This window comes from Agrobacterium sp. RC10-4-1, assembly GCF_014138475.1.
In the GTDB taxonomy this organism is placed as follows: domain Bacteria; phylum Pseudomonadota; class Alphaproteobacteria; order Rhizobiales; family Rhizobiaceae; genus Agrobacterium; species Agrobacterium pusense.
In genome coordinates this window covers 1-57,671 of sequence record NZ_JACJIT010000012.1, presented here as the reverse complement: position 1 = coordinate 57,671, position 57,671 = coordinate 1, and the positions used below count along the sequence as shown (strand labels likewise).

The following is a 57,671-nucleotide window of genomic DNA, read 5'->3' as shown; positions in this document are numbered from 1 at the left end:
CGCGGCAGCGAGCCTGCCCAGCAGCTACAGATTCCAACACGATATGCGGCTCCCGACCTGCAACTCGAAGCGCCTGCGGCGGGTGTCGCGCGGCTCTATGCCCAGCTCGCCGCCGACCTTCGCGACGGAACCGCAGATGCGCCAGACTTCGCGGTCGCGCTCGATCGTCACCGGGTGCTTGAGGCGATCACACAGGCCAATCTGACGGGTCATCGCCAGCATCTCAACCCCTAAAAACCCAGGAAGGGTTCCAGCATGTGCTGTGGCTCATCTTTGCGCGTGCAACCCAAAGGCCGAGCAACCGCGTAAGCACCGGCGTGCTTTCGTATCACGCTCCAGATCGGCGGGTGGGCGCCCGGCAATGCAAACGAAGTCCGACTTCGGTACAGTGGTGTGGTCGGGTCCCAGCGTGTGTCCGGTGTTGGAAAGCGGCTTCAACACGTCGCGGACCTTTATCGAATACGAAGATCAGAACCAGTTGAGCCACCGTTTTCCGATATAGTGGCTTTGACGAGATCCGGTTTGCGTAAAGGGGCGCATCATTGGTGAGAGGCTGGGCGCAAACGTCTCCGCTCGAGCCTCACACCGAACTCGGAACTAGTCCCGTCGTCGCTCTCTTCTCATGCGCTCATGCTGCCGGCGTGCATCTTCTGCCATGATTTGGCTTAGCCTTGCCGACTCAAGGGCCCGCAGTTGCGCGTCGTCGCGACGCTGCTGTTGCTGGAGCATGCATGCGGTATGTGACGATGATCCGTATCGTGCGCCCATTCCAGAGCAGGTGTCGAGATCGGCGTAGCGTTCCTGTTCCGGTGTCTGGCAACCGGTCAGGATAAGGAGGCCTGCGAACATTGTTCCGGCAGACAGGCGTCGAATGACGATGTGATCTTGGGAGGCTTTGCTCATTTGGTGTACCTTTTTTTTAGGCAAGTCAGTCAATTGCGAGAGCGAAGCGCGATCCCGCCAGACCCATATGGAATCTCACAGTTACGCAGAAATTACGTGATTCCGCACCAAGCTGGCTTTCACGGTTGACCCCGACGCGACGTCATAGTTCAGGCAGTGTGTCGATATTGTTTGGGTCTGGCGGCCCGCGATGGCGCCGTCGGCGATGCGAGGTTCGACATGACTGCACCTGATCTCATCCCGATTGAAACGCTTTTTGGAATGCCAGAATTTTCGCGGGCGCAGATTTCGCCCGATGGCCGGCTGGTGGCCTATCTGGCGCCCTGGCATGGGCGGTTGAATATCTGGGTGCGGCCAGTCGGACAAGGCGCGGGGCGGCGACTGACTAGCGATGACATGCGCAATATCGACGGCTTCAGTTGGACGCGTGATGCTCGCTACATCCTCTTCGTACAAGACACCCAGGGCGACGAGAACTGGCACCTTCATCGTGTGGAGGTGGACGGGGCAGAGACGGTGGGCGGGAAGGCTAGGACTGTCAACTTGACGCCCTATTCCGGTGTGCGGGTAATGGGACTGGACTTGTCCGCCGCGTTTCCAGGCAAGGCTTTCGTGCAGATGAACCTCAGAAGTCCGGGTTTGATCGACCTGTACGAGGTCGATATCGAAAGCGCTGAAACCAGGGTCGCTGCCATTAGTCCCGGTCGGTTCGTACGCTGGATCATTACGCCGAACGCACTGCATGCCTTCATCATCAACGACGGGGGTGACCACGAACTGGCTCGGTACGAGAACGGTGCTTTCACCGCGTTGGCGAAGCTGAGCGGACGCGACCAGCCAATCGGCCCGATGCCGCTTATGGTGGCGGCGGATGGAAAGAGCATCTTAGTTGGCTGCAACGCGGGCAGCGACCACACCTATCTTGCTGCCATTGACCTTGCGACGGGCACGCACAGGGTAGTCGACAGCCAGCCCGATTTCAGCCTCGATACGCCGCGGCCAGAGGCCGATCCGCGCTTTCCCTCGAGCCTGATAACCAATCCTGTGACAGGCGAGCTGCTGGGACTGCGTTATCTTGGCAAAAGACAGCTGATACGGCCTCTGAACGCGCATTTTGCCGCCGTGCTAGACAGCCTACAGCGGCTGTCAGAGGCGGAAATAGGGTACATTTCCTGCGATGCCGATGGGCGACAATGGGTGGCGGAATTTTGGGATGACCGGCATCCCGGCACGACATGGCTTTACGAACATGAGAGCGGTGAAGCGTATGTGCTTGGCGAGCGATTCTCAGCGCTCAAAGCCGAGCGGCTGGCGAGCGTGCGACCCGTCGATGTGCTGTCGCGCGACGGATTGACGTTGCCGTGCCATGTCACGCTGCCCGTCTGGTTCGCTGCCAAGGATGAGCCGCGTGCGCTGCCGACCGTACTTCTGGTCCATGGCGGGCCCTGGTATCGCGACGCCTGCATCTATGATCCGGAAGTGCAGTTCCTCGCCAACCGCGGCTATGCCGTGCTGCAGGTGAATTTTCGCGGCTCGACCGGCTATGGCAAGGCGTTCATGCAAGCAGCTATAGGGGAGTTCTCCGGGCGCATGCATGACGACCTGATCGACGGGCTCGACTGGCTAATCGGGCAGGGTATTGCCGACCCGGCACGGGTAGCGATCTACGGGTGCTCCTATGGCGGTTACGCCGCGCTGGTGGGCGCCAGCTTCACGCCGGAGCGCTTCGCCGCAACCATTTCCTACTCCGGCATGTCCGATCTCCGGATGCTGGTGGATGGGGCCGTCCCGTTCGTACGACCTGCGCTAATCAACACCTACCTTTCTTACATGGGCGATCCTGATATTGAGACGCAGAACCGGGACATGCTTGCACGCTCGCCGGTCAGCCGGCTTGATTGCATTTCCAAACCGCTTTTGGTGGTTCACGGCGCGAACGACGTGCGCGTTGCAAAGGCACAGGCGGATCTGGTGGTGGAAAGGGTGCGTGCGAATGGTGTGGAGGTCGACTATCTTCTCAACGAGCGCGAAGGACACTGGTTCATCAACGAGGATAGCAATATTGAGCTTTATCGGAGGATCGAGCGCTTTCTTGCACGGCATTTGAGGGGCGAGTAATGAGGGCGGCGCATGCGCAGTAAGGAGATTGCAGGACTGGCGGGTGTAAGCATCCGCACGCTGCGGCACTACCACCAGATCGGACTTTTGCCGGAGCCGCCAAGACAGAACAATGGGTATCGCGCTTACAGCGTGCCGCATTTGATCCGACTGCTGCGTATCGGTCAATTGACAGCGCTCGGTTTCTCGCTCTCGCAAATCCCAGCCTTTCTCGACGGTCGTGCCGAAATGAGCGAGGACAGTTTGGACGCCCTTCTTGAGGGGCTCACGCGGCAGATCGAACTTCTGGAGCGTCAACGCCGGACTGTCACAGCCCTGCGTGACGGCAAAGGACCGCCCGACATGGCGCCGGAATTTGCTGCCTCTCTGATGCCGCTGGAGGTCGGGCGAGACCCTAAAGCGGTGCGGGCTGGTCGGGAACAATCCGTACTCCTGTCACACCTTTTGGATGAAGGGCAGCGCGCAGAACTGGCCCGGCTCTATGATCAACTCGCGGATCTCGAATATGGTGCTACCGTGCGAGAGCTGGGGGATCGTTTCGACGCGTTGGGGCCAGATAGTGACGACGTCGAGATTTCAGCTCTTGCCGAAGATTACATCGCCCATCTTGGATCATGGATGAGAGACTTCGACAACGCGCTGAGCGGCGGCAGGAAGCGTCAGGCGGCAACGCTGCTTTGGCTTCATGCCCTGGAGAATACGAACGATCAGCAGAAACAATTACTGAGGGAAATCAACAGCGGGCTGAAATCCAAGCGGTGATTGCGCGGTTTGCGCTGATAGTCGCGAGATGATTGACCGGTCGCGGGCGGCAATCGGATCCATGACGTTGAAATGCGCCCCTGTCCCGTGCCCAGACATCATCAAGCCATATTCCAAACATCTGGTTATGGCTGGGGTCAATCATAATCAAGAGCAATATCATGGATATCAACGTTGCTTTAAAAGCCTTCATCCGCACCGTCGAGAAGGGGTCGATTACTGCTGCGGCACGGGACCTGGGGGTAACGCAGCCGGCGGTCACGAAGCATATTTCGAACCTCGAACGGCACGTTCAAGCCAGGCTTCTGGAGCGCTCTTCAAAAATCGTTCGCCCGACGGCCCATGGACTCGAATTATACGAAGCCAGCCGCATTGCGATCGCATCGATCGACGCGGCGCTGGAGGGCGTTCGCATCAACACGGGTGAAATCGAAGGCAATCTGAGAATTCACGCCCCATCCTGCATTGGTGTTGGTCATCTCGAACGGATAGTCGGGGAATTTCAGGATAAGTATTGCGGGATTTCCGTCGAACTGGCTCTCGACGAGCGCACAGTCGACTTGGTCTATGATAATTTCGATTTGTCAGTTCACTACGGGAAAATCGAGGATCAGGACGTCATCGCACGCCGCATCGGATGGGTGGAGCGATTTCTCGTCGCTTCCCCTCTCTACCTGCAACAGGTAGGGCAGATTGACGACACGGGACGACTTTCAGAGCTTGAGGTTATTGGCACTCCGAAGATGCTTGCCCAGCGCAATACTATTTCCCTGTTGGGACCTGATGCGCGGGCCGAAGACGTCACCGTCAGGCCATTGCTCATAACGAACAATGCGCATGTCATGATTGCAGCACTTTTACGAGGACGGGGTGTGGGACTTGTGCAGAAGAACCTCGTATTGGACTTGTTGGCCAGCGGCGAGCTTGTAAGGGTGCTTCCCGAATATTGGCTGCGATCTACCGAAGCATTTCTCGCCTATCCGTCCACAAAGTTCATGCGACCGGTCGTCCGGGCATTTACGGACTTTGTTATGCCGCGGCTCAGGAACATTGACGGGATCTCCCCGGTGCAGCGGTAGTGGCCCATGGCATAGCCAACGGTTATGACGGCTATCACTCATGCAGATATGGAATATTCCCTCTGTTGGAGGATACCGTGCGATGCAAGCACGTGTGCCAGCCGCAACCCGAAAGTCGCCTTCCATGATGCAGAACCGAAACAGTTTCATATCCCGTCGTACGTTCATAGTCGGCTCTTTAGCCGCGCCGGTCATACTCGGCGGATGCACGACAGTCCAAGAAAGATCGGCGTCAGGCTCGCCCCAGCCCATTGCCACTCCGCAGCCTTCACCGGTCGACCCGGATCTCGCTTCCCGTTACGCTGCATTTGAGGACGGGGGACATGTCGTTCCTGCAGTTCCTTTCGAGCGAATGAACCCGGAATATCTCAGGCAGCGCGTTGCCGACCCGACCGGCGAGGCGCCGGGAACTGTTGTCGTCGATACGCCAAGGCGATTTCTCTATCTGGTGGAAAACGGCGGAACTGCGTTACGATATGGCGTTGGCATCGGGCGCGACGGATTTTCATGGGAAGGGAACGGGTATATCCACTGGCGTCAGCATTGGCCAAGATGGAAGCCGCCAAGCGAGATGATTGCAAGGCAACCCGAACTGGAAAAATACTCTGTCGCAAACGGAGGGATGGATCCTGGGCTGCATAACCCGCTCGGCGCTCGCGCCCTTTATATTTTCCAGAACGGAAAAGATACGCTGTATCGTCTCCATGGCAATCCCGAATGGCAATCCATCGGCAAGGCTGTTTCATCCGGCTGCGTCCGCCTTATGAACCAGGACATCGTTGACCTTTACGACCGCGTTCCGTTTCATGCGCCAATAGTCGTGCATCAGACGCCGATGGCCGTGTGATGGCAAACTGATCGTGACGCGTTCTAAGCTGCTTGCCGCGGTACGATGGCCGCCTAGTAATACTGCGGGGCAAGATCGCTGCAGATATTTTCTGAAGAGAGCCACACGTGGGGAAACGCCGCGAGCAGACCGTTTCTCAGCCATTGCTGGGCCGGGTGCCCGTCATTGCGACGATGCCAGGACAGCACGAATGGGACAGGGTTTAGGGGGAGCGGGAAATCGAAGACTGCAAGACGCTCCGCAAAGCCTGAATGAGCAACCACGCTTTCGATGACGGTCGCGACCATATCCGACGATGCAACCAATGCCGGCGCGGCGTGCATATGGGGAATAGTCACGGCCGCCCGCCTCCTGAAATTCTTCGAAGCCAGTGCGGCATCGGCGACATCCAGTCCCTCATTATCGGGTGCCACCAGAATATGCCTCAGAGACAGAAAAGTCTCGCGATCGAAAGGGCGGCCGAGGATTGGATGATCCTTCCTAAGGATACAAACGAACCGCTCCTGGAAAAGCCGGGCACTCAGGATTCGGCTCGTGGGCGTGGGGGGAATGCCGACCGTCAGATCAACGCCGCCGCTGTCGAGCAGGGAAACCGCGTCATCACGGCTGCTATAATCCCTGACCTTGATATCAATTCCGGGGGCTTTTTCCTCAAGCAGCGACAGGAGGCGCGGCAATATGACTGAACCTGCATGTGCCGAAACGGCAATGGAAAAAGATACGGTCGATTTGCCGGGATCAAAACCCTGCGTGAATTGCAATGTCCGCTGGATGTCCCGCAGAGCAAGTGAGATCGGTTCGGCAAGTTCTACCGCTCGCGGTGTAGGTTGAAGTCCGTTAGGCCCGCGAACGAATAATTCGTCCCGCAGCAGAAACCGCAATCTCGACAAAGCCGCGCTCATGGCCGGCTGGGTCCGGCCAATACGGCTTCCGGCGCGTGTCACATTGCGCTCGGAATTGAGGGCATCAAAGGCAACGAGAAGATTGAGATCGATACCGTGTAAATTCATGGAATGGATAATTAAACTCATCCTTCATCGATCTCAAGCATCTTTTCCGCGTCAGCGCGAATGTCCGTTTCCGTCATTCAGCAACCAACCCGGATACTCGACAGGCAGACGACTGACCTCATCGAGCTTCGCCAAGTCGGTATCGTCCAGCGCAATCGATGCGGACCGAATGTTTTCCTGCAATTGCTCGACGCGCTTGGCACCGACGATGACGGTCGAGACGATGCTTTGCTTCAGCAACCAGGCGATCGCGATCTGAGCCGGGCTAGCGCCGTGTTTCTCCGCGACGGCTTTAAGGATCGCGATCAGGGGCTCCCCCCGGATGCGATCGATGGGTGGAAAATCCAATTCCGTCTGTCGGCCGCCTGCTGCGTTACCACCGGCGGAGTACTTTCCGGTGAGATAGCCGCCGGCAAGTGGACTCCACACCATGAGGCCAACACGTTCAGATGAGAGCAGCGGGCCAATCTCCCGTTCCAGATCGCGCCCGACAAGCGTATAATATGCCTGCAGTGATGTAACGGGCGCGAGAGCTCTGGCGCGTGTTATCCCGATCGCCTTCATGACCTGCCACGCGGCCCAGTTCGAAAGGCCGATGTAGCGAACATCGCCGGCCCTGACGAGTGTGTCGAGCGCCTCCAGCGTTTCCTCGATCGGCGTCGCGGAATCGAAGGCGTGAATCTGGTATAGATCAATGTAATCCACACCCAGCCGGCCGAGGCTTGCCCGGCATTCGGAGATTATATGACCACGCGAAGCGCCGCGATGGTTCGGTCCGTCACCCATGGCGGAGGCGACTTTGGTGGCGATCACGACATCTCTGCGCGACACGCCAAGGTTCCTCAGCGAGCGTCCCAGTATTTCTTCGCTACGTCCGCGGGCATAGACATTTGCTGTATCGAACAGGTTTATGCCGGCGTCGAGAGCGGCCTTGACCAGTGCATCGGCATCCTCCTGACCCAGTCTTCCCACCTTGCCCCATAATCCGTCCGTCCCGCCGAACGTCATGGCGCCGAAGCACAATTCCGACACGAACAACCCGCTCTCACCGAGCTTGCGCATTTGCATGATGTGGTCCTTCTTTTTAATTTCCGAGATTGGCCGGCGGCGATGGCTTTTGTTGAGCGTATTCCCAATTGGCGCGCTAACGGCCGGCTCGACATCCTGTGCGAACCGAGCCATTCTGCGACACCTCAAACAAGGTGTTGCCGTTCGCCAGTTCTTGCCGCAAGCTCGACGGCTGCGATCAAACGGCTGTTATGGCGGGCATGGTCGAAACCTGGAGTGGTGTATGTACCATTCGTCAGATCCCGCCCCAGGGACGCATAAACCTCCCCGACATTGATAGCGGCTCCTGCCCAGAAATCGGCGGCTGTTGGGCCGACACCATTGGAGACCGGCCTGTCGGGCGCAGCAAATTCCAGGCTTGACGAAATTGAAATGTCTCCGACCTGTACGCCTGCCAGGTGATTGCCGGTGAGCATAAGCGAGCCCTGCGAGCCACGGATCTCAAAAACGAAACTCGCGTCTTCTGCAGGGACGCCAGCCAGAATCTGCACGGATACAGGCGCACCACTTGCCGTCTTTGCAATCAGATCGAGATGATCCGGAACCTCTCGCTTCGAAGTCTCACCTGTATCGACGATCTCGATCTCCGGCCAGAGCAACTCCGTGCGCGCATCGACCTCGGTAATGTTACCGAGCACTGCCTCGATGACGTCCAGCACGTGGCCTGCCGTAATCGTCATGAAGCTGGCGCCGGAAGCGGCCTTGTTGAAATAGTCGTACACGCTTGGAGATTGAGGACCGTAGCCGAATGTGGTCGCGCCGACACGTGCGGACATCAAGCGCCCGAGTTTTCCTGAACCGACCAGTTCGGCCGCACGCCGGACCGCAGGATTATGCCGGCCTTGCAGGCCGATCGCGGTATGCAAAGACCCCACTGCCGCAGCCATCTCGTTTGTTTCCGACAGCGTTGCGCCCAGAGGCGCTTCGCAATAGACCGATTTGCCCGCCTGCAGGGCGGCCATCACGAGCTCCTTGTGTGCCGGCACTTTCACGGCGACCGTGATGACCTCAATGCTCTCATCTATTATCATCGCATAGGGATCGGCAAACCAGAGTTCTGCGCCGAATGCTTCGGCCGCCGCCTTGGCGCTTTCCTCGCGTCGGGTCGCGACTGCCGCCAGCGTCAGGTGAGGTTGTGACGCCAGGGCTGGCACATGCGATGCGCCCGCCCAACTTGCGTGAGTGTCCGCTCCAATAATACCCACGCGAAATTTCTTATCCGACATCTGTAATGCTCCAGGTCACGTTACCGAACGCTCCCCGGCGTCCTGGGCAAGATGTAATCGACCCCCGGCACTGCGATGAAATCGATAAATAGTATGAGCGAACATCCACGCGGTGGATATCACCTACCGCTCCTGCGGCCACACTGCGACCAAAAGAAGTATTGCCCCGGTTGTCGCAATAGCGCTCAAGACCACTCGCGCCTGAAACGAAAGCGTCGGCGGGTGCCAAGGCATTCCTGACTGCCGCTTGGTCGGACCAACCGGATCGATATGGGCAGCACCGTTAGTGGACATGTGTTTATCACGGCGAATTTCCGCCAGCTTATGGCGAATGCGAATTGCGAGGAGCACAGCCAGATAGGCCGCGGTTAAGAAAGCCAACACCGCCGCCAGGCGCAAGGCGTTTTGTTGGGCAAGGACCCAATTTTGGGAAGCAATCGCGATGCCGTCGATACAGGCGCCGAACAGGGCCTGGCCGGTGAGAGCGCCCATCGAATTGACTGCCCCAAACAGGACGGTGAAACTCAAGAGTTCTCGGCTGCCTTTCTGCAGCGCGCTCGTGATGCCTAACACCAGCGCTGGCCCAAGAAAAAACATGGCGGCGAATGAGATCACCGCTTGGGACAGGTAAAACCAGGGCAGATGGTCAAGGCTCGTGGCGGAGCTGTCGGCAAGTGTCGCAGCAGCTATCGCGGTGACCGCCAGCGTCATGGGGATCGCCAGTTTTTCGACATTTACCGTTATTGCGCTCACGATCACGCCCGCAACAGCGCCGACAAAGGTGACGATCGAAAGTGCTCTGAGGTGTTCGTCGCTGCCTCCCAGCGCCGTTAAAAATCCGGTTGCAACATTCTGTTCGGCAAGGACGATCCTGGCCATGAGAATTGCAAAACCAAAGCGGACAATATCACCGCTCCCAAGCCAACGCAGGTTGAGGAGAGGTGTGGTCCGGCCGTTCTCGAGTATTAGCGCGGTGATGATCACTGGAAGCGCAAGCGACAGAAACCAGATTATCCAAGGCGCCTCGAACCATCCTTCCAGTCGTCCGAGCCCCAACACTGCTGCAATCATAGCGAGGCTACCACCCAAGAGCAGAAAGGTGAGGAAATCCAAAGGTTCGAATGCTCGCTCTCGCTCGGCGGGTGGCAACCGGAATGCACCGACGGCGGCGAAGGAGAGAAATGCAAGCCCGGCTTCGAACAGAAATATCGACTGCCAATGCGCGCTGACAGACAGCCATGGCGAGACGACGCTTGCGAGCGGGAACGCGCATTGCGAGATACCAAGGCCAAGTATGAGGCCCCGGATGCGCCAACGGCCTGGAAGGGCCTGCATCACGTAGAACAAGGACAACGGCGTTAACGCCGCCGCAACAAAGCCGCTTGCAGCCCGGATGGCAAGTGTGAGCCAGTGATCTGCGGTCAACAGATGGGTAAGGGAGAGGAGGGCATACAGGCCAAGGGCAAGCTGCGTGAATACACGCAGGCCATATTGCTGCCGGAGCTTGATCAGCAGCATATTGGCGGAAATATTGGTCATGGCATAGGCCATTGGCAGCCAGGCCGCTTGAACGGAGCTCAACGCCAAGCCTGCCTGTAGTTCCGTGATGTTGACCATGACCAGCGCGTTGCCAAGCCCGCCTGTCAGGCCGACCAGAATTGCAACGAGGGCATAGGCGGTCCGCAGCGTCAGGGCATGCTCAGGCGTCGCCGGCGACCCAGCGACGACTGGTCTTTCATGCTCGGGAAAGTCCCATGTTTCCTCACGGAAAAAGCTGCCAACTCGTCGCGTCAGTCTCATCATCGTGCTCTCTTGTTCGATTGACCGCATCAATCCGCCGCAGTCTAACCCAACTTCGATGGCCTGCGGCGTTGCTGGTTTGGCAACATAAGGTTCGAACTATCGCGACTTGCTGCGAGCAGCCATTCGCTCAAAATCAGCGACATCATTCGAGGCGCCCTTCACTCGCAATAGAGCGGATGGGCGCCCTTAACTTCAGGAGGCAAAGATGCTTCACAGGTCCATCAGCAGGATTACGACGACACCGCCTCTCGGGCCCGGTTTCGCAGGCGAGCGGCACAAGGCGGCCCTCGTCGTCGCGCCAGGAGATTTTTCCGCAACTGATCCGTTCTTCTTGATGGCGGACGACCATGTGACCGGAGAGGGGCAATTCGGCGAGGCCCACCCACATGCCGGCCTGGAGACTGTTACGTTCATGCTTGACGGCACGATGGCAGATACCGGTGGGCGTCTAATTGAGGGCGATGTGGAGTGGATGACCGCCGGAAGCGGCATCGTCCATTCGGAAGATGCCCAGGTCTCGACAGGAATGCGTCTGTTTCAGCTATGGCTGGTTCTTCCCGAGCAGGACCGCAATATGGCGCCAAGGGTGCAGATCCTGAGGCGCGATAAAATGCCGGGACACCGCGGCGATGGCTTCGTGGCGACCGTTTACAGCGGCCGCTCGGCAGGGATCGTCGCGTCGACGAAGAATGCCGTGCCCGTAACCCTGGTCGACATTCGGCTTGAGGCGGGAGCCGAGTTTGAGCAGGTTTTGCCGTCATCCTATAATGGCTTTGTGGTGGTCATCGCCGGCGAAATCGAAGCAGGCACCGGAGCGACGACGCTAACGACGGATAAGGTCGGTTGGACCAATCCGGTGGCAACTGACGGTGAAAGCGCCATAAGGCTGAAAGCGGGTGAAGATGGCGCGCGCGTGCTTTTGTATGCAGGCCAACCGCAAAAAATCCATGTCGCAGCACAAGGCCCATTTATCGCAGGCTCCAAAGAGGAGCTTGCCGGCTACTATGCCGCATACCGCCAAGGCAAATTCCCGAATGCCGGCACGATGCGACCTGCCTGACCTCGCTTTCCAGCCGCCACGAAACCACAAGGGGTTTCGTTATCAGCAACCCGACGTTCCGCCATTGCTGTCTTTAGCCGTTCGACAGCACGGATATGTTTGCGAACAGCAGACCCGCAAACGGGCTGAGAACACAAGCCGCTTCACCACCACTCGTTCGAAACTCAAGCGGATTTCATCAAGCCTTCCGAACATGGATCGCCCCTGGTCCGTGAGCGGGATCACTCGCCCCGGCATCCACAATCAGCCCATGGAGGAACAGATGACCCAATCCGCCACCGCAGCCGTACTGGAAGAAAAAAACGGCCCCTTCATCCTCCGTGAAGTGAAGCTTGAGGCGCCGCGCCCCGACGAAGTGCTCATCCGCATGGTTGCTACGGGCATCTGTGCAACCGATGCGCATGTCAGGCAACAGCTCATGCCGACGCCGCTCCCCGCGATCCTCGGCCACGAAGGCGCCGGCATCGTTGAACGCGTCGGATCGACCGTATCGCATCTCAAGCCCGGCGATCATGTCGTTCTTTCCTATCACTCCTGCGGCCACTGCAAGCCCTGCATGTCTTCCCATGCGGCCTACTGCGACCACGTCTGGGAAACGAATTTCGCCGGCGCCAGGCTCGATGGAACGATCGGCGTTGCAGCGTCCGACGGGAACAGGCTCAATGCGCACTTCTTCGGTCAGTCCTCATTCTCCACATATGCGCTCGCTCACCAGCGCAATACCGTCAAGGTCCCGGACGACGTGCCGCTTGAACTGCTTGGGCCGCTCGGTTGCGGCTTTCAGACCGGCGCCGGCTCCGTCTTGAAGGCGCTCAACGTGCCGGTAGGCGCATCTATCGCCATCTTCGGTGTAGGGGCAGTCGGCCTGGCGGCGGTCATGGCTGCAAAGATTGCCGATGCGGCTGTCGTTATCGCCGTCGATGTCAGTACCGAACGGCTGAAACTCGCTTCCGACCTCGGCGCGACGCATTGCGTCAACCCGCGTGAGCAAACCGATGTTGCCTCGGCGATCAGGGATATCGCTTCTCGCGGCGTCGAATACGTCCTCGACACGAGCGGCCGGAAGGAGAACCTCGATGCCGGCATCGGCGCTCTTGCTCCGATGGGGCAGTTCGGTTTCGTCGCCTTCAACGGCCATTCGGGCGCGGTTGTCGACGCATCCCGGCTCACGGTAGGGCAAAGCCTCATCGGGATTATCCAAGGCGATGCCATTTCCGGCCTGATGATCCCGGAACTGGTCGGTCTTTATCGAAGCGGCCGTTTCCCCTTCGACAGGCTGCTCACTTTCTACGACTTCGCCGACATCAACGGGGCGTTTGACGATGTCGCGGCGGGGCGCGTGATCAAGGCTGTCCTGCGCTTTCCCCCGCAAGCCGCTTAACCACCCACTTCTTTCGATATTGCGAACATTGAGGATTGAGTAAATGTGCGACCGACACCAGAAGCTGATCAGAGCGACCGACGAGCCCAACTTTTTCGGGATCGACCATTACGGCTTTCCGGAGGCCGGGGAGCACCCGGCTGATCCGCCGGGATATTATCCTGAGTATTTCTCCTCCGACCGCTTCCAGAGGCTCGGCTACCATGTCGAGGAGCTTCGTGGCGGTTTCTATTGGGTTACCAGCGGCGGCTATGACGCGGCCTTCGTCGTGACCAGCGATGGTGTCGTCGCTATCGACGCACCGCCGACGATCGGTGAAAACATGCTGGCCGCGATCGAAGACGTTACTGACAAGCCGGTAACGCACGTGATCTACAGCCATTGGCACACCGATCACATCGGTGCCGCTTCGGTTTTCGGGCCGGATGTCGAGATCGTCGCGCACGACATCACCAGGGAATTGCTGGAGCGGTTCCCCGATCCAAACCGACCGGTGCCAACCCTGACATTCCACAAGGATCATCTGCTTGTCGTCGGCGGGGTGACGTTGGAACTCTCCTACAAGGGCGAGAACCACTGCCCCGGCAATATCTTCATCTATGCGCCGGCGCAAAAGGTACTGACCGTCATCGATATCGTCAGCCCCGGCAGCGCCACCTTCATGCATTGCGACGCATCGCAAAATATCACTGGCTGGTACGAAGCCCAGAAGCAACTGATGGAATATGACTTCGATTTCCTCGTCGCCGGCCATCACATGAAGTACGGGACGCCGGAAACGGTCGCGGCTTCAATCGAATATTTTCAGGACGTCCTCGACGGAGCGCAGGCGGCCGTGGCTCGATTCAGTCGGTCGGATGCGCTCGTGAGCATCCTGGAGGGCGCCGGCTGGGACCAGGTGTTTTCCGGCACCGAGAACTGGATCAATTCTATGGCCAATTTCGCCACGAAATACGTCCTGGAAAAGAAGAGCAGCAATGGCCAGCTCTGGTCCGAGCGGCTTGCCGGCGTGACGACCCAGACGAAATACCACGCCTATACCGTGCTGGAATCTATCCGCCTGGAAAGGCCCCGGCCGAATTATCGTTTGCGGGGCGAAAATCCGCCACCGTTCCTGACCTAACCGGGTTCGTCCGCCACCCCAACCCGGAATCGGGCGGGCAAGGCCTGCCCCGATATATGCGGAGGTCGCCACTCAAAGGGCGGGTCATATCTCGCGCACCCTTGCAACGTCAGAAAGACAAGTCAATGACCACGATTTCCGCACATAACTGGATCGACGGCACCTTTGTCTCGTCTTCCAAACGCGGCCGCTCCATCGATCCAGCGACATATGAGACGATCGGAGATTATCCCGATGATGGCGGAGCGGCCGCGCACTCTGCCATCGAAGCCGCAAAACGCGCATTCCGCGAAACCGCCTGGCGCGACGATGCTGAGCTTCGTGCAAGGGTGCTCGATCAGATGGCATCGGCAGTCGAGCGAAATCGCGAGCGCCTGATCGACATCCTCTCGCTTGAAAACGGCAAACTGCTCGGCGAGGCGGCGCTGGAGATCGATGGTAGTCCGAGCAAGCTTCGATACTGGGCTGCTATGGCTCGTACGGAGGCAGGGCGGGCGACATTGCCCAAGCCCGGCAGCCTCTCCGTGATTCTGCGCCAGCCGATGGGAGTAGCGGGGATTATCGTTCCCTGGAATTCTCCCGTCATTCTTGCGGTCCGCTCCTTCGCTCCGGCACTTGCTGCCGGCTGCGCGGTCGTCGTTAAGATGCCCGGCCAGGCAGCGCAGATCGCCAGCGTCCTTGCCGAGATCCTCGCGGAAGCGAACGACCTGCCGGGCGGTATCTTGAACATGTTCATCGAAAGCGGTTCGGAGGGCGCAGCGCGTCTGGTTGAAAGCCCCGATGTGCCGACAATCAGCTTCACGGGAAGCACGCAAACCGGCCGTGCCATCGGCGCCGTCGGTGCGAAGAGGATGAAGCGGTTCGGGTTGGAACTCGGTGGCAAGGCTCCGATGATCGTATTTGACGACGCTGATATCGACGCCACGCTACCGGTTCTCGAAAAGGCACTGACCATCTTTGCCGGCCAGTTCTGTATGACGGGCTCGCGGCTGCTCGTACAGAATTCGATCTACGAACGGGTCCGCGACGGCCTCGCCGAACGGCTGCGTGCCGTCAAAGTCGGGGCGGCATCCGATCCGGCGAGCGACATGGGGCCGCTAATCGACAAGCAGAACGTCGCCCGCGTCGATAACGTGGTGAAAAATGCGCTGTCAGCGGGTGCAACTGCAGTCGTTCGAGGAGGTCCCGTGACACAAGGCCCTTTGGCGAAAGGTGCTTTTTTTCGCTCTTCGATGCTGGAGGTTTCCGACAACGGCCTGCCGGTCGTCCAGCAGGAAACATTCGGTCCTGTGATAACCATCCAGCGGTTCTCAGATGAGCGGGAAGCCGTCGTGCTGGCAAACGATAACGACTATGGCCTGTCCGCCTCGATCTGGACGCGCGACCTGGATCGCTCGCTACGGGTCGCACAGGCGCTTGAAGCGGGAAGCGTGTTCATCAACGACTGGGCCAAGGTGTATGACGGGACGGAGGAGGGTGGCTTCAAGCAATCCGGTCTCGGGAGGCTGAACGGCGTTGCCGCAATCGAGGACTTTATCGAGTACAAGCACATCGCTCTTAAGCCGGGTTTGTTGCGATAAAAGGAGCCAGTTGGTCAGAAGGTGTGCTTCCTTTAAGGCAGCGCATCGATTGCTGGAGCTTCAATTGAAATTCGCATTCGGTCTTCCGGCGTAATCTCCACTTAATGTTACCAATCCAGTTTGGCTGACCGATGCAGACATCTGACAAAATTGGTCGGCATCTCCTCTGATTGAATACAGCAACTTCCGAGAGGATAATGATTTGCAAGACAAGGTCGACGCTTTGATGCAGGCGGAAAGAACTATGATGGATGCGATACATGCAGCCATCATCCAGGCGGCAAAGGAATCGGAGGCTGCATTTCAGCCACTTGGACCACCAACCACCGCCCAAGCCTACTTCGCGGATGCCGCCATGCGTCAGCTGTTTTTGCACCTGTGTGGTGCGAATGCGGACACGGCCAAGGGTGGTGATCCAGACCACGCATGGGAAATACTCTATTTGGGGCGCGGCACGGCCCGCTATTGGGAAAAAGAACGCGGAATTCGGTCGAGACGCCGAAAGGCAGAGAGCCATGCGGAGCTCGAAATAGAGAGACGCGAGAAATCTGCCCTTGCGCAAAGCGCTCGGGAGTTCGCAACCGACACTGTTATCCGCGCACTGGTCGAACATGCCAGCATTTCCGACCCCGATCTGCGCGATCGTATAGCGGCCTCCGTCAAGCCGCGTGTCAGCGTCACCGATCCACTTTCGCAAGTCGGGCAGGAATTCCGCGATTTGGCTAAGGTTTCGCTCGCCCGCCTTATCGGAAAAGTCTCTTGAAAACCTTCTGCAATACGTTGCATTTGGCCGCGCTCTCCGATGACCACATCTGGCCTTTCGGTTCTCATCGCAGGTCATGACCTTTAGAGAACGGCGATAGGATCGCCGCCGGTCGCCTTCCGGGCAAATGACCGTAAAAGCATGCTATCATAGCCACCTTTAGCAGCGAAACGCTCAGATCCATGGCAGCGCCAACCGCTTTCTAAGGCTCAGGCTCGTCGCTCGAAAGGGTGCCTCGTCTTTAGCATCCCGTCGCCATATCGACCTTGAAGGACCGCGAACGCATCAGATTTCACGTTCGAATTTCTCATACAGGAAGTTCACCAGCGCGCGCACTCGAGCGATGCCTGCGCGCGCTGGTGGCATCAATATGTGCAAATCTGCTCCCGCGTGACTATAGCCTGGGACGACGACTTCGAGCTCACCTCTGGCAAGCGACTCTTGAACCATGAAGAGGGGCAGTACCACGATACCAAGTCCGCCGCGCGCCGCGGCAAGCATCATTTGACCGTTGTCTGTGCGGAATTGTGAGTTCACGCGGACTTGTTCCCATCCATCCGGACCTTGAAAACGCCAGCTGACCGTATCGAAGGAGTAGAGTATGGCGTTGTGCGCAGCCAGTTCAGCGGGCTTTGAGGGGCGCCCTCTGGCTTCCAGATAGGATGGACTGGCGACGACAGCCCAACGTACCTTTGCAAGTTTTCTCGTGATCAGCGCGGAATCGGGTATGCTTCCGATCCGTACGGCCAAATCATACGCCTCTGCGACAAGATCCGGCTGACGGTCTTCAAAACGGACATCGAAATGGATCCTTGGGTGGAGGAGGGCAAACTCTGCCAGCAGCGGAGCGAGACAGAACTCTCCGAAAGCGACGGGAACCGAAACTCTAACCTGACCAGATGCTTCGGTCGTCGACCTTACGACCATCTCCTGCGCTGATTCCAGTTCGGCCAACCCAGATGCTGCTCGTACATGGTACTCGCGGCCGACGTCTGTAAGGGTTGTTCCCTTTTGGGAACGTGTGAGGAGCGTTGCGCCTAGAAAATTCTCCAACCGACTGACCCGGCGGCTGACGATCGATTTAGCGATACCCAAACGGCTAGCCGCACCAGCGATACTCCCAGTTTCGACCACCCGAATGAAGGAGATCAAGTCCAAGATCTCGACAGACTCAGGTTCCGACATTAGCAACTCTCCCCTCAGGTAAGTGCGGCTACTGCAACATCGGGTGCGCGAAATTGTCAAGTCTCCACGTTCGGTGCTCACACTGACGTCCTACAGCGACCCCTGCAGGTCGAGCTGAATAAACGAAACGGGCAAGTTCCGTGCTTGGTAAAATTCGGTGTCCGCCGTCGCCCTGGAAACCGAGCAGTATGGCTGCAGCGGCTCATTGGAGCGTTGCCGCATCGACCTCACCTTGGCGGATCGCATAACGCTGCATAGGGTGCTGGCATCGTTCTTTTTTCCGCAACAATGGGTTTCGCTTTGGCAGCCTATTTTTTCCACGATCGGGGTCGCATGATTGAATTGATAGAAAAGCCAGGAGAGAAAATTGAACCTCCCAACGCATAATCCCGATAGCCGCAGTATGACGGTGCAACTTCTTGCTAAACGTCGGACACAGTATTTTCTGGGCAAAAACATCGCGTTCTCTGACAAAGAGATTGATGCAATTATTCGCGAGGCGGTTCGCCTGTCACCCTCAGCCTTTAATTCGCAAAGTTCGCGCGTTGTGATCCTGCACCGCGATGAAAATCAGAAACTCTGGAACATCGTGAAATCGGAGTTGAGTCATATCGTTGAAGGAGAGCCTAAGATGCACGCCTTCAGAAAAATCGACAGCTTCGCTGCCGGAGCAGGCGCAGTTCTTTTCTTCGAGGACCGAAATGTGGTCAGGATATTACAGGATCAGTGGCCTTTGTACGCTGATCACTTTCCAGATTGGTCCGAGCAAGCCTCCGGGATGGCGCAACTTTCGGTCTGGATCGCGCTTGCCGGCGTGGGAATTGGAGCCAGTATTCAGCATTACAACCCGCTGGTTGACGCAAAGATCAAAAGGCATTGGGACATACCGGAGACATGGCGGTTACGCGCGCAAATGCCGTTCGGCTCCAACGAGGCACCTTTTCCAGCAAAGGCGACTATCGCCGATGGTGATCGCTTTCGAAGCTTCTTTCGCTAGACCTGCCGAAGAAGTTTCAAGGTTCAAATGCCATCAAGAGCTAGGGATCGGCGGAGGTGTGTCTCATGTTCCATCGGACTGTCGGGCATCGGATGCATTTGCCACCGTGACATCCGGTCCGCGCGTTGTCACGAAACGCGGCTGTACAAAGTTTTTTCACTGGGCCAACAGTTATTACACCGAGCCCAAACCACGAGCTCCAATCCTAAAAAACAAAGCCGCTAATTGAGATTGAACGCCATGCATGGTTCCATGCCGGACGCGTAGCTGATTCCTCCCCGTCGATGCCAAACCGCGATCCGAGAGGCCCATGTCGATTTCAGATACGATTTTCCGCCCCTTCGAGACGCTGATACGGCCGCTCGACATTCCCTTTCGGCCACTGCCGTCGAAAGGCCCCGTCGCGGTGCTGTTGCATTTCATTGCCATGTTTCGTGGCGTCCTGATTGCTCTTGCCCTGTCGTCCATGGCGGTGGAAGCCATCAATCTTTCGATCATCTGGGGTCTGTCCGTTATCGTCGATGGGGTGACGGCGCAGGGAGCAACGGCTTTCCTGCGCAATGAATGGCCGCTGCTGACCGTGCTTGGGTTGTTGATTTTCCCCGCTATGCCCATAGCGTCGTTCCTTCTCAATACGCTCAATTCCCACACGCTTGGCATTGCGATGCCGGCGGCCATACAGTGGCAGGGCCACAAGGCCGTGGAGCAGCAGGATCTGGCATTTTTCCATGAGCTTTATGCGGGGCAGGTCGCCTCGCGTCTTTCGCAGGTCTCGTCAGCCGTTCAGCAGCAGATTATCAACGCGTTTCAGATCGGACCGCGTTTCCTGTTGCAAATGATCGGCTCTCTTGCGCTCCTTGCCGCCTTGTCCTGGCAACTGGCGCTGCCGGTGTTCATTTGGATCGTGCTCAATGTAGTTCTCGCCGTCAAACTTGCCCCGGTCTTCTCAGAGCGGTCACGGCGCTCGGCGAAACAAAAGAGCCTTGTCTCGGGGGCGATCACCGATCTCTACAGTAACATGCAGATGATCAAGCAATTTGCCGCCGAGGACAGCGAGGCAGGCGCAATCCGCCGCATACTGATGAAAGCCGTGCAGACGCAGCATCGGGAACAGCGTGTCTATCGCGCATCCGAGCTGGCGGTGGTTGCGCTCAACATGGCGTTGTGGCTGGCGATCCTGTCGGTGGGGCTTTCCGGTCTGGTGAAAGGCTTCATCACGGTCGGAGAATTCGTCGGCGCGGTTTATATATTGCAGCGGTTGTCCGGGCACACATTCACCTTCCTGCAGATGGGCCAGCAGATATTCCAGGCGATCGGTACGATCAAGGATGCCATGCCTGTCATGACGACGCCGCCGACGATTACGGACAGATCCGACGCGGCGGAACTGAGCGTTTCGCATGGGAACATCGAGTTCGACCATATCCGCTTTGCTTACAAGTCAGGCAGACCGGTGATAGATGATCTGTCGCTGACCGTGCGCGCCGGGGAGAAAGTCGGCCTTGTGGGGCTATCAGGTGCGGGAAAAACGACGCTGGTCAATCTGCTCCTGCGTTTCTATGACATTCAGGAGGGCGCCATTCGCATCGACGGGCAGGATATTCGCGAGGTCACGCAGATGAGCCTGCGCCGCAATATCGGGGTGATTGCCCAGGACGTGGCCCTGCTGCACCGGTCGGTAGGCGACAACATCCGCTACGGGCGCCCAGAGGCAACGCAGGAGGAGGTGGAGAAGGTGGCTAAAGTGGCGAAGGTGGAGGGCTTAATTGGCGATCTTACCGACAGCGAAGGACGAAAAGGGTATCAGGCCTTCGTTGGAGACCGCGGCATCAAGCTTTCCGGCGGGCAGCGCCAGCGGGTCGCCATTGCGCGCGTGTTGTTGAAAGACGCACCGATCCTGATCCTCGATGAAGCCACCTCCGCCCTTGATAGCGAGTCCGAGGCCGCCATTCAGGACAAGCTCAATCTTGTGATGGAGGGCAAAACGGTCATTGCCATCGCCCATCGCCTGTCGACCATTGCCCGGATGGATCGCATCATAGTGCTGGATCACGGCCGGATTGTCGAAGAGGGAAGGCCCGAGGAACTGGTCGAGCAGGATGGATTGTTTGCGCAGCTCTGGAAACGCCAGATTGGTGGCTTCATTCCCGAAGATGAGGGGGTGACGTCGGAGGCGGTGGTGGACCGAAGCTGAGAGCGGAGAGCTTCGTCATTTGTAAAGAGGTTACGATGAAAACCGATTGGAAGTCGGTCAGAGGCATGCTGAATGCACCAATCGACGCCTGCGAACGCATCGAGGCGCTGCAGTATGCCGAGACTGACTGGGAGGCCATGATCGATATCGGCGGACAAAAGGTCAGCGTCCATGATTTTCTGGTGACCGCGTGGACACCCCGGAGAAGCTCCGCTACCAGATCATACGCGAACGCCACGACACCGGCGTCAATCTCCCAAGCCGGAGGCAGCGCGCATTCTGTTGGCAATGTCCCAAGCTGCAATTGAATTGGTGGATGCTGGTGAAGTGACCCCCGCCCAACAAGATATCCAGCAGATGATCAAATGGTTTGATGAGGACTTGGTGCGTGGGATTGAAAGTGCCGTCGCTACTTACCGATAAGCAAGGTCGCAATGGACTGTGTGGCGTAAGTGAAAGGAGAGGCGGTTTTTTCCACACGGGTTCGGATGTTGATGTCTGATGTAAGCGATTTGCTTTTGCCGTAGTCGTTATCTGACCGTCACACTTCGGCTCTACCAGTGAATGATGCAACGTCACCTCTCTGTGTTACTCCTCCTAGCGCTGACCCAGATCACCGGTTGGGGCGTGGTGAGCGTTTTGCCGGTGATCGCGACGACGGTCGCGGTAGAATTCCGAACCTCGCTGCCGATGATTTTTGTCGGAACCTCCGTGATGTTCGTCGCTATGGGGTTCGCTGCCCCTTGGACAGGCCGTGCGTTTCGCAGACTTGGACCGCGTTCTGTTATGGCTACCGGAGCCGGGATGATCGCGGCGGGGCTTTGTCTGCTGGCGCTGTCTCCGGACCTTTGGGTATTTTGGGCCGCTTGGGTGTTGATCGGGATTGCAGGCGCGATGTTTCTGACGACCTCAGCCTATGCCTATATCGCGGATTACGCAGGGGATAGGGCGCGAAGCCTTATCGGTACACTGATGCTGGTAACGGGTCTGGCGGGTAGCGTCTTCTGGCCCATCACTGCCTTCCTCGACGGTGTGGTTGGATGGCGTGCGACAGTTCTTGTCTACGCTGGCATCATGGCATTGGTCATTTGCCCACTTGTTTTAATCGGCCTGCCAGCGACCCGTGCCGTGACCGCGCCGGCCACCAACAATGGAAGTGTTCGCAAGGGTCCTGTTTTTGCCCTTCTTGTGACCGCCATCGCTCTGAACAGCTTCGTGACGTTTGGCATTGAAGCTGTAGGCATTCAACTTTTGCAGGCGACCGGAATGGACCTTGCCAAAGCCGTCACGATTGCCTCGCTTCTGGGGGTGTTCAAAGTGGGCGGACGCGTGGTTGACCTGCTGGGTGGGCAACGATGGGATGGGCTATCCACCGGGATTGTGTCCGGCGCAATGATAACAATCGGCCTCGCTGTAATGTTGATAGGCGGCCACGGCTTCCTGTCGGAGGCCGGCTTTCTGGTAATATACGGCGTCGGAAGCGGGGCTTTCGCTGTTGCCCGAGCCACGATGCCGCTCGTTTTCTTTGAGAAAGCCGACTATGCCGCCGCAATGGCAACCATTGCCCTGCCAATAAATCTGATCAACGCACTGGCGCCGCCGGTATTGGCTGCGCTCATGGCGGGGATGGGAGCGCATGCGGTCTTTGCGGCGCTTGGGGTTCTCAGTGCGACGGCCTTTATGGTTTTATGGCAACTCAACCGCAAGAGGTCTTGGAGCACCGTAGCTGAGTGATTGCTACCGAAGAACTTTGTTTCAAGGTCGTCAGAGAGGCAGGCGAGGAGGCGAATATCTGCGGCAGTGGGTAATTAACGAGTTAAAGAAGCCTTTATCCGATTAGCCAATCAAGCTTCTCTATTTTTATAAATGGCGGGTCAGATAGCGATCAGACAGTCCGCATTGGAATGGTCCTGACCTCGCAGCTGTGCCAAGTCCTCGTCCATTTCGCTGAGCCGCATCATATGTGCAGTGATCTGCAATGAGATGATGTGCCGGTCGTCTATAGAGAAACGTTCCCACCTCTTGAGATTGTCGATGACCTCGATGAGGTCGAGACGTTCTTGTTCGAGCTTCTCCAAGTTCCAGATCATCGCAGCCGGGCTCCCGTTTCGACTTGCCTGAAACGGTAGCATGGGCGGATCGGTTCAAACCGATAAGATTTAGCGTAAATTTTATGTAAATTCCGAGTTGTTCCGACCCGCGGTTGGCGTGGTAAAGCAATTTAAGGGGATTCTCAGCTAACCACTGCTTGGTCGCGATATTGCCGTCGTCGAAGTCAGGGAACAGGCGTGTACCGATCCAATGCCTTCACCCGGAGGAAGACCCGCATCAGCCGCGGAACCTTTCCTGCCATTCTTTCGGTCCCACACCCAACCTGCGCAGGAACAGCCGCCGCATCGTTTCGGGTGATCCGAAGCCGCACTTCCGGGCAGTCGTTTCGACGGAGCTGCCGGTCTCCAACAGTCCCTGCGCTCTCTCCAGGCGGATCATCTCGACGCCCTCAGCGGGTGTTCGACCTGTCCGTTGCCGATAATGGCGGACAAAGGAGCGGCGGCTCATTCCGGCCTGGTCAGCGAGGATATCGAGCGTGATGGGGCGTGCAATATTTGTGGCGATCCATGCGTGGAGTTCCATAAACCTGTCATCGACTGTCTGAAGTCCGAGCGGCACACTGAATTGGGACTGGCCTCCCGGCCGTTTGAGGAAGACCACAAGCTCGCGTGCGACGGTGAGAGCGAGTGCGCGGCCATGATCTTCCTCCACCATTGCCAGAGCAAGGTCGATCCCTGCCGTCACGCCCGCTGACGTCCATATCGAACCGTCACGCAAAAAAATCGGGTCGCGCTCTAGCCGAACTTTTGGAAATCGTTTTGTGAACTCGTCGCACCGGCCCCAGTGGGTAACGGCACGGCGACTGTCCAGTAGGCCGGCCTCCGCCAGCAGGAATGCGCCGCTACAAACCGAGGCCATTCGCCGGACACGGGGTGCGCGATCGCGAACCCATTCGATTAGCGGTGCGCGGTCGCAGGCAGCATTCACGCCGCTGCCACCAGCAACGATGGCGGTGTCAGGCGCAGATTTGTTCGTTGGCAAGGTCTTGCACACCAACGTTATGCCAGAGTTGCATGTGACCTGCGTCTCTTCCGCAACCAAAGTGACTTCGTAGAGCCCACCAGCCGTTGCCCGCGACAGCCGGTTGGCGGATGCGAACACCTGGGCGGGGCCGGTAGCATCGAGCACCTGAGCATCGGGGAAAAGAAGGATTTCGATTTGACGTAACATCGAGATTGGCCTGAAACGAGGGATTATTGGCATTCGTGCCACAGCATTTACTGCGATACTAACCGCGTCAAGACAGGAGAAATCAATGACCGTTCGTTTCGGTATCCTTTGCTTTCCAGGTGTTCAGCAACTCGATCTCACGGGTCCTTATGAAGTATTCGCCTCGGCGCGCGATACGCAGGTCGATCTCGTCTGGAAGACGACCGAGCCGATACGTGCGTCGACCGGACTGTGGTTGACACCCGACAGAGCCTTTGAGGAAGCGCCAGCCTACGATGTGATCTGTGTGCCTGGCGGCGGTGGCGTAAATCCTTTGCTGACTGACAAGGAGACACTGGATTTCCTGCGATCCCAGGCCGCCACTGCGCGCTTCGTTACTTCGGTCTGTACCGGTTCACTTGTGCTCGGTCAGGCGGGATTGCTCGCCGGGAAACGGGCCGCTACCCACTGGAACGCAATGGACTTTCTGCAGCGGTTTGGAGCGAACGCGGTGAATGAGCGTGTTGTTCGTGATGGCAGCCTGATCACCGCAGGCGGTGTCACGTCGGGCATCGATTTCGGGCTTGCTGTAATCGCCGAGCTGATGGGACAGGACGAGGCAGAGATAATCCAGCTGTCGCTCGAATATGCACCGGCACCACCCTTCAATGCCGGTTTGCCCGGCCAGGCGCGTAAGGAAATCGTCGCGGCGGCCCGTCAGCGTATGGCAAGGTCGCGAGAAGAAAGGGAGGTGTTGCTGGTGGGGAAGTAGCTGTCTTTGAAAAACGCGCGGAATAACAGGAAAAAGTTTTGCTGCGTCTCGCGCCTTTACTCCTGCAGCTCCCTGCGCCTTGCTTGCATTCTCCCGCCTGACACAAAAGAAAACCCTCCGCCTGGGAGGGTTTCTAATCGAACTGAATGTTTTGGTCGCGTTGCTAGAGCGCGCTTTGCCGGACGACGGTAATTTTACCGACTTCGACCAGCGGCGTGACGTCGAGGTTTTTGCCTTTTTCTGTCAGTTCGAGGCTGTAGAGGAATGCTCGACTGGCGGTATGGTCGCCTGTTGTCTGGATTTTTTCCTTGCCGAAATATGCTCCGGCAGGGATGGGAATGCCTGAGGCCTCACAGTCCTCAATGGCTCTAAAACGTACGGGTGCACCTTCCATTTGGTCCTCCTTCAGGTTGGCAAATGAAGAATATGCAGCGGGTACTGCCGGTTCATGATGCCCTGAAACAGACCGTGAGGCAATTGCCGGCGTGACGTCGACGGCCCCGGCGTTGCGGAACTCGGGTATGCCGGCAAAAGGAAACCCTGCGGCCGTATATCCTCCACGACTCGAAGCTTAATGGCAGCGCGGTGTGTCGCCTGGTGTCGGCCGCAAAGACAAGCATGCGCCCGACCTGCTGCTGGATCGTTGCCTTGAAAGTACACGATCACGGGTGGCTCTTCGGTCGCCAGTACAGTGGATAAAATGATCACAAGATTGGATGAAACCACATGCGGCTGCAAAAAGGCAGGTTCCTCAATGGAACAACGGCTGTAGTCTCCGTCCGATCAACAGGTTTTCGGGCAATCATATATAGGGGAGAGAGTTGGCTAAGGAAGACCCTCTTTCTGGCGGTAGTGCTTTCCATTTGTGTCAACAGGAAACGAGTGCCCGGGATCGTTTTGAGGGAGGACTGATTTCGGCGCTCTGCGATTGTTCAAGTCCTTGCTCCTACATCGGGTTTGGTGAACCAATCGCCGCCGTCGGGGCCTTGTCCTGCTAATTTCTCATCTGTGCATTTTGGGACTTTGCTTCGGGCGGATCCAAAAAGGTTGCGGAATGGTCACACCCTTTCTTTCGAGCACGGGTTTTCCATAAATTGCAACCGCTAAAGTTGTTGCGATGACGTGTCGGGATGTTATCTCTGCGTCAGGTTGAATCATTGAGGGGATGAGGGATGAAAAAGTTGGGGGCGATTTTGCTGATGGCTCTTTTGAGCGCATGTGCAAAGCCATCTGACGGACCGAGCGCAGGCAATATCCGGTCTGCGACTTTGCCGCGAACCAACGAGAAAATCCCCGTCATCGAGCTCGCTAATGCATCGGCCACCACGGTTTCTGCCGGAGGCACGCAGAACGCCTCCGGCCCCGGCCTAACCGCGCTTCGCAACACCGGTTACAATGCGCAGAGATTGCGGCGCGGCGACGTGATCGACATCACCGTGCTGGATACGGGAGAAGACGGACTATTCTCCCCCACCCAGAGCAAGACGCTAAATCTCGGTCGTTTTACGGTTGATCAGAGCGGCTCGGTGAATATTCCCTTCGTTGGCAGACAGAGGGTTGTTGATTCCACGCCCGAAGGGGTGCAGTCGCAGGTCGTTGCCGGCCTTAAGGGGTCGGCCGTGAACCCACAGGCCGTCGTTACTGTCGTCGATAAGCCCACGAGCGCTGTCATGCTCAGCGGTGCAGTAAAAAATCCCGGAAAGATCGCGCTGACCGCCCGACAGGAGCGGGTGCTCGATGCGCTCAATCAAGCCGGTGGCCCTACTGTCGCTGCGGGCGCGGCCACGGTCACAGTCGTTCGCGGCTCGCAAAGGGCCAGCGCGCCCCTTGACCGCGTCATGCGGGAAGACCGTCAGAACATCCGCCTGTCACCGGATGATCAGGTCATGGTCGATGGCGACGCGGCGAGCTACACCGCCCTCGGTGCGTTCAAGAGTGCCGGTGAATTCCAGTTCGAAGCCGGAAAGCTGACCCTGGCGCAGGCCGTCGGCCGCGCCGGTGGCTTGCTGGATGACCGCGCAGATGCGCGCAATGTCTATGTCTTCCGCAATGAGATTATTCAGGTTCCCGCCGCAAGGGTGCCGGGCGCGAAAGGCCCGGTCGCGACGGCGACGAGCATGCGGCCCGTGATCTATCACGTCAACATGCGCGACGCTTCCAGCATCGCCCTCATGCAGCTCTTCCAGATGCAGAAGGGTGATGTGCTTTATGCAAGCAACGCGCCGCTGGTGGATTCGGCCAAGCTGCTGACCGTGTTCCAGAAGAGTGTGCCGACGGCTGCGGCGCCGCTTCCCGGCGGCGGCAACTGACAAATGAGGCGCTACAGAAGCTGTAGCGCTTCCATTGCCGTTTGTGGACGCAAGGCAGGATCGCCACGGCAACAGGCCTGCGCAAAATCTGCGAGGCCTTGCGGTGACTGTGCCTTGTCCGTCTCGATTAGCCGCCGGGCGAGCCGTCCCACGGCATATATGTCCTGATCCGGCTTTGCGGGTGCGCCTTGGACCTGTTCCGGCGGCGCAAATTCAGTCGAGGCCGCAAAACGAAGGCCGTGTTCCGCGTGTTTCCGGCCAATTTGCAGGGCGATGCCGAAGTCGCCCAGTCTTGCCGTTTCGAACTTGCCGTCCGACAGCAGAATATTAGCTGGGGTGACATCGCAGTGCACATATCCCGATGCATGTACTGCGCTCAGCGCTTGCAGCACGCGGCGAAGGATCACCATCGCCTGCGACGCGGCAATTGGTTGCGCAGATATGATCGATGCCAGTGAGTGTGAAACCCACGGCTGCAACAGGCCCGGCCGACCATCCGGCAACCGCAGAAGCGCGGACGTTTCCACAAGGCAGGGATGGCGCAGCGCGAGCCCGATCTCGGCCTCGTCCCGCAAGCGTTGCAGCGAGACAGTGTCGTCCCTGCGGGGAGGCGGCACGGTTTTCAGCGCGTGCAGCGAGCCGAGATCGCGGTGACGCAATTGCAGCAAAAGTGTCGTCTCGCTCTGGTAAGCGGTGAAATTCACGGCAAAGCTGTCCGCAATCCAGTCCGGTTTTTCGCCGGACATATCTGGCAATTTTCGATCCAGCGCATTTCGGATCTGGTTGATCAGGTCTTGCTGCTCTTGATAGCTTCTTTCGCGCGTGCCTTCATGGCGGATGCTTCGCCAAAGGTCGGAAAAGCGTGCGGCTATCTCCGGATAGGCAAGTTCATTGTTCACGCCGGTTTCCAATCACAATTGCGCTTATATTCTCGCGGGCGTTTTCGATCAGCGCTTCCTGGATCAGGGCATTGGCACAATCCTTGACCGGGGTGTTGAAGACGATCTCGGCAATGGCGCGTTCCCGGAGGATCTGCACCAGCGGGTAACTGCACAGCAGGACCCTGTCCTGCAAACCCCACTCCTCGAAGACGATGTCCGGCCGAAACTGCTGGGAAAGCCCGACACATTGCGAGAGTTGCTTTTTCATGCCGACCACGACGTGATCGCGCGAAAGCTGGTGCATGGTGCCGTTTTTCAGGAGATAGGCGCGCGCATCACCAGACCACAGGACGCTTAGCCTGCGCGAGATGATCGAGGCTATGACGACGCTGGCCATCGGCCTGACATCGGCGCCGGTCGTCTGGCGGGAGAGGAGCAGGCTGTTGATGGTGCCGAGCTTTCCCCTGATCTGCTGCGCCATCGTCTCCGGAGTTTCGGCATCTGGCGTTTCCGCAAGAATATTCGTGGCGAGACGGGCGGCCTCTGCGGCGCTGTGTGAATCACCTTGTCCGTCCGCTATGGCGAAGAGGGCAGGTGTCTGGGAAACGAATAAAGCGTCCGCATTCAGGGAAAGCCGCGTTCCCGGGTGTGTGGCATAGCTGTAGGTCACAGATGACGGCTGTTCCGCTGCCGGTGCGGGCATTGGCGCCACAGGCGGCATTTGCTGTTTTGTTTTCTCCATCACCGTTGCTGGAATTGGCGCTGGCGTTGAACCGTCCTCGCCGCCTTTGCCCGGCATGTCGCTAAAGAGACGCAGGAAATCGGAGGCTTTAGGTTTGCCGTCAAATTTGAGGCCGCGGGCACGACGGCTGACGGGGTCGATATACCACCAGAGGCTCGTCGGTATACGGCCGCGCACCATTTCCGGCACATCCTCCTCTTCCCGCGGCTTTGGCAGACGTAGTTTTTTGATCGAAGTGATAAACCGGGAGATATCGAAATCGCCGGTCATCGATGTCTCGGCCAGCGCCTCTGCGGCCATGAACCAGGTGTCGTCGAGATAGAGGCTTCGTGGATGTTCGCGGAAGCCATTGAGCTGGGCGATGATGGCAAGCGGATATTTGCGTCCCACCCGGTCCGCACTCGGCACCAGTACACCGACATAGGCGCAGTTTCCCCATATGCCGCGCTCAATGATGAAGCGTATGGGTGGCGACGAAGAGAATATTTCGGGCCATCGGCCCGTAAACATATCCACGCAGGCGTGCATGCCGGATCGCATCCAGCCGTCAAAGGTACCTATTAATTCCCGCTCAAGCCCATCGGAGATGAAATCGCCATGGCTTGGGACCTTGCCGAAGAAACCGATGCGATCGCTTTCCGTCGCTGTTTGCGTGGACCTTGATGCCTGATCGGCCATCAGTTGCGATGACCCGCTGTCGTCCTCGTGCCTGCCTTCATTCTAATCCCCTCCTTTGAAACATCACCATTCCGTTCCGTCACTAAAACTGCGCGGGGCAGGCGAAGCTGGCAATTGCATCGAGCTTGAACGGATTGAGAACCGAGCCGAACTGAATATCGAATTCGGCAGCCTGTCCGCCATTCTCAAACCGCACCCGCAGCAGGTCACCCGACTGGTTCTCGATATCGGCACCGTCAAACAGCCGGAAGGGCGACCAGTCGCCATTTTCGGTTTTTGCCTGCTGCCAGCCGCCGGGCTGGAAGGCGATGCGCGACAGGCTTGCCGTGTTTTCGCGCGAGGGCCAGGTGATCGATTTCGCCTGGATCGGACCATGATAATAAACGACCCGCTCGCCCTCGATCTCCAGCATCACCGCGCTGGAGGCATTGGTGAGGGAGACGGGTTTGACATTGATCGAAACCGCCGGCGTCTCGCTACCATTCGGGAAAAAGGCGCGCGAAATCTTGTCGGCATTTTCGAACTGGGCGACGGCGCTGCTCGGAAGGCCGGCCGCGCCAAAGGTACCTTTCCAGCTCCATGGGGTCGTCGTCTTGTCGACGAACGGTTCCATACGCTGTTTGAAGAAGCTCTGGAAAACCCCTGCCGGCCCGAAGAGACGCGTGAAATCCGCAATGGCGACGTCGCGGGTGGAGGCCCGGTCGAAGGGATAACGACCGGTCACGATCGAAGAGCACAGGGAGGCTGAATCTGATGTCCAGAGTTCGGCAATGCGGCTGCGAGCGGACTTCACCGCAAGCGAGCCGACATCCGCCGCCACGCCTGCCACCCAGACATCGAGCGGCGCCGGCAATTCGCGGGCCTGCTGCAGCAGGTCCTGATTGGCCTTCGTGAGCTGGCTGTCCACGTCGAACACCTTGGCGACGTCATCGGAGGTTGTTGCCGAGCGGGCAAGCTGTTCGTTCAGCAGCTTGAAATGCGCGAGCAACTGTTCCGATGGCGAACCTACGGTCTTGTCGCCATTGGCCTGCTCGCCAGTTGTGGCTGCGCCTTTTGTCGCCGCCATGTCACGCAGTCTCGCATAGGGATCGGACGCATTCACGGAGGCCGCCAGAACGGCTGTCGTTGCGTCGCCTTCCGCAGCGGAGGCGAGCGTGGCGGGGTTTGCTCCGGGGCGGAGATCGGTCGCCTCCGCAATCGATCTTGCAGCCTCCATCACGATATTGCGCTCATTGGCAAGCGCGCGGGTGGTTTCCACTGCGTCGCCGAGGGTCTGGGACGGTTTGACCCGAAGGTCGGCTAGCGTGTCAGCCCATTTTTTCTCAAAACGGTCGAAATAGATTTGTAGCGCGGCCTGCGCCACCTGCTCCACAGTCGCGCCCTTGATGGCGTCATCAGAACCGCGCACCCAGCCTTCGGAAAGCGCGATGCGGGCGGCATGAGCGACTTGCGGAATGACGACACGGTGATACCCATCCGCCGTGAAGAGGCCTTCTATGCCCTCCGCCATAGGCGCTTTGCTGCGACGCTCGAAAGCCCGCTCCCCAAGAGGACCGAAAGCCGTCGCGGGTGTCCACTCCATCAATTCGCGCACCTGCGGAAGACCGGCGAGAATATCATAGGCGCGTGTGCCAATCGCTTGATCGCGGATCGTTTCGCGGGCGGTAGCGATGAGCCGCGCATCGAGCTCGATCGGGGCAAGCACGCCGTCGGCCAGCGCCTTTGCGTGCTGGTCAAGCGCTTCTCGCACCGCTGCCCTTCCATCACCGGGATAAAGCGATGCGAACATCTGATGCGTCTGCACGGTCAGGAAATCGCGGTCCAGTGCACCCATCCCGCCCAGCATTCCATAGAGTTTCAGCGAATTGAACGTGCGGGTGACATCCTTCTCGTCCTTAAGCTGCTTTTGCAGCTGCACGATCATCCGCGGCAGCAGCAAGGCGTTGAGCGCGCGCTGATAGGCGTCACGCTGGCGCCCGGCAATCTTGTCCTCCTGATCGAGACCGAAGCTGACATTCCAAATGCGTTCGCGGGCAAAGCCAGAATTGGCATCGCGCAGATTGTCGAGCGCGGGGAGGATGCGCAGGAAATCCGCATCTGCGACCTCTCGTACGGGAATTCCCTGAACGAGCTGCACATAAGCGCCAAGTTTGCGATCCGCTTCGGCGAGCGCCTGTGTATTGGCGAAATAGGTTAAAATCCAGCCAGTGAAGACAATGGCGACCGCCGCGGCTGATGCGCCATAGGCAATGCGGCGCACCAGCAATTGCCGCCCGGAAAGACGTTTGTCGCGCATCACCAATGCGGCTTCGGGAAAGATAACATCCTTGAACAGCCGCGAGAGGAAGTAGCTCCGGCGGGTTCTGGGGGCTGCGGGAGATCTTTCCGTTTCCGGCTGCGTTCCCGACGCAAAATAAACGCCACGCAGAAGCGGGGCTTCAATGAGAGGCGATCTTGCGCAAAGCTCGCCAAGCGCTTCGTGCAGGCGGTCTTTCAGACGCGCCAGCTCGGCCGGAAAACGGAAGATGCGTCCGCGTATCTCCGCATTCTGTTCCTGCTGCAGGCGTTCGATCAGCATGGCATCGACCCGCTGCTGCAGCAGCTCGAATTCTTCCGTCAGGCGCTGCGGCAGGTTCTCGGCGGAGTAGCTCTCATCCAGCTTAAAGGTTGTGCCCCAAACCTGCTGGCGATCGGTCTTGTTGAAACCGTCGAAAAACTCCACGAAACCGTGCAGCAGGTCGGCCTTCGTCAGAACGATATAGACCGGGACCCGAGCGCGCAGATATTCGTCGAGTTCCGAAAGCCGCTGACGGATGGAGCGCAGTTCCTGCCGCTGCTCCTCGGGATCACGGTTGAGAAGATCGGGGATGGAGAGGGTAACCAATGCGCCGTTGATCGGCTGCGAACGGCGATATCGCCTCAGGAGGCTGAGAAAACCTTCCCAGCCGGCCTTCGAGGATCCGTCGAGATCATCCTGCGTGGTATAGCGGCCGGCGGTATCTATCAGGATCGCCTCATCGGCGAACCACCAGTTGCAGTTGCGCGTGCCGCCAATGCCCTTCACCGCATTTTCGCCAAGCGCATCGCCAAGCGGAAATTGCAGGCCGGAATTGGTGAGTGCCGTCGTCTTGCCGGAACCGGGGGCGCCGAAGATCACATACCAGGGCAGGTCGTAAATATAACCGAAGCGCTTTTTCGTGACGCGACGCAAGAGGGCGAGCGCTTCCTTCAGGCGTGTCTGGATTTCGCCGATTTCCGCCTGCCGATTGGCCAGCGCCTCGCGTTCGATACTGTCGACGAGTTCCTTGTCCTGCTTGCGTCCGCGGTAGATCGTGACGACGATGTAGACCAGCCATATGGCGACGATGATGCCGATGGCGAGGAGCCGGGCCTGCACCGTGCCAAGCGGTTTGAAATCGCCGAGCGCGATCAGATAACCGTAGAACCAGATGACGACGCAGAGCGCGATCACCCATAAAAGCGACAGGAAACGCCGTCCGACGAGGGCCGCATAGCTCTCGACATAGGAGCGGATCGTATAAAAATAGCTCAATGGATTCATGGCTGGGCCTCTCCCGGCTGCTGTCCCGGACTGTTCTGTATGGGCGGCGAGAGAATGCCGGCATCGCTCAGTTTTTCATCGGGATTGGTCAGGACCATGATTTCTGTTCTGCGGTTTATCTGGCGGCCTTCTTCCGTCTTGTTGTCGGCGATCGGGTCGCTGTCGGCCCGGCCTTCGGTCAGGATCGCTTCAGGACCGGTGAATTGTGAAAGAATGTCTCCAACGGCCTTGGCGCGCGCTTCGGAAAGGTGCCAGTTCGATGGAAACTCCACCGTCTTGATCGGCACGGTGTCGGTATAGCCGATGACGACCGCACGGAATTTTTCAGCCGCAAGCGCGCCGCCGATACGCTGGATGAGATCGCGGAACTGCGGACTGACATTGGCGCTGCCGGTCGTGAACAGGCCCGAATTGTTGATGCGAACCCGCAGCCGACCGTTCACATCCGCAAGGGTCACGAGCTTCCTGTCGACTTCGGGCTGCAGGAAGGCCATCAGCTTTTCAAGCCGGGAGGGTTGTCTCGGCTCCACGATTTTGGGTGGATCGACGACGCGGGGAGTTTCCACTTCAATTGGCGGCGGCGTTGGTGCAGCAGGGCTAGCGATCAACACGCTCGGTGTTTCATTCGGCGGCAGATGAGCAAGTCTTTCGAAAGTGACATCGGATGCGCTGTTGAGCGACAGCGTAAAGAAGAGATAACCAAGCGCGAAGGCGAGCGCCATCAGCGACAGCAGGGTCCAGAGCGCAGTCATCGCGCGCAATGGCGTATGTCGGGCATCGACACCTTTCCAATGCGGAGAAAGCTCGCGTTCGAAGGCGCCATATTGGCCGATGAGCGTTTTGTAGAGACTGTCGCGGATGCGTGAAAGCTCGAGCGCTCCTTTCGGTGAAACGCGGGTTCGTCCTTCGAAAGCCAGCGACAGGCACAGATAGATCAGCAGCAGCAGATCCTTGTTGGCGCCGGGCGACTGGTGGAAATGGTCGAGAATGTCGAAAACCCGGTCGCCGCCAGTGACATCATTGTGGAAGGTGGAAACGAGGCCGGAGCGCGCCCAGCCTGCTCGCACACCCCAGGGCTTGCTGAGAACGACGTCATCCACCGTCGCACAGACGACATAATGCGCAGCTCTCGCCCGCTCGGGGCTGATGCGGGCGGAGGCGAGATCGCGTTCATAGCGGGTTATTGCTTCAACGCAGCCGCGGCGGAGCTGGTCGGGGTCCGGCTCGGCATCGCTGAAGCGCAGCAGATGTGCGAGGTTGAGAAGGGGAGCCGCCGATTGCACAAGTGTCGGAACATCCTCGCCGCCGAAGTGGAAACCGGTCAGCAGCTGTTCGACCGGCATGGCAGTCGCTTTTGCCCTGCTGGGGCCTGCCGGCTCGTCGGTCTCGACGATGTCCTCGAGGATTGCCGCCATGTTGCGGGCGTTCTGGTTGCGCCGGCGACTTTCCTCGGTGATCTCGACCACCGTCGGCAAGTCTTGCCAGGAAGAGGGGTTTTCCGTGCTCATTCGCGTAACGCCCACATTTCCATTTCAAGCCCAGGGAATTCGCCCGCCAGATGCAGGGCAATGGCCCCTGAAGTATCGAGCTGTTTCCAGAGCGGCGACTGCGTGTCGATCTCGAAATAAACGGTGCCGGATCGATAGGGCAGTTGCCGCGGCAGAACCGGCAGGGACCGCACGGGAATGCCCGGCAGCGCCACATTGACCAGTTCGGAAATCCGTTCCACCGGACCGACCTTGATCTGTGCCGGCAGGCGGCGGCGAATATCCTCGGCAGCCACATCCGCCCGCACGGCGAGCACGAAGCCGGCGTCGCGCAGAAGTGTGCGGTCGTGGATAGTGCCGACGCGGACGCCATGACGGCGTTCCACCAGTTCGATTGCGACGGCCGCCTGCTCCAGAACCGCAGACAGCGAGGTACGCAAATCATCAAACACAGCCCCGAAGGTGGCTTTCAGATCGTCGTGTCGGTAGGGCGGGAAATCTGTTGCCCGCTTCCTGTCCGTGGTGAAGGTGGCGAGCTCGCCGGCAAGCTGGATGCAGTCTTCGTAAAAGCGGATGGGGTGAAACCGGGTGGCGTTGGCACAGCGATGCGCGAGTAGCGGATCGGCCCGGTTGAGGATCTGCAGCAGGAAATAATCGCCCACTTCCGCCGTCCCCCGGATCGTCGGGTCACCGATGCGTTCGGCGATCGCCTGGGCGCGGTGACGCACGATCCCCAGAAGCTCCGTCAGCAATTCGTTGAGACGGGGCGCAGCCGCGCAGCTAAGGCTTGGAGGGATGAAATCAGGGTCGAGAATGACTGCACGGTCGGAGCGGACTTCAATTACCCGCGCCAGCCCGATGAGGTCATAACCGGAAAGATCGTCACCGGTCTTGAGGAACTTCAGGCTCAGGCGGCCGACATCAATGGGGGCCACGAAATCCGTCTCTATATTCGTATCGGAGACTTCATAAGTGGATGCGGTGAAACGCACATTACTGGTGTCATTGTGGCCGCTGGCGGACGTGTCGGCCTTGCCCGGCTGCCGGGCCGGCAGGGCAAGAAAGATGATAGCGTTCTTGACGCTTTCATCGAGATCGAGAGGCGGCGGCAGGTCGGAATCTTCAGGCGCCTCGAAGGGCGTGCCGTCGGGGAGGATCCCGCGCAGGTTCGATAGCGCAAATTGCCCTATCGACAAGGCGCTGCGATCGACCGCTATCTCGACGATGCCCCAGGGATAGGGCGAAATGTTGCGCGTGGTGTTGCGCACCAGGCGTTCGGTCCAACGGTCGGACTGCTGAAAATGCTGGACGCGAAGAAACATGCCCTCGGTCCAGGCTACACGGTTCTCATGTCTCATCGTGGTCATTTACCCCCTTGGCATCGGCTGTGGCCGCGTCAGTCTCCTGTCTCGGCGCGGCTTCACCACGCGCTGCGCGCTGCAGGAACTGCCTGACCGGCAATGGACGGCCGTTTTCTTCGAATTGCTTTTTGTAGGCGGACCAATAGTCTGTTTTGACGATCAGCCCCTGCCAGTCCCGGCGGCCGATCTTTGCCCGGAAATCGTTGCCGGCATCGACAGACGCCTCGATAAGCCTCGGCTCGAGCCTTTGCGTGCAACCATGGATCAAAGTTTCAAGCGCGTAGGCAAGTTGCCGCTGCTGGCGGATGAGCCTTTCCATCCGCTCGCTCAGGGAGGCTGACGAACCTTGGCCAGCGCGCTCGCTCTCGAGGTCGAGAACGGCTAGACAATCGGCGCTTTCCTGCTCCAACGCGGTCAGAAGATCGCCAATCTCTGGCGGGGTAGAAACGCCTGCAGCCGAAGCGTTCTCCACATGTAAGTCTTCTTCTGTCTCCGGGAAAACATTGTCGAAATCTTCGCTGCGGGCGGTCGAAACCGGACGAGAGATCATGACGGGCGTGTTTAGAGCGTCGGTATGTTCGTGCTCGCTGCTTGCAACCGGCTCCTCATCCCAGTTATCGGGCAGAATGGCGCTTATTCCATGCGCCGCGGGCGGTTCGCTCCAGCCGATCTCGACATTTCGCGAAATGGATTTCGCCTTCCGTTTCGCGCCCTCGCGCCATGTTTCGGACCAGTCCTCGACGGAGGCAGTATTGCCCATCATGCCGCCGGCCGAACGGCCGTTCGGGGCGATATCCGCGAGGATCGCCGAAATGGTCAGCGGCTCGTCGCTCATTCGCAGGGATGCGTCGGGATCGGAAAAATCCAGTTCGGCATCGCCGCTGATGGAGACCTGAAAAATCTGACCGCCAATGTTGATTTGCGAACCGTCGCGGAGACGTGCGCTTTCGCCTTCGAGCAGCAGGCGGCCATCGACCAGCGTGCCATTCGCGCTCTGGTCCATTATCGTGAAGCCCTCGCCATCGCGGTTGAGCGTGCAGTGCAGCTTGGAAACGCGCCGTTCATTGTCGTCGATCTGCCAGTCGCACTCCCGCGATCGGCCAATGACGCGGCGGCCGCGCTCGAAGGTCCACTGACTGGCTCTTGCTGCTCCGATATTGCGTGTGTCCTTGAGTGCAAGCTTCATATCCATGCCCTCACGCGGAAATCGCCGAGCCTTCCCGCTCGGTCACCACAGCGTCAGCGCTGTCTTGTCGGGCGGGTGCCACGCGAGCCCAGCTGTTCCAGCCGAGACGGGCGGGAGCATCGGACTGGCCGAGGCGGCAAAACGGAATGTCCTCCTTTTTCAGGATCACCTGCACATCGAAGTGCAATGCGCTTCCGACGAACAGGCGTGTCATAGAAAATATTTCCGCAAGCCGTTTCGAACCGGGCGTGAGGGCTAGGTAATCCGCATAGGCGACAGGACCGATCACGACCCGGAAGCCGCCGCTCATATCTTCTACAGCGCTTCCCGCTGTCGTGTTCTGTCCGAGCCTCAGTCCTGATGCGTGCCCCAGCTGGCTTTGTTCATGCCGCGGCAAAGTCACCCACCGCCGGCGAAACTGTTCGATATTGACCGGAAGTCCCGTGAATTCGCAAAGCATTGATGTCAGGGCCGAAACATTGCGGTTGCGGCCGGCCAGAAGACCGCTGAAACGCAGGAGCGCGTCTTCGCTTACGCCTGCTTTCTCGACCAGACCGGCAGTGCGGAAACCGGTGAGAGCGAGCAGTGTTTTGCGGAAACCGTTGTCCCTCTGCTCGGTCGACCAGCGCACACCCCTTGCAAGACGGTATTTTTCCGTCGCGGATACGAACAGTTCGCTGAACCTTGCCGCAAATAGGTTGAAGAAGCTGGCCAGCGCGCCTGAACGATTGCGTTCTTCCCGTTGCAGCAGTTCGCCATAGGCCGGCGGCAGCGAACCAAGCGGCCCGACGATGGGCGCGAAGGCTGATTTCAGTTCGGCATGACCGCGCTTGCGGCTGAAACCGCTGACTGCAAGCGGTGTCGGCTGTATTCCGCCATGAGCACCGATCACGATCCCGTCATCCGCCGAAACGAACTGGGCGACGCGAAACGCGGTTGCAGGGTCAAAACGGCCGGGATCGTCGCTGAGAAGCGCCGCCTGCCGGTCTTTGATGGTTGGCGTCTGCTGTTCCATGCCCGTCTCCTACAGCAGCGGCCGGTCGGCCGCGCGGGCTGGCCAGCGGGCAATCGGTTTGGAGTGGCCGCGCATCGTCGCCGTCAGCCTCGTGAAACTGTTGATCGAGGTGTAGAGCCCGAAGAAATGGTTGAGGACGCCGGCGAAAACAAATGCGGCAGGTCGCGCGATCAGTGCCGGGTCAAACTCCACTGTGATATCCGTTCCCGGTACCATGGCCGAGCCAATCCGGGCATGAGAATTCTGCGCCTCGACATTGCTGATCGCGTCCACGAGCTGTCGGGTTTCCGGGCTGTCCCTGAAGGAATAAAGCGAGAGGATGTCCTTCAGTGGCGCGCCGCCGTTGTCGGTGAGCGAAAGATGGTTGAGGAGAAGATGTGAGATCAGCCGCCACTCGCGCGCCGAACGCTCGTTGACGCGGATCGCCTCCGTCGGCGGCATCAGTGCATGGATGGATTTCACCGCCTCGTTGCCGGTGGAAAGCTGCAGGAAGGGGTGCCCGCCGCCAAAGGGAAGCTGGCTTGGCAGTTCACGGTTGAGGCAAAGGGTATCGATGCTTGCCACCATGTCGAGCGGCCCAAGCGGGCCGCGCTTCTGATCCACGAAGGCGATGTCCGTATCGGAAGAGCCGTCATCATCGAACCGGCGCTGTATCTGCCAGTAAACGTTTGCGCCATTATTGCGCTGTGTGCGACCGAAAAACGGAGACGTCTTCTCGGTCTGTCCGGAACGGCTGGTCAGCTGAACGTTTTCAACGGCATAGATCTCGCGCGTCCGCTGCCGCCGTGCATCCGGCAGCAACCTGTATTCCGTCCGCGTACCATCAAGACTGAGCGGTTCGCAGCTTTGTTTGAACAGGTTGATCACAGGTGAGGCGTTCAACACAAAATCTCTGACCGACACCATGCGCTCAAGCCGCGTGTCCGCCGCATCCAGATAGATGTAAAGCTCGCAGTCCCCGCCGCTCCATTTTTGCAACCCGTCAATGTCGAGAAATAGAAATTTCTGTGGCAGCGCGAAGAATTCGGTGAGAAGCCGGTATCCATCAAAACTGTTGGCGGGATATGGCAGCATGGCTTTATCGCGAGAGTATCCGGACGGCGTAAGATTTCCGGCGGGCAGGAAAACGGCTTCCTTGTCCTCGGCGTGACGCGCAAGCGCCATACCGACGCAATGGTTGGTCAAAAGCTCGTAAAGCGCTGTCGCCTGCTGCCATGCGGCGGACAGGAAAATCTGGAGTTTCGTCAGTCCCATTTCCGGGAAAGTACCGCCGCGCGGGGCCGTACTGCGCAGCGAAAGCCGCAAACAGCTGGCCGTGCCGGTAAAGGACGCCGAAAAAGGGGCGTCGATCGGCTGGCCGGTGAGCGTCGCAGCTGCGATCTCCAGTGGAACGATCTCGACGTCCTGCGTGGTGCGGAAACGGCAGCTTTCGCCGCCAACCGGTTCGGCGAGAATTTCGCTGTGACGGGGAAGCGTCTGCACGGTTGCCAGCGCCGGGCTCGGAGCGAATTGCACAACGCTCATCGAAGGGATCGGGGCAAGATAATGTGGATAGAGCGTTTCCAGCAGACTGTCCGATAGTTCGGGAAATTCGTCATCCAGCTTCTGGCGCACCCGGGCGGCAGAATAGGCGAAACTCTGGATCAGACGCTCGACATGCGGGTCGTCGGCGACATCGCCCGTCATCCGCAACCTGCCGGCGATCTTCGGAAAAGCCGCCGCAAAACGGGATGCGCGCTTTCGCAGCGCAAAAAGCTCGTCATTGTATTTTTCGAGGAAGCCTTCAGACATTCGTCGCCTCCACCAGGAATTGCTGCGTGGAAGGATCGATCCGGGATTCAAAGCTGATCGGGGGCATGCCTTCCTGTAGGCGGAAGCTTGCCTGTATGCGCATGCGAAGCGCCCGGTCACCATCCGTGCGGTTTTTCAGGATCGTCACATGCACGTCGGCAAGGCGTGTTTCGAACAGGGAAATCCGCCGCTCGATGCTGCGAGCAAGTCGTGCCTTGGATGCATCCGTCACCAGATTGGCTGAAAGAATGCCATCAACGCCATAGCTCACGAGCGCATCGGACAATTCCTTGAGTGCTGCCGGCGGGCCGGCCGGGTTGCGGCGGGTATTGAGCAACGCCTCGAGGTCGCGGCGGATCACCTCGCGCATCTCGCGGGCCTGATCCTTCAGGCTGACGAGCATATCCGTTTCCGCATCTGGCGCGTCATCGAGCAGCCGGTCCAGAACCGAGCGCGAGAGCGTTCTTTGCCGTGCGCGATATTGCTCAAGCGGTTCAACCACGGGCGATCTGCCTTTCTTCGTCGGACAGGGCGGAAAGCGCGCCGATTTCGTGGAACGGCACCACATCGTCGCCAATCAGCAGGCAGCGTTGGCCGAGACCCGTTATCAGTGGTTTACCCTCATTCCAGTGCGTTTCCCGACCGAGGAGTAGACCGACATCGTCGCCCGCACCGTGATAGATCGCCGGCAGCAGCACGGATGCGACTGCCCCGTCGCGCAACGTCAGTTCGGCGCCGCGAAAGGCGAGGTCGCGCGGGCGGCTCATGGGGTCGATGCTGAGGCTCTCGATGCGTCCGTAATCGATCCAGAGATAGCGGCCGCCATTGGTCAGGACTTCCAGCGCATGCGGAACCCGATCGTCCAGATCGCGGATGTCGGCGGCGCACTTGCCGTCGTGACCGATTGGCACATTGCCGCGTTTTTCGTCGAGTTCATTCAACGCGTCTTTCGCGCCCGCGACATCGCCACTGCGCGCGGCAATGTTCGCCCGGATGGCCAATTGGTCAAGTTCGGAGGGGCCGCCGGGGAAATCCGGTACGGCGCCGCTTTCAAACCACGCATTGCGTGCGGCCATGGCGCGCAGCTGGTGGCGGAAGAGGGAAAAACCGACGCTGTCCTGCGGTGAAAATGTTGCGGCCAGATTGCATTGCGCATCGGCCTTTTCATAGTCGCCGGCGAGGACCAGCAGGTCGATGTAGAAATGGCGGCCATCCTTGTCGGTCGGCCTGGTTTTCACATGGTCCCGCGCGAGCCCGATTGCGTCTTGCAGCTGGTTGTCGTCCAGGAGGCGGGAAATATCGTCGCGCAGCGTCATGCGGATATCCTTTGCGGCTCGGCTGAAGACCGGGATGCGGCTGTGGTCGGCACCGTGGTTTCGGCAATGAGGTGGAAGCTCGTGGAAACGTCATCGAGCTGGAAATGCGGCTGAAGGCGCACGGTGCAGGAGAATGTTCCGGGCTTGCCGGGAACCTCGAAGACATTGATCCCCGCAGAGCGCAGCGGATAGCGCGTGCGCAACGCCGCATCCGCATCGTCGTTGCCGAGCGTATAGGAGGAAAGCCAGCCTTCCAGTTTGCGCTCTATCGTCGTGGCATCGCTGAGCTGGCCGATGTCATCGCGCATGATGACCTTCAGGTAATGCGAGAACCGGGAGGCACACAGCACATATTGCAGCATGGCAGCAAGGCGGGCGTTCTGCCTCGCCGCTTCGGTGGAATAATGGCCGGGTGCATGCAGGGACTGGTTGGCGTTGAAGATCGCCATGCCGGAAAGATAGGTGGTGGAGACGGGTACGATGCCCAGATCGGAAAATTGCTGTTCCTGTCCCGTCGTCAGTTGCACTTCAACGGGTGGCTGAGCGGACAGGCCGTTGCTCTCGATGCCGAGATCGAGCGGCGGCAATTGCCGGGCAGAGAGCATGCCGCCATCCACGGCGTCCTGTGTCACGCCGCGCAGATCCGCAAACCAGCCGGAATCGACGAAATTGCGCACCACAACCGCTGCGAAGGCAAAGGCGGCGTTGCCCCACAGCAGGGTTTCGCCGCTTTCCGCCACATGCTCGCGAAATGGAAATCCGTCATCCCGCCCGCGCGCATAGGGCTTATAGGGAGAGCGTAACAAAACGCGCGGTGCGACAAGGCCTACGAAGCGTGAATCGTCGCGTGTGCGAAGCGCATTCCACCGTAGCCGCGATTTCTCCTGTTTCAGCCAGGAAAAGTCATGGACCCGGCTGAGTTCCGAAAAGTCCTGCAGCCCAACGGTGGAGGGCGAAGCCGCCGCCACGAAAGGGCAGAAAGCGGCCGCAGCCACCATGCCGATCTGTGACAGCGTTGTGATGGAATCGGCACCATCAAGATCATCAGGGGAGAAGGCGTAGTCGCCGATCAGAAGGCCGACCGGTTCGCCGCCCGGCATGCCGAATTCCCGGTTATAGACGACCTCGAAAAGATGGCTCTGGTCGAAGTCGGTGGCGCGTTCCGTGTTGCGGGCAAGGTCGCGCCAGCTGGCGTTCAGCAGTTTCACCTTCACGTCGGTGCTGCGGCCCGCCTCGCGCACGACCATGGCAAGCCCGCGCCATCTCGCCTCCATCGCCTGAAAATCGGGATGGTGGAGAATGGCGTTCACCTGGCCGGTCAGCGCATCGTCGATGAGGGCGATGAGCTGGTCGGCGAAAATGCGGGCGTCCGGAAAGGACTGATGCGCCATGAGCGGGCTCCGGATGATGAACGGGGCCGGGGTGGCGGAGCACCCCGGACCAGGCTCAGTTCTTCGACGGAATACGGGCGACCATGCGAAGCGAGGTCGTCAGTTCTTCCATCTGCAACCAGGGCCGCATCCATGCGACCGCATTGTAGGCGCCGGGTTTGCCGGGCACTTCCTGCACGGTCACCTTGGCATCGCGCAGCGGATACTTGGCGCGGCTTTCCTCACCCGCCTCGTCATTGGCGTTGACATAGTTGGCGATCCAGCGATTGAGCCAGACTTCGCAATCGGACGCTTCCATGAAGGAGCCGATCTTGTCGCGACCCATGACCTTGAGATAATGCGCGAAACGCGACGTCGCCATGATGTAGGGCAGGCGGGCCGAAACGGCGGCGTTGGCCGTTGCTTCCGGCTTGTCGTAGAGCTTCGGCTTGTGTGCGGTCTGGGCGCCGAAAAACACCGCATAGTCGGTGTTCTTGTAGTGGCAGAGCGGCAGGAAGCCGAGTTTGCCGAGTTCGGCGTCGCGGCGGTCGGTAATGCCGACTTCGGTCGGGCATTTCAGATCGAGGTCGCCGTCATCGCTGGAGAAGACATGCATGGGCAGGTTCTCGACCTTGCCGCCGTTTTCAGCCCCACGGATAGCCGTGCACCAGCCGCTTTTTGCGAAGGCATCGGTCAGCTTGGTGCCCATCACGTATGCGGCGTTCATCCAGCAGTATTCGTCATGTTCAAGGTCACCATTCACCGCACCCGTGGTTTCGTCGTAGGCGAAGTCATCGATCGGGTTGGTTTTTGGGCCATAGGGCATACGCGCCAGCACACGCGGAAGAGCGAGAGTGACGAAACGGGAATCGTCGCTTTCGCGGAAGCTGCGCCACTTGGCATATTCGACCGTGTCGAAAATCTTCTCCAGATCGCGCGGTCGGGCGAGATCGCGATAGTCCTCGAAACCGAACATGTGCGGGCTGGCAGCCGAGATGAAGGGCGCGAAGGATGCCGCCGCGATCGATGATAAGCCTTGCAGCAGCTGGACGTCATCGAAGGAATTGTCGAATTCGTAATCGCCGATGATGGCACCGAGCGGTTCGCCGCCGGGGGTGCCGAATTCGTCTTCATAAATCGCCTTGAAGAGGCGGGACTGATCGAATTCGACGGCTTTTTCGAGATCGCGCGCCAGTTCACGCTTGCCGGCATTCATGACGCGGATTTTGAGATTGACGCTCGTTTCGGAGTTCTTGACGAGATAGTTCAACCCACGCCATGTGCCCTCAAGCTTGGTGAATTCGGGTGCCTGCATGATAGCGGCGAGCTGTTCGGAAATCGTGCGGTCCAGCTCCGCGATCGCGTGGTTAAGGGTGACGGTGAGGTTGCGGTCATATTTTACCGTCCCCTTCAGTGCCTGATCGGTCAGCGTACGCAGGAGGTTCTGCGCGCGGTCCGGTTCGGTTTGGCGGGTAGCGGCAACCACCTTGGACAGCAGTCCCTGATCTTCGGCGGTCGTTGCCTGTGCTTCATTTTTCAGCAGGCTCTCAGCGCTCATGTTTCAGTCCTTCCACATGCGGCCTTGCAAATGCCGCTTGAACAGTTGGAAGCCCCAGGCGGGGCCGTTCGAGGAGGTTTTCCTCCGCACAGGCGATTATTCGCTCGCGCCGTTCTTTTCCTTGAGTTCGGAAACCAGCGTTGCGAGGTCGGTCTTGTTTTGCAAAATATCCTCCAGCATCCGCTCCAGATCTTCCGAACGGTCGGCCTTGGAAAGAAGGTCGCGCAGTTCATTGCGGGCATCCAGAAGCGCCTTGAGCGCCGGGACCTGCTGCACGACAGCGCCGGGTTCGAAATCATCCATACTTTCGAACTTCAGGTTGACCTGCATGTCCGTGCCATCTTTCTGTAGCGTATTGGCAACGGAAATATTGAGACCGGGCGTCATGCGCCGCATGACTTCGTCGAAATTGTCGCGGTCGATCTGAACGAATTTCCGCTCCCCGAACGGCTTGAGCGGCTGGGTGGGATTGCCGGAGAAATCACCGAGTACACCGACCACGAAAGGCAGCTCCTTGACCACCATCGCGCCTTCGGTTTCGACTTCGTATTTGATATGAACGCGTGGTTTGCGAACACGCTCCAGCTTCTCATGTACACTTGCCATTTCAACCTCCTTGGTGCCCCCTGGCACAGACGACTGTTACGGAGCGGCGTCGCGCTCCGTGCTTCCTATTTTCCGTTGCTCTCTCCGCTTGGCTTGATGCCGGCGGCGGTTAAGACCGCGTTGCGGACCTGGGCTTCCGGCAAAAGCTCGGCCAGCAGTTCCGAAAAATCCATGCGTCCCCTGCGCACCAGTGTCTCTATGGCAAGGGAGATCGGTGAATGCGGCTCGGTACGGCGGAAGTAACGCGCAACCGAGAGAAGAGTTTCAAATGCTTCGTCGCGCGACAATATGCCTTCCGGTGCGGGCACGGCGGGACGCGCGGGCGCCAGGCCGCTCTCGTCTGAACCGCTGATGCCCACAGGCTCCTGTACGACGGGTGCCGGCTCCTGGTCACGCCCGCCGAGCGAGCGAATTGCAGACGCTGCTTCGACAAGCGTGTTGCGGATATGGGAACTCGGGGGTGCGGATTGCCCGCAGCGCTCGGCAAGGATGGACATGATGGCATCAAACGAGGAGAGGCACGCAGTTACCTCTGCCAACTGGGATGACATCGCCGCAACGCCAGTTTCAGATGCAAGCCGATATAGCTCTTCGCGACGTTTGCTCTCATTTGGGCGCTGCGCGAGTTGAAAGTCCCAGAGGCTGTGTTCGCCAAATTTGCCGCCCGGGATCAATGAGGCGAGGCGCAAAGGCTGAACAAGAGTTCCTTCGCTGCCGACACCGTTAAGTCCCGCTAAAGGTGCAAATTTTTCTTCGTCGTTATCGTCGCTGATCGACCGCAGCGAGTCCCAGTGGTTGTAAAATAGCTCTTTTCCGAGATCGTAGATTTCGCGCAGACCATGGAAGCCACGCAAGCGCAGCGATGCTTCCGCAAGCCACGCCAATATTTCTACATCCCTGCTTTCCGAATATATAATCTGCAATCCAAGATTGCTGACATTATCCCAGCTACTGGATATTTTCAGGTTATCCTGCGGAGAAGCGGCGCGCTCTTCTGTACGAGCCTGGTTTCTTTCGTCCTTAATTCTATAGTATATTTCACGCGTTCTTGCATTGACTCGGATATTTTCTCCGCAATCATTCGAAAAGTCTATATCTGTCTTAACGTTTGGCGCAGTCAACGTCAGTCTATCTCCGAGAAATAGTAATGGATTTTTTGTAGTTACTTCCCTTACGTAAGGCTATTCATACGACAGACTTATTCAAAATGTGTCTAAATTGTGGCGTCTAGTGGTTAATCTCACCTGACAAAAAATCAACTTCGGGGTGGACAAGTTGGTTTCATCATCATATTTACTCCACGTAACGTTGTGGAATGAACCCGGGCAGGAGGCTCATTTGCATGTCGCATATCGATCTCAACCGCCTTGTTGGAGCGCTTGAGCCAGACCTGCGCATTACCCTTGAGGCTGCGGCTTCTGTTGCGGTGCGCATGGGGCACCGATACGTGGATATCCCGCATTGGCTGCTTGCGGTTGTGGATTCCGGCATCTACGCGAAAACGTTCGAAGAATTAAAAATTCCACTTCCGGTATTGCAGGCTGAAATCAGCCGCAGTCTGGAGGAGGCCATCATCGGCGACGGAGAGGCTTTATCGCTCTCCCAGAACATCCTCACGGCGACCCGGGAGGCGTGGATTCTCGCATCGCTGGAGGCTGGCCGCGACCGTGTCACGCTTTGCGATCTGCTGTTGGCGATGGATGAGGAAACCTCACTTCGCTCTTATGTCCGTTCGGCATTTCCCTCTCTCAAGGCGATGGATCGCACCTCGCTAGAGCGTCTTCGCAGCTCAACCGAAAACGGCGCAGGCTTGGATGTTCCGTCCGCGTTGGCAGGCTCAGGGCAGGCAGGGACCGGACAGTCTGCTGGCCAGAGTGATTTCTTGCGCCTTTACACCCAGGACATGACCGCAGATGCCCGCAATGGCAAGGTTGACCCTGTTATCGGCCGCGATGACGAGTTGCGCCAGCTCGTAGATATTCTTACGCGCCGCCGACAGAACAATCCCATCCTGGTAGGTGAGGCGGGCGTTGGCAAAACGGCGGTTGCAGAGGCGCTGGCGCTGGAAATCGCGTCTGGCAACGTTCCGGAAAAGTTGCGCAATGTCCGCCTGCTGAACCTCGATATTTCGCTGCTTCAGGCCGGTGCCGGCGTGAAGGGTGAGTTTGAGCGCCGCCTTCATGGCGTGATCGATGCGGTCAAACGTTCGGCCGAACCGGTCATCCTGTTCATCGATGAAGCCCACGGCCTCGTTGGTGCGGGTGGTGCGGCCGGGCAGGGCGATGCGGCCAATATTCTCAAGCCCGCTCTGGCGCGCGGTGAAGTGCGCACTGTCGCGGCGACGACCTGGAGCGAATACAAGAAATATTTCGAAAAGGATGCGGCGCTAACCCGCCGTTTCCAACCTGTGCACGTGCGCGAGCCGGATGAGAAGACCGCCATACGCATGTTGCGCGGTGTCGCTGACAGCTTCGTTTGCCATCACAACGTTGTCGTTCGTGACGAGGCGATCGTGGCCGCGGTGCAATTATCCGCACGCTACATGCCCGCGCGTCAGTTGCCGGACAAGGCCGTCAGCCTTCTCGATACGGCCGCGGCCGCCGTCTCACTGGCACGGCAGACCCTGCCGGAGCGGCTGCGCGCTATGGAAAGCGAACGGCGCCTTCTCACCGATGAGTTGAACTGGCTTCTGCGTGAACCGCAGGATGATGAGATTGACAGCCGTATTCAGTCGATACGCGGCGAAGTCGAAAAGCTTGAGAGCGGGATCGATGATCTGCGCAGCCGTTACGACGCGGAGATGGCTCAGCTAAGCGAAGACCAGCCGGTTGAAGGCGATGTTTCCAATGTCTCGCCCCTGCGGCCTGCGGTCGAGACGAGACCGGCAAATGCCGAAAGACTTGTCCCGACAGTTGTTGATCGTGAGGCGATCGCCGCCGTCGTTTCGCGATGGACCGGAATTCCACTCGGCAAACTTCTGGCGGACCAGATCGAAAGTGCCCGGACACTCGATGCGCGGATGCGGCAGCGCGTGGTCGGGCAGGATGCTGCAATTGCCCGGATCGCCGATGCTATGCGCACGGCGCGGGCCGGATTATCCGATCCGCGCCGCCCGCCGGCCGTTTTTTTCCTTGTCGGCATGTCCGGAACGGGAAAGACAGAAACCGCGCTGTCGCTTGCCGATATGCTCTACGGCGGCAACAGTCATCTGACGACAATCAACATGTCGGAGTTCAAGGAAGAGCATAAGGTTTCGCTGCTTCTCGGTTCGCCGCCCGGTTACGTCGGTTTCGGCGAAGGCGGCGTGTTGACGGAAGCGGTGCGCCGCCGGCCGTTCGGCGTTCTGCTCTTGGATGAGATCGACAAGGCTCATCCCGGCGTCCAGGATATTTTCTATCAGGTGTTTGACAAGGGCGTGTTGCGCGATGGCGAAGGCCGCGACGTGGATTTCAAGAACACCACCATCTTCATGACGGCCAATACAGGCTCGGAGTTGCTCTCGGCGCTGTCGGCCGATCCCGACACGATGCCGGAAGGCGAAGCGCTCGAAGCGCTTCTGATGCCGGAGCTTACCAAACAGTTCAAGCCCGCGTTCCTCGGGCGCACGATCATTCTACCTTTCATGCCGCTTGGTACGGAGGCGCTTGCAAGGATCGTGGATATGCAGATTGGCAAGATCAGGGAACGTGTGCTCGCAACATATGGCACCGGCCTGGCTCTGTCCAATGCGGCGCGAGACGCCTTGGTGGCGCGCGCCGGTGCAAGTGAGATTGGCGCACGCGCCATTGAAATCATGATCGGCAAGGACCTCCTGCCGCCGCTTTCCAGCTTTTTCCTCGAAAAGGTCATCGCGGGAGAGCGTGTCGGGAAGATTGTTGTCGATTTTGGTGAAAACGGGTTCGGCATTCGTGCCGAAGAGGCTGGGGAAGCAGATGAATTCGCCGTAACCGAAGAGGTTGGGGTGGATAAAGTTGCCGCGTCGGATGGGGCTACTCGACGCATGCGGCATTAAACGAAGGGTAACTCGGCCTCGGAGCAAGAGGTCATTTTAGCTACAGGAGCTTACAGCATGCCAATTTATCTGCAGATTGACGGTATCCAGGGCGACGCCACTCATGAAGAACATCGCAAGTGGATGGATATTGAAGCCATTCACTGGAACGTGGCCCGCAACATGAACACCTCTGCTGGTTCTGCTGCAAACCGCGAGGCATCCGAACCGACCATTTCGGAAGTCATTCTGACCAAGGTTAGCGATTCTTCTTCCACCAAGCTTTTCCAGGAAGCCTGCGCCGGCCGGACCGGCAAGCTCGCGACCATTCATCTGGTGACCACGGGTAATCCGGGCAACACCTATATCGAATATCTGCTGACAAACACGCTTATCGCCAGCTACTCGGTGGATTCCAGCGGTGACCGTCCGGTGGAAACCGTCAAGCTCAACTTCACGAAGATGGAAGTGAAGTACACGCCGTTCGACGACAACAACTCGCCGCAGTCTCCGATGATCGCCTCCTACGATCTGGCGACGACGAAGGCTGCCTGATCGTGACGCGACCCGGTGCCGGCGTTGCCGGCACCGGAACGTTTTCCTTGCAGTTTTGCAGCTCACGTCGTGATGTTTCACGTCGACTTTGGTCGAGGCGGTTTTTTGATGCGCTCCCTACATGCGTTTTTTGTTTCCGTGCCGGTTGTTCTGGCATCGTCCGGTCTTTCGCCGGTCGGTGCGGCGGAACGGACATGGATATTCTCTGGTGCCGAACTCAAGCAGGCCATCGAGGGGAAGCTTGCCCCGGAGGTGTCTGATCCGGAAATGCGGCGGCTGGTTTCAGTTGCAAAATCGAGCGCCTATATCGCCGGCGTGGCCGATCTGACGAGCGGATCGGACTGGTGTGGTGCAGGCGCCGTGGCGCCACATGAACTCACCGACCGAATCTACACCTATCTCGGCGATCTTCCTGCGGAAAAACTAGATGAACAGGCAGCCACTCTCGTGCAGGAGGCGCTCAAGGTCTCCTTTCCCTGTGAGCAGAAAAGTAACTAGTGGGACGAATCATGCGCGTTAACTTTGACACCCTTTATAATAATTATCCGAGCAGCGACCCGTCGCACCCGAACTATGTCAGCCAGCGTGATCTTTTCACGGAAATCGGCTGGGACGATTTCATCGGCAACCCGAACTATCACAATACCTGCGCCATCCGCGTTAGTATCGCTTTCGTGAAATCGGGAATCAACATCGTGCCGGCCTCGCATCGCATCCAGAAAGGTCCCTATGCGGGCAAGGGCATAGAGGTGAACATGCGCCGCCTCGCAAATCTGATGAAACGGACGAGCTATCTCGGCGAGCCGGAGCCGTTTACACCTGCGACGGCGCGTAATGGCATCGGTGCGCGTAACGGTGTTGTGGCGTTCAACAATATCCCTGGTTACACCGGCGGCGGCCATATCGATCTTGTGCGGGGCGGATCAGAGGCGACCCAATGCGCATCGGCCTGCTACTACAATTCGGAAACGATCTGGTTCTGGCCACTTCAGTCCAGCCGCGGGTCCTGATTAGGAGTGTTCCATGGACGACCAGTCGTCACTTTCTGATTTCGTTCAGGCAAGCCGCGTCCTCAAGGTCAAGTCGCCCCTTGGCGAGGATCAGCTTCTGCCGGAGCGTCTGACCGTCGAGGAAGGCGTGTCGCAGCTCTTTGACATTCGCCTGACGGTGCGTGCCAAGAAGGAAGCGGTTAAGCCCGAGGAATTGATCGGGCGGCTGGTCGATGTCTCGGTCGAAATCAGCCAGGGCGAGGGTGAGGGCGGCGGCGTCCGCCGTCCCTTTAACGGCCTAGTGACGGAGCTGCACGAAGGCCCACCAATCACGCGTGGTTTGCGCTCTTACGCCATGACTATCCGGCCGCAGATGTGGTTGCTGTCACGGCGTTCCGACTGCCGTATCTGGATGGACAAGACGGCACTGGATGTCGTCGAGACGCTGTTTTCAGAACACGGCATTCCTGCACCCGATACGTCAGGCATCATTTCGCCGCCTCCTGCGCAGCACTACAGCGTGCAGTTTAACGAGACCGATCTGGATTATCTCACCCGCCGTTTCGAAGAGGATGGCCTGTTCTACTGGTTCAGCCACGAGGATGGCAGCCACAAGCTGCATGTGGCCGATAGCGCCAGCGGCTGGCTCGGGCCGTCGCCGGCCGCGCAGGGTGAGGGGACGGTGCGTCTGGCGCAGGGTTCGTCGGATCGCAACCACATCAATGACTGGGCGCGGCGGTTCTCCTATGTCTCCGGCCAGCGGGCGGGTGCGGACTGGAATTTCGAGACGCCGGGCATGGTGCCGGGCACGATGACGCCATCACTGGTGCAAATGCCGGATGCGATGAAGCGCGAGCTTTACGAATATCCGGCTCGCATCAGGACAGTGGAGGAGGCGGAGCGGGCGCAGAAACTGCGCACCCAGGCGATCGAGGCCGACCACGACCGGGTATTCGGGTCCTCGACCTCACGCATTCTCGAAGCCGGCCGTCGCTTTACGCCTTACGAGGTCGCCCATCCCGAACATGCCTATGAAGAACACGTTATCATCAGGGCAAGCCACAGCATTGTCGATCTCTCCTATGAGACAAACAGTAACGAACCTGAGTATCGCAACCACTTCGAGGCGATTCCGTCCCGCGTGCCGCTGACGCCGCACCGGACAACGAAGCGCCCACGCATCGAAGGCACGCAGGTGGCGATCGTCGCTGGCCCCGAGGGTGAGGAAATCCATCCGGATCAATATGGCCGAATCAAGCTGTGGTTCCCTTGGGATCGCAAGGCGAAGAAGGATGGCACGGATACGTGCTGGGTGCGAGTAGCACAGAACTGGGCGGGCTCCACCTGGGGCGGTCAGATCATCCCCCGCATTGGCATGGAAGTGATGGTTGCCTTTGTCGATGGCGATCCGGACCGGCCACTGGTAACCGGCGTGGTGCCGAATGCGCGTCAGACGGTGCCTTATGACCTCCCTGCCAACAAGACCAAGAGTACATTCCGGACTAACACGCACAAAGGTTCGGGCTTCAACGAACTCACTTTCGAAGACGAGAATGGCCGCGAGGAAATTTACATTCACGCCCAGAAAGACCGCAATGAAAAAATCCGAAACAATCACAGCGAACGGATTGATAATAACTGGGTCCAGTCGGTTGGCCACAATAAGTCGATCGAAGTTCGCAACAACCACCACGAGGTTATTGGTGGCAATATGATGGTTACAGTTGGGCCGAGCGGGATCGGAAGGGTCGTGAATTCGGTGCTGAATTCGCTTGTGAGCGGGATTGGCGACGTTGCAAAGAACCTCGGTTTCCCAGGGCTTCTCAATCCTGGCGAGGGCAATATGTCCGTCATCGTCGAGAAGAACAATACTGAAAGCGTGGGTGTGTTCAAAGCCGTCAACGTAGGGGCCGGAATGGCTACCAATGTCGGTATGTCCTACAGCGTCAATGCAGGAACGCGTGTCAATCTCATGAGCAACGACACAATGTCGCTATCTGCGCAAAACAGCGCGACCGTACATAGCGGCGGCGAATTACACCTGACTTGCGGAAAGGCCAATGTTTTGATGCATGAGGATGGAACTGTCACGTTGAGCGGTACGAAGCTCTTTCTCGACTTTGCAGAGATCGAGATCAATGGCGAACAGCGTGTTGTCGTCAATGGCGGAAGGATAGATTTGAATTGAGAAGCAATATGATGAGAATCCTGGCCCCGGCATGTGTGATCCTTATGGCCTCCAGCTCTTTTTCCTTTGCACTTGAATGCGAAACCGATCCGGCCAAATTCGCCTTCACATCGGATACGCCATCCACCTTCAATATCGGAGAGAAGCAGGATGTTGACCGAGCCTATGCAGGGCTTGCGGCCCGTCTTGGTCCGTTAGACAGCTATACGAAAACGCGCATTTTCTATTCTAAAGGTTATGAGGACATCAGGGACTACGACTGTAGGGACGAAAAGTGCCGAGCGATGGAGGTTCTGGAGGGGCTCCAGCAATGTGGCGCGGGCGGCATGGCCAAGAAGGACGCGTGTTATCCACTGGCGGTCGTTTACAAACAGAAGCTCTATTGCCTTCTTTACCCGGGACAGCAGAACTTCGATCCGTCGAAACCGTTCGTACCCTATGTGCCATTCAAATACGGTCAGGCGGAGCAATGAGCGACAGCGCATTTCCCTATGGCAACGACTTGAAAACTCCCGACTCCTGGGCTGGATTGGCACATACCAAATCCCAGTCATGGCTGATTGGTTATGACAGTGGCGCATCGCTGATTCTTGGTGCGCACACCTTTTTGTTGTTCGGCCGGGAGAACCTGTGCGCCTGTGTCGCCTCGTTCTACGGGGCCGGCCTCTCAGCAGGTTATGGCATGTCCAATGCCGCTAAGCGCGTTGAACGCGGCGGAGGGCAGTCGATGAGGATCGGTCAGGGCGGCGGTGCTTCCGAACAACTCAAGACGATAGAGGATATGAAAACCGCAAAGGACATATCGGACATCCCGACAGCGGGCGACCAGTATGATTCCGCTGAAAAAATTTATCGTTTTCTTGCTGCGCAACAGAACGGAATGAGCGCTCTCAAACCGTTTTGTATCAACGATCTGGATTACACCATGGGGTGGGTCTCAGGGGCGTCTGTTGATGCGGCAATAGGGGTCGGGACATATTACCTTGCCGACGCCCGCAATCTTTTCAAAGGGGCGACGGCCCTCAATGTCAAAACCGAGGCTACCTTGGTTGGCGCGTCCCTGGGTTCCATGATGGGCTTTTGGCGAGTTAAAAAATGGTACTCGTTGTGGAACGAGTTGTCCCGGTCAAAACGCGAGGAATACCCTTTCCAAGCCTACAACGTTCATCCATTTTTCCGTGAATGGAAGTCGGAAGAATATACCTATCAAAAGCAGCTTGATCGTATTGCGGAACAGGACCGTATCATCAACTCGATCACTAGGGACATGCAGATAAATCCCGCTAAATACGGTTTCCCTGATTCCGGCTATGCACTGCAGAGGTCGGTAGAAATGACCGAGAAATTCTATTCGGGTGCGCGTTCCCCTGACAGTAACCCGTTCATGCCTTGGGTACCTATGGACAAGCAACATATATTCTATGAGGGGAGGTGAGGCCGCATGGTATCAAAGCCAGTGAAATTTGACGACGGGTCGAATCCGGCGGGAATTTGGCTAGAGCTCCATTCCACCGAGCGCCAGTGGAAAAATACCTATGTACGCATGCTCAATGCGGGTGGCTCAAGCCGTGACATAGCTCTGAAAGCGATAAGAACCCAACATGAGCTGTTGGCAAATCTAGCACAATTCCCTGCCGACAGATGGAGAATGCTGTGCGATGGCCAAGGCTGGACACCGGTGGGCTGCTCCGCTTTGTCGTGGTGTCAGGGGGATGTCACCTTTTCCGAGGTCGCAGGACGCGGCAAAAGTTTGCATTGGCAGATCGACCCTGAAATCGGCAGCGATTTTGCTGCCCTTATGCTCAATCCCGCTATTGTTCCGGTAGATCTGAGTGCGCTTCTGCGCACCGAGGATGACGATTTTGCCGTTGCGCTCGCCTTGGCCTCGAAGCCCGAACGGCTCCCTGGATCGTTTGTCCCGCCGCAGGGAGCACGGCTTGGGTTACTGACACGCGCCATGCTTCAGGCGCGCTGAAAAGGGGATACAGCCGATGCCCAAAGCTCATCGCCGCGCCGATATAGGTTCCTCCCATTCCTGCCATTTTCCACCCACACCGGCGACCGGTGGTAGTAATAATGTCTATGTGAATGGTCGGCCGCTGATGCGCGTCGGGGATGCCTATTTGCCGCATGGCTGCCCATCCTGCCCGAAGCCCTCACATCCGCGGGCTTTGGCGGCTGGAGCATCCACCGTCTTCATCAACGGCAAGCGGGCCGGTCGAGTAGGCGATGCGATTGACTGTGGCGGCAATGCGCAAACCGGTTCGACCGACGTCTACATCGGCGACCGTGAGCCAAAGGGCGGCAGTGATGCCACCTCGTGCCAGACAAGCATGGCCGCGCGGTCCGTTCCGACGGTTAGAGGATAAGATGCAGAGTCAGCTTAACGACGGAGCGGAGGTGCCAGCGGTCGGTCAGGTTTATCTGAAACGCCTCTCTCGGATTGCGGACAGTTGCGACAGGCGAATCTATGCGGTGCTGGACGGAGCTCTCTTCGGTAACCTAACAGCGGATCTTTCGGCGGCTGGTTTGTGCCACAGGCCGCTCTATCGGTCGGCTGGTTCCAATTCCGCAATCGTGCTCGGCGGGCCGTGGCTCGTTTCACTTAGTCTTTCGCCGCCGGTCTCAAGTGGGCCGGATAGCTTGGTCGAGACGGCGGAGCCAAGCGACGAGGAACTGCAGGCGCTGGCAGCGAAATTGTCGAATGACATGGCGAAAGCAGTGGCCAATGGTGATGAAAGTGGCCGCGGCTTGATGCCAGCCGACGAGATCAATTTGCCTGGGCGGGTAAAGAGCAGAATAGAGGCCCTGCTCGAGCTTATCGCAGACAGGCCGGCTGTGGTATTCTGGGTCGGTGATCGCGCCCTTTCTGAGGAAACAATCTACAGGCATCTTCGTGGTATTAACCGTATCCTTCTGCCGCTTGAGCGAGACGCGCTCGCGGGATTGAGCGGTTCGGTTTCCGGAGACGCCGGAGATATCTCCTTGGCAGCTGGCGATGCGCAAGAAGGGGCATCGTTCGCCCTTGATCTTGAAGAGGCGCGGGGGCGTAGCGAAATTGTTGTTTTCCGCCATGCCGACCCGAATGTCATGATGCAGGTGTTGCCGGCGCTCTCGCCGCAACAGGTGGTGCGCCTCATGGGCCCGGCCGAAGAAATCTACTTCGCTCCGTCCGAGGCATGGGGTGGGAGCATCAAGCGCGCTCATCGACCAGTTGATGTCGTCGCGCAAGGCGGCATGTTGCGCCTGACTCCTGAGAATATTGAGGCCATCAGTGCATCGCGAATGGTCGCCGCGCGTCGCCGCCGAGTGGCGGCCTTTCAAAGGTCCGCGCCGCACTTGCTACAAGGCATGGACGAGCGCGAGGCGCTCATATTCATGGAACGATATGAAACACAGGCACGAATTTACGGGTTGAAAACCGAGCGCGGATTCTTTCAGTGGACCTACCTTATGAGCGCAAGCAACGGGCGCTTCATCGAAGCACCTGATATTCGCCAGAACCTCAAAGGCCGCAATCCTGACGCTCGGCTGGATGAAATGATGCGGCTGATGGCGAATGCGGCGAAAGAACGGGGGGGTGCATGACTGCCGTGGCTGCTGCTGGCGGGGAGGTTCTGCTTGGCCGTGCGGCTGCAGGCGTAGCAACGAGGCTCGGTGCCCGCGCCGCGCTCGGTTTTCTTGGGCCAGTTGGTGCAGCAATCGGCCTCGCCATGCTGGCCTATGAAGGCTACGAACTCTACAAGATGTACAATGAGAGCCATTCTGAACCCGCCGATGGCGAGGCGGGAAGCTGCACTGGGAACTGCGATTCGGCAAAGGCGGAAGAACAGAAGAAGCGGCAAGAGGAACTGGAAGATGAAGCGGGCGTCAGTCAACAGACCAAGGGCAAGACAAAACACGGCGAAAAGGATGGCGGTATGGCGGAAGCCGAACGCGACTTCGATTCCTTGAAACCGGACAAGGAGAAAGGTATCGAAACCCAATACGGGCCGGGCCGCACGGGGGAACTGGAAGACGGCAGCAAAGTTACTGTCCGTCCGGGAAGCTCTGACGGTCGTCCGACGTTGCAGATACGTAGGCCAAACGGTCGTCAGACCGAGATTCGGTATAATGACGGACCTGGGGTTTAATTATGGACTTCATTGGAAAAGATTGCACGCTGGACCATCTGGCGATTCGAAACAGAAATTTCGCGGCGAGGATTTACCCCGAATTTCCGAGCGAGGAGGAAATCGCTCTTGTCGCCGCGCGTATCAGTAGTGACGAGATTGATTTCGCTGCTTACGAGTTCGGTCAGCTTCCGCGCCGTTTTGCACCGCAACCGGTCGGGTTGATGCTTGATGCACTGTTTGAAAATTCGCCCTATAGCCTTCTGATCCATTTTTCAGCTCATGATCTCTGGATCTGGGCGCCGGAGGATCACGAATACTTCGTTGTCTTTGGTGATACCAATCTGGTCCAGGCGATAGAACGAAGTGATATTTTCTCATACAGCTTTGCTGAGTACCTTGGCAGTGGTGTTTTGTCGCAAGCGACGGTCACACATCTTCGCGGCGTAGCATCGAACTATACCATCGGGTAATGGCGGATGACCCCACTGAGGGCTGATCACGGATGTACGGGAAGGGTCTGGGAATGTGTTCGCTGGCCGGTACCTAGGTCATCTACACCAAGAGCGGAACGAATGCGATCGCGAAGGTCAACAATTTGGACCTCGAGTTCAGCGTTTAAGCGCATCTTGCAGATTTGCCGAGCCAGAAGAGGAATTTGTATCCGCTGAACGTCGAGGTGGCTTTGAACAGCCCGCGTGGCCACGCGCAACCGCAGCGCAATACGCAGGCACGTCAATTTTAGACCAAGTGACCTTGCCCCGTTGAAATAATCCATTTTGAAGTAAGGTCTGGCCCAATGAGAGGACCAGGGAATGAAGCGCAATCGTTTTACAGAAGAA

51 protein-coding genes (1 of these 51 running past the window's edge) are annotated in these 57,671 nt (G+C 58.4%); 28 read left to right on the top strand and 23 right to left on the bottom strand.

Annotation, left to right across the window (positions count from 1 at the left end):
- The 5 genes from FHW77_RS25150 to FHW77_RS25130 form a co-directional block, all read left to right on the top strand.
- Positions 1-234, top strand: the 3' portion of a protein-coding gene (locus tag FHW77_RS25150; RefSeq protein ID WP_112416861.1) for a Gfo/Idh/MocA family protein. Its footprint begins 879 nt before the window's first position; 234 of the gene's 1,113 nt are visible here — the last part of the coding sequence; its start codon lies beyond the left edge, outside the window; the stop codon is at positions 232-234.
- An 888-nt stretch (positions 235-1,122) separates the two neighbouring features.
- Positions 1,123-3,021, top strand: a complete 1,899-nt coding sequence (locus tag FHW77_RS25145) for a S9 family peptidase (protein ID WP_112416895.1) — start codon at positions 1,123-1,125, stop codon at positions 3,019-3,021.
- A 12-nt stretch (positions 3,022-3,033) separates the two neighbouring features.
- Entirely contained in the window at positions 3,034-3,783 is a 750-nt protein-coding gene (locus FHW77_RS25140) for a MerR family DNA-binding transcriptional regulator (RefSeq protein ID WP_112416860.1), read from the top strand.
- A gap of 161 nt (positions 3,784-3,944) precedes the next feature.
- On the top strand, positions 3,945-4,862 hold the full coding sequence (locus tag FHW77_RS25135) for a LysR family transcriptional regulator (protein WP_112416859.1): 918 nt from the start codon (positions 3,945-3,947) through the stop codon (positions 4,860-4,862).
- A 127-nt stretch (positions 4,863-4,989) separates the two neighbouring features.
- Positions 4,990-5,709: a L,D-transpeptidase gene (locus FHW77_RS25130; protein ID WP_376784464.1), complete on the top strand. Its 720-nt coding sequence runs from the start codon at positions 4,990-4,992 to the stop codon at positions 5,707-5,709.
- A 53-nt stretch (positions 5,710-5,762) separates the two neighbouring features.
- On the opposite strand, the gene FHW77_RS25125 is transcribed toward FHW77_RS25130, so the two are convergent.
- The 4 genes from FHW77_RS25125 to FHW77_RS25110 all read right to left on the bottom strand — a co-directional run bounded on the left by FHW77_RS25125 (position 5,763) and on the right by FHW77_RS25110 (position 10,816).
- A complete protein-coding gene (locus FHW77_RS25125; RefSeq protein ID WP_112416858.1) occupies positions 5,763-6,740 on the bottom strand; it encodes a LysR family transcriptional regulator in 978 nt (325 codons plus the stop codon).
- A gap of 30 nt (positions 6,741-6,770) precedes the next feature.
- Complete coding sequence (locus FHW77_RS25120) at positions 6,771-7,787, bottom strand: aldo/keto reductase (protein WP_112416894.1); 1,017 nt, start codon at positions 7,785-7,787, stop codon at positions 6,771-6,773.
- A 125-nt stretch (positions 7,788-7,912) separates the two neighbouring features.
- Positions 7,913-9,013 carry a Gfo/Idh/MocA family protein gene (locus FHW77_RS25115; RefSeq protein WP_112416857.1) on the bottom strand — a complete coding sequence of 367 codons (1,101 nt, stop codon included), beginning with the start codon at positions 9,011-9,013 and terminating at the stop codon, positions 7,913-7,915.
- A gap of 123 nt (positions 9,014-9,136) precedes the next feature.
- The gene (locus FHW77_RS25110) at positions 9,137-10,816 is read right to left on the bottom strand and encodes an MFS transporter (RefSeq protein WP_162702268.1); all 1,680 of its coding nucleotides are present in this window, start codon (positions 10,814-10,816) and stop codon (positions 9,137-9,139) included.
- 205 nt (positions 10,817-11,021) lie between these two features.
- Here FHW77_RS25110 and FHW77_RS25105 point away from each other — a divergent pair, with 205 nt between their 5' ends.
- The 5 genes from FHW77_RS25105 to FHW77_RS25085 all read left to right on the top strand — a co-directional run bounded on the left by FHW77_RS25105 (position 11,022) and on the right by FHW77_RS25085 (position 16,723).
- Complete coding sequence (locus FHW77_RS25105; RefSeq protein WP_112416856.1) at positions 11,022-11,876, top strand: pirin family protein; 855 nt, start codon at positions 11,022-11,024, stop codon at positions 11,874-11,876.
- 262 nt (positions 11,877-12,138) lie between these two features.
- The gene (locus FHW77_RS25100) at positions 12,139-13,257 is read left to right on the top strand and encodes an NAD(P)-dependent alcohol dehydrogenase (RefSeq protein ID WP_112416855.1); all 1,119 of its coding nucleotides are present in this window, start codon (positions 12,139-12,141) and stop codon (positions 13,255-13,257) included.
- 43 nt (positions 13,258-13,300) lie between these two features.
- Complete coding sequence (locus FHW77_RS25095; RefSeq protein WP_107327371.1) at positions 13,301-14,380, top strand: MBL fold metallo-hydrolase; 1,080 nt, start codon at positions 13,301-13,303, stop codon at positions 14,378-14,380.
- Between the two features lie 125 nt (positions 14,381-14,505).
- On the top strand, positions 14,506-15,960 hold the full coding sequence (locus tag FHW77_RS25090; protein WP_182590935.1) for an aldehyde dehydrogenase family protein: 1,455 nt from the start codon (positions 14,506-14,508) through the stop codon (positions 15,958-15,960).
- A 244-nt stretch (positions 15,961-16,204) separates the two neighbouring features.
- A complete protein-coding gene (locus FHW77_RS25085; RefSeq protein WP_107327373.1) occupies positions 16,205-16,723 on the top strand; it encodes a hypothetical protein in 519 nt (172 codons plus the stop codon).
- Positions 16,724-17,008: 285 nt separating this feature from the next.
- Here the strand turns inward: FHW77_RS25085 and FHW77_RS25080 are convergent, their stop codons facing one another.
- Positions 17,009-17,908 carry a LysR family transcriptional regulator gene (locus tag FHW77_RS25080; protein WP_107327374.1) on the bottom strand — a complete coding sequence of 300 codons (900 nt, stop codon included), beginning with the start codon at positions 17,906-17,908 and terminating at the stop codon, positions 17,009-17,011.
- A 403-nt stretch (positions 17,909-18,311) separates the two neighbouring features.
- Here FHW77_RS25080 and FHW77_RS25075 point away from each other — a divergent pair, with 403 nt between their 5' ends.
- The 4 genes from FHW77_RS25075 to FHW77_RS25060 all read left to right on the top strand — a co-directional run bounded on the left by FHW77_RS25075 (position 18,312) and on the right by FHW77_RS25060 (position 22,833).
- Positions 18,312-18,905, top strand: coding sequence for a nitroreductase family protein (locus tag FHW77_RS25075; protein ID WP_182590939.1), 594 nt, complete (start codon positions 18,312-18,314; stop codon positions 18,903-18,905).
- Between the two features lie 310 nt (positions 18,906-19,215).
- Positions 19,216-21,099, top strand: coding sequence for an ABC transporter ATP-binding protein (locus FHW77_RS25070; RefSeq protein ID WP_182590934.1), 1,884 nt, complete (start codon positions 19,216-19,218; stop codon positions 21,097-21,099).
- Positions 21,100-21,134: 35 nt separating this feature from the next.
- Positions 21,135-21,407 carry a hypothetical protein gene (locus FHW77_RS25065; RefSeq protein ID WP_286086160.1) on the top strand — a complete coding sequence of 91 codons (273 nt, stop codon included), beginning with the start codon at positions 21,135-21,137 and terminating at the stop codon, positions 21,405-21,407.
- Between the two features lie 256 nt (positions 21,408-21,663).
- Positions 21,664-22,833, top strand: coding sequence for an MFS transporter (locus tag FHW77_RS25060; RefSeq protein ID WP_182590933.1), 1,170 nt, complete (start codon positions 21,664-21,666; stop codon positions 22,831-22,833).
- 140 nt (positions 22,834-22,973) lie between these two features.
- Here FHW77_RS25060 and FHW77_RS25055 read toward each other — a convergent pair whose 3' ends face one another.
- Together FHW77_RS25055 and FHW77_RS25050 are read right to left on the bottom strand one after the other, a co-directional pair.
- The gene (locus FHW77_RS25055; protein WP_045531754.1) at positions 22,974-23,189 is read right to left on the bottom strand and encodes a hypothetical protein; all 216 of its coding nucleotides are present in this window, start codon (positions 23,187-23,189) and stop codon (positions 22,974-22,976) included.
- Between the two features lie 238 nt (positions 23,190-23,427).
- Positions 23,428-24,381 carry a GlxA family transcriptional regulator gene (locus tag FHW77_RS25050; RefSeq protein ID WP_223215487.1) on the bottom strand — a complete coding sequence of 318 codons (954 nt, stop codon included), beginning with the start codon at positions 24,379-24,381 and terminating at the stop codon, positions 23,428-23,430.
- Between the two features lie 85 nt (positions 24,382-24,466).
- On the opposite strand from FHW77_RS25050, the gene FHW77_RS25045 reads away from it, so the two are divergent.
- Positions 24,467-25,132 (top strand): DJ-1/PfpI family protein, encoded by a 666-nt coding sequence (locus FHW77_RS25045; protein ID WP_135855770.1) that lies wholly within the window; start codon positions 24,467-24,469, stop codon positions 25,130-25,132.
- Between the two features lie 163 nt (positions 25,133-25,295).
- Here FHW77_RS25045 and FHW77_RS25040 read toward each other — a convergent pair whose 3' ends face one another.
- Positions 25,296-25,526, bottom strand: coding sequence for a hypothetical protein (locus FHW77_RS25040; RefSeq protein ID WP_034496492.1), 231 nt, complete (start codon positions 25,524-25,526; stop codon positions 25,296-25,298).
- Between the two features lie 778 nt (positions 25,527-26,304).
- Here FHW77_RS25040 and FHW77_RS25035 point away from each other — a divergent pair.
- Positions 26,305-27,441, top strand: a complete 1,137-nt coding sequence (locus FHW77_RS25035; RefSeq protein WP_174150037.1) for a polysaccharide biosynthesis/export family protein — start codon at positions 26,305-26,307, stop codon at positions 27,439-27,441.
- An 11-nt stretch (positions 27,442-27,452) separates the two neighbouring features.
- On the opposite strand, the gene FHW77_RS25030 is transcribed toward FHW77_RS25035, so the two are convergent.
- From FHW77_RS25030 to tssA, 14 genes are all read right to left on the bottom strand, one after another.
- On the bottom strand, positions 27,453-28,340 hold the full coding sequence (locus FHW77_RS25030; RefSeq protein WP_182590932.1) for a protein kinase domain-containing protein: 888 nt from the start codon (positions 28,338-28,340) through the stop codon (positions 27,453-27,455).
- Positions 28,330-29,742, bottom strand: a complete 1,413-nt coding sequence (gene tagF, locus FHW77_RS25025) for a type VI secretion system-associated protein TagF (RefSeq protein ID WP_173615072.1) — start codon at positions 29,740-29,742, stop codon at positions 28,330-28,332. Before tagF ends, FHW77_RS25030 begins: the two co-directional genes overlap by 11 nt.
- An 82-nt stretch (positions 29,743-29,824) precedes the next feature.
- The gene (gene tssM / locus FHW77_RS25020) at positions 29,825-33,304 is read right to left on the bottom strand and encodes a type VI secretion system membrane subunit TssM (protein ID WP_182590931.1); all 3,480 of its coding nucleotides are present in this window, start codon (positions 33,302-33,304) and stop codon (positions 29,825-29,827) included.
- Positions 33,301-34,812, bottom strand: a complete 1,512-nt coding sequence (gene tssL, locus FHW77_RS25015) for a type VI secretion system protein TssL, long form (RefSeq protein WP_182590930.1) — start codon at positions 34,810-34,812, stop codon at positions 33,301-33,303. The genes tssM and tssL overlap by 4 nt, the downstream gene beginning before the upstream one ends.
- Complete coding sequence (gene tssK / locus FHW77_RS25010) at positions 34,809-36,149, bottom strand: type VI secretion system baseplate subunit TssK (RefSeq protein ID WP_112637426.1); 1,341 nt, start codon at positions 36,147-36,149, stop codon at positions 34,809-34,811. The genes tssL and tssK overlap by 4 nt, the downstream gene beginning before the upstream one ends.
- Positions 36,139-37,344 carry a type VI secretion system-associated FHA domain protein gene (locus tag FHW77_RS25005; protein WP_182590929.1) on the bottom strand — a complete coding sequence of 402 codons (1,206 nt, stop codon included), beginning with the start codon at positions 37,342-37,344 and terminating at the stop codon, positions 36,139-36,141. The genes tssK and FHW77_RS25005 overlap by 11 nt, the downstream gene beginning before the upstream one ends.
- Before the next feature lie 4 nt (positions 37,345-37,348).
- Complete coding sequence (gene tssG, locus FHW77_RS25000; RefSeq protein ID WP_182590928.1) at positions 37,349-38,353, bottom strand: type VI secretion system baseplate subunit TssG; 1,005 nt, start codon at positions 38,351-38,353, stop codon at positions 37,349-37,351.
- A gap of 9 nt (positions 38,354-38,362) precedes the next feature.
- A complete protein-coding gene (gene tssF, locus FHW77_RS24995; protein ID WP_112742018.1) occupies positions 38,363-40,144 on the bottom strand; it encodes a type VI secretion system baseplate subunit TssF in 1,782 nt (593 codons plus the stop codon).
- Positions 40,137-40,646 (bottom strand): type VI secretion system baseplate subunit TssE, encoded by a 510-nt coding sequence (gene tssE, locus FHW77_RS24990; RefSeq protein ID WP_112742020.1) that lies wholly within the window; start codon positions 40,644-40,646, stop codon positions 40,137-40,139. The genes tssF and tssE overlap by 8 nt, the downstream gene beginning before the upstream one ends.
- A complete protein-coding gene (locus FHW77_RS24985; RefSeq protein ID WP_182590927.1) occupies positions 40,639-41,460 on the bottom strand; it encodes a type VI secretion system accessory protein TagJ in 822 nt (273 codons plus the stop codon). Before FHW77_RS24985 ends, tssE begins: the two co-directional genes overlap by 8 nt.
- Positions 41,457-42,851 carry a type VI secretion system contractile sheath large subunit gene (gene tssC / locus FHW77_RS24980; RefSeq protein ID WP_182590926.1) on the bottom strand — a complete coding sequence of 465 codons (1,395 nt, stop codon included), beginning with the start codon at positions 42,849-42,851 and terminating at the stop codon, positions 41,457-41,459. Before tssC (FHW77_RS24980) ends, FHW77_RS24985 begins: the two co-directional genes overlap by 4 nt.
- Positions 42,852-42,906: 55 nt before the next feature.
- Positions 42,907-44,388, bottom strand: coding sequence for a type VI secretion system contractile sheath large subunit (gene tssC, locus FHW77_RS24975; protein ID WP_182590925.1), 1,482 nt, complete (start codon positions 44,386-44,388; stop codon positions 42,907-42,909).
- Between the two features lie 96 nt (positions 44,389-44,484).
- Positions 44,485-44,994 (bottom strand): type VI secretion system contractile sheath small subunit, encoded by a 510-nt coding sequence (gene tssB, locus FHW77_RS24970; RefSeq protein WP_010973761.1) that lies wholly within the window; start codon positions 44,992-44,994, stop codon positions 44,485-44,487.
- A 65-nt stretch (positions 44,995-45,059) separates the two neighbouring features.
- Positions 45,060-46,115, bottom strand: coding sequence for a type VI secretion system protein TssA (gene tssA / locus FHW77_RS24965; RefSeq protein WP_182590924.1), 1,056 nt, complete (start codon positions 46,113-46,115; stop codon positions 45,060-45,062).
- Positions 46,116-46,336: 221 nt separating this feature from the next.
- Here tssA and tssH point away from each other — a divergent pair, with 221 nt between their 5' ends.
- The 12 genes from tssH to FHW77_RS24905 all read left to right on the top strand — a co-directional run bounded on the left by tssH (position 46,337) and on the right by FHW77_RS24905 (position 57,302).
- On the top strand, positions 46,337-49,006 hold the full coding sequence (gene tssH / locus FHW77_RS24960; protein WP_182590923.1) for a type VI secretion system ATPase TssH: 2,670 nt from the start codon (positions 46,337-46,339) through the stop codon (positions 49,004-49,006).
- A gap of 57 nt (positions 49,007-49,063) precedes the next feature.
- Complete coding sequence (locus FHW77_RS24955; protein WP_004431488.1) at positions 49,064-49,540, top strand: Hcp family type VI secretion system effector; 477 nt, start codon at positions 49,064-49,066, stop codon at positions 49,538-49,540.
- 108 nt (positions 49,541-49,648) lie between these two features.
- Positions 49,649-50,038 (top strand): Rap1a/Tai family immunity protein, encoded by a 390-nt coding sequence (locus tag FHW77_RS24950; RefSeq protein WP_182590922.1) that lies wholly within the window; start codon positions 49,649-49,651, stop codon positions 50,036-50,038.
- Between the two features lie 11 nt (positions 50,039-50,049).
- Positions 50,050-50,550: a type VI secretion system amidase effector protein Tae4 gene (locus tag FHW77_RS24945; protein ID WP_174150025.1), complete on the top strand. Its 501-nt coding sequence runs from the start codon at positions 50,050-50,052 to the stop codon at positions 50,548-50,550.
- Positions 50,551-50,563: 13 nt separating this feature from the next.
- Positions 50,564-52,717 carry a type VI secretion system tip protein TssI/VgrG gene (tssI, locus tag FHW77_RS24940; protein WP_174150024.1) on the top strand — a complete coding sequence of 718 codons (2,154 nt, stop codon included), beginning with the start codon at positions 50,564-50,566 and terminating at the stop codon, positions 52,715-52,717.
- 44 nt (positions 52,718-52,761) lie between these two features.
- Positions 52,762-53,190 carry a hypothetical protein gene (locus tag FHW77_RS24935; protein WP_182590921.1) on the top strand — a complete coding sequence of 143 codons (429 nt, stop codon included), beginning with the start codon at positions 52,762-52,764 and terminating at the stop codon, positions 53,188-53,190.
- Entirely contained in the window at positions 53,187-54,152 is a 966-nt protein-coding gene (locus tag FHW77_RS24930) for a hypothetical protein (protein ID WP_182590920.1), read from the top strand. The genes FHW77_RS24935 and FHW77_RS24930 overlap by 4 nt, the downstream gene beginning before the upstream one ends.
- 6 nt (positions 54,153-54,158) lie before the next feature.
- Positions 54,159-54,692 (top strand): hypothetical protein, encoded by a 534-nt coding sequence (locus FHW77_RS24925; RefSeq protein WP_286086158.1) that lies wholly within the window; start codon positions 54,159-54,161, stop codon positions 54,690-54,692.
- A gap of 16 nt (positions 54,693-54,708) precedes the next feature.
- Positions 54,709-55,086: a PAAR domain-containing protein gene (locus FHW77_RS24920; RefSeq protein WP_173615056.1), complete on the top strand. Its 378-nt coding sequence runs from the start codon at positions 54,709-54,711 to the stop codon at positions 55,084-55,086.
- Between the two features lies 1 nt (position 55,087).
- Complete coding sequence (locus FHW77_RS24915) at positions 55,088-56,305, top strand: hypothetical protein (RefSeq protein ID WP_286086157.1); 1,218 nt, start codon at positions 55,088-55,090, stop codon at positions 56,303-56,305.
- Positions 56,302-56,850, top strand: coding sequence for a hypothetical protein (locus FHW77_RS24910; protein WP_173615054.1), 549 nt, complete (start codon positions 56,302-56,304; stop codon positions 56,848-56,850). The genes FHW77_RS24915 and FHW77_RS24910 overlap by 4 nt, the downstream gene beginning before the upstream one ends.
- A 2-nt stretch (positions 56,851-56,852) precedes the next feature.
- Positions 56,853-57,302 (top strand): hypothetical protein, encoded by a 450-nt coding sequence (locus FHW77_RS24905; protein WP_182590918.1) that lies wholly within the window; start codon positions 56,853-56,855, stop codon positions 57,300-57,302.
- 26 nt (positions 57,303-57,328) lie between these two features.
- On the opposite strand, the gene FHW77_RS26625 is transcribed toward FHW77_RS24905, so the two are convergent.
- Positions 57,329-57,671, bottom strand: a 343-nt coding sequence (locus FHW77_RS26625) for a hypothetical protein (RefSeq protein WP_210277076.1), incomplete at its 5' end; no start/stop codon positions are given.

Excerpts from the sequence above, each read along its gene's own strand:
- FHW77_RS24945 (WP_174150025.1), top strand. The coding sequence starts at position 50,050 with ATGCGCGTTAACTTTGACACCCTTTATAATAATTATCCGAGCAGCGAC.
- FHW77_RS24930 (WP_182590920.1), top strand. The coding sequence starts at position 53,187 with ATGAGCGACAGCGCATTTCCCTATGGCAACGACTTGAAAACTCCCGAC.
- FHW77_RS25145 (WP_112416895.1), top strand. The coding sequence starts at position 1,123 with ATGACTGCACCTGATCTCATCCCGATTGAAACGCTTTTTGGAATGCCA.
- tssG (WP_182590928.1), bottom strand. The coding sequence starts at position 38,353 with ATGGAACAGCAGACGCCAACCATCAAAGACCGGCAGGCGGCGCTTCTC.
- tssB (WP_010973761.1), bottom strand. The coding sequence starts at position 44,994 with ATGGCAAGTGTACATGAGAAGCTGGAGCGTGTTCGCAAACCACGCGTT.
- FHW77_RS25095 (WP_107327371.1), top strand. The coding sequence starts at position 13,301 with ATGTGCGACCGACACCAGAAGCTGATCAGAGCGACCGACGAGCCCAAC.
- tssH (WP_182590923.1), top strand. The coding sequence starts at position 46,337 with ATGTCGCATATCGATCTCAACCGCCTTGTTGGAGCGCTTGAGCCAGAC.
- FHW77_RS24905 (WP_182590918.1), top strand. The coding sequence starts at position 56,853 with ATGGACTTCATTGGAAAAGATTGCACGCTGGACCATCTGGCGATTCGA.
- FHW77_RS25035 (WP_174150037.1), top strand. The coding sequence starts at position 26,305 with ATGAAAAAGTTGGGGGCGATTTTGCTGATGGCTCTTTTGAGCGCATGT.
- FHW77_RS25110 (WP_162702268.1), bottom strand. The coding sequence starts at position 10,816 with ATGATGAGACTGACGCGACGAGTTGGCAGCTTTTTCCGTGAGGAAACA.
- FHW77_RS24935 (WP_182590921.1), top strand. The coding sequence starts at position 52,762 with ATGGCCTCCAGCTCTTTTTCCTTTGCACTTGAATGCGAAACCGATCCG.
- tssI (WP_174150024.1), top strand. The coding sequence starts at position 50,564 with ATGGACGACCAGTCGTCACTTTCTGATTTCGTTCAGGCAAGCCGCGTC.
- tssC (WP_182590925.1), bottom strand. The coding sequence starts at position 44,388 with ATGAGCGCTGAGAGCCTGCTGAAAAATGAAGCACAGGCAACGACCGCC.
- FHW77_RS25045 (WP_135855770.1), top strand. The coding sequence starts at position 24,467 with ATGACCGTTCGTTTCGGTATCCTTTGCTTTCCAGGTGTTCAGCAACTC.
- tagF (WP_173615072.1), bottom strand. The coding sequence starts at position 29,742 with ATGGCCGATCAGGCATCAAGGTCCACGCAAACAGCGACGGAAAGCGAT.
- FHW77_RS25075 (WP_182590939.1), top strand. The coding sequence starts at position 18,312 with ATGACGGTGCAACTTCTTGCTAAACGTCGGACACAGTATTTTCTGGGC.
- tssK (WP_112637426.1), bottom strand. The coding sequence starts at position 36,149 with ATGAGACATGAGAACCGTGTAGCCTGGACCGAGGGCATGTTTCTTCGC.
- FHW77_RS24985 (WP_182590927.1), bottom strand. The coding sequence starts at position 41,460 with ATGACGCTGCGCGACGATATTTCCCGCCTCCTGGACGACAACCAGCTG.
- FHW77_RS24955 (WP_004431488.1), top strand. The coding sequence starts at position 49,064 with ATGCCAATTTATCTGCAGATTGACGGTATCCAGGGCGACGCCACTCAT.
- FHW77_RS25085 (WP_107327373.1), top strand. The coding sequence starts at position 16,205 with ATGATGGATGCGATACATGCAGCCATCATCCAGGCGGCAAAGGAATCG.
- FHW77_RS25100 (WP_112416855.1), top strand. The coding sequence starts at position 12,139 with ATGACCCAATCCGCCACCGCAGCCGTACTGGAAGAAAAAAACGGCCCC.
- FHW77_RS25050 (WP_223215487.1), bottom strand. The coding sequence starts at position 24,381 with ATGTTACGTCAAATCGAAATCCTTCTTTTCCCCGATGCTCAGGTGCTC.
- FHW77_RS25005 (WP_182590929.1), bottom strand. The coding sequence starts at position 37,344 with ATGGATATGAAGCTTGCACTCAAGGACACACGCAATATCGGAGCAGCA.
- FHW77_RS25105 (WP_112416856.1), top strand. The coding sequence starts at position 11,022 with ATGCTTCACAGGTCCATCAGCAGGATTACGACGACACCGCCTCTCGGG.
- FHW77_RS24925 (WP_286086158.1), top strand. The coding sequence starts at position 54,159 with ATGGTATCAAAGCCAGTGAAATTTGACGACGGGTCGAATCCGGCGGGA.
- FHW77_RS25120 (WP_112416894.1), bottom strand. The coding sequence starts at position 7,787 with ATGCAAATGCGCAAGCTCGGTGAGAGCGGGTTGTTCGTGTCGGAATTG.
- FHW77_RS25140 (WP_112416860.1), top strand. The coding sequence starts at position 3,034 with ATGCGCAGTAAGGAGATTGCAGGACTGGCGGGTGTAAGCATCCGCACG.
- FHW77_RS25135 (WP_112416859.1), top strand. The coding sequence starts at position 3,945 with ATGGATATCAACGTTGCTTTAAAAGCCTTCATCCGCACCGTCGAGAAG.
- tssF (WP_112742018.1), bottom strand. The coding sequence starts at position 40,144 with ATGTCTGAAGGCTTCCTCGAAAAATACAATGACGAGCTTTTTGCGCTG.
- FHW77_RS25055 (WP_045531754.1), bottom strand. The coding sequence starts at position 23,189 with ATGATCTGGAACTTGGAGAAGCTCGAACAAGAACGTCTCGACCTCATC.
- FHW77_RS25125 (WP_112416858.1), bottom strand. The coding sequence starts at position 6,740 with ATGAGTTTAATTATCCATTCCATGAATTTACACGGTATCGATCTCAAT.
- tssC (WP_182590926.1), bottom strand. The coding sequence starts at position 42,851 with ATGGCGCATCAGTCCTTTCCGGACGCCCGCATTTTCGCCGACCAGCTC.
- FHW77_RS25080 (WP_107327374.1), bottom strand. The coding sequence starts at position 17,908 with ATGTCGGAACCTGAGTCTGTCGAGATCTTGGACTTGATCTCCTTCATT.
- FHW77_RS25070 (WP_182590934.1), top strand. The coding sequence starts at position 19,216 with ATGTCGATTTCAGATACGATTTTCCGCCCCTTCGAGACGCTGATACGG.
- tssL (WP_182590930.1), bottom strand. The coding sequence starts at position 34,812 with ATGAGCACGGAAAACCCCTCTTCCTGGCAAGACTTGCCGACGGTGGTC.
- FHW77_RS24910 (WP_173615054.1), top strand. The coding sequence starts at position 56,302 with ATGACTGCCGTGGCTGCTGCTGGCGGGGAGGTTCTGCTTGGCCGTGCG.
- FHW77_RS25090 (WP_182590935.1), top strand. The coding sequence starts at position 14,506 with ATGACCACGATTTCCGCACATAACTGGATCGACGGCACCTTTGTCTCG.
- FHW77_RS25130 (WP_376784464.1), top strand. The coding sequence starts at position 4,990 with ATGCAGAACCGAAACAGTTTCATATCCCGTCGTACGTTCATAGTCGGC.
- FHW77_RS24950 (WP_182590922.1), top strand. The coding sequence starts at position 49,649 with ATGCGCTCCCTACATGCGTTTTTTGTTTCCGTGCCGGTTGTTCTGGCA.
- FHW77_RS24915 (WP_286086157.1), top strand. The coding sequence starts at position 55,088 with ATGCAGAGTCAGCTTAACGACGGAGCGGAGGTGCCAGCGGTCGGTCAG.
- tssM (WP_182590931.1), bottom strand. The coding sequence starts at position 33,304 with ATGAATCCATTGAGCTATTTTTATACGATCCGCTCCTATGTCGAGAGC.
- FHW77_RS25060 (WP_182590933.1), top strand. The coding sequence starts at position 21,664 with ATGATGCAACGTCACCTCTCTGTGTTACTCCTCCTAGCGCTGACCCAG.
- FHW77_RS25065 (WP_286086160.1), top strand. The coding sequence starts at position 21,135 with ATGAAAACCGATTGGAAGTCGGTCAGAGGCATGCTGAATGCACCAATC.
- FHW77_RS24920 (WP_173615056.1), top strand. The coding sequence starts at position 54,709 with ATGCCCAAAGCTCATCGCCGCGCCGATATAGGTTCCTCCCATTCCTGC.
- FHW77_RS25115 (WP_112416857.1), bottom strand. The coding sequence starts at position 9,013 with ATGTCGGATAAGAAATTTCGCGTGGGTATTATTGGAGCGGACACTCAC.
- FHW77_RS25040 (WP_034496492.1), bottom strand. The coding sequence starts at position 25,526 with ATGGAAGGTGCACCCGTACGTTTTAGAGCCATTGAGGACTGTGAGGCC.